This is a genomic window from Heminiphilus faecis (assembly GCF_008728965.1).
GTDB lineage: Bacteria > Bacteroidota > Bacteroidia > Bacteroidales > Muribaculaceae > Muribaculum > Muribaculum faecis.
In genome coordinates this window covers 57,672-115,342 of sequence record NZ_VSMC01000002.1, presented here as the reverse complement: position 1 = coordinate 115,342, position 57,671 = coordinate 57,672, and the positions used below count along the sequence as shown (strand labels likewise).

36 protein-coding genes (1 of these 36 only partly in view) are annotated in these 57,671 nt (G+C 47.2%); 19 read left to right on the top strand and 17 right to left on the bottom strand.

Annotated elements, in window-relative coordinates; translation table 11 throughout:
* Window positions 1-28: 28 nt before the first annotated feature.
* On the bottom strand, window positions 29-4,051 hold the full coding sequence (locus tag FW767_RS01765; RefSeq protein ID WP_150980274.1) for a hybrid sensor histidine kinase/response regulator transcription factor: 4,023 nt from the start codon (window positions 4,049-4,051) through the stop codon (window positions 29-31).
* 505 nt (window positions 4,052-4,556) lie between these two features.
* Between FW767_RS01765 and FW767_RS01760 the strand changes: the two genes are divergently transcribed.
* From FW767_RS01760 to FW767_RS01745, 4 genes are read left to right on the top strand one after another with little or no spacing between them, the layout of a single operon-like run.
* Window positions 4,557-6,530, top strand: a complete 1,974-nt coding sequence (locus tag FW767_RS01760) for a calcineurin-like phosphoesterase C-terminal domain-containing protein (protein ID WP_121697932.1) — start codon at window positions 4,557-4,559, stop codon at window positions 6,528-6,530.
* Window positions 6,531-6,567: 37 nt separating this feature from the next.
* Window positions 6,568-9,846, top strand: coding sequence for a SusC/RagA family TonB-linked outer membrane protein (locus tag FW767_RS01755; RefSeq protein ID WP_121697872.1), 3,279 nt, complete (start codon window positions 6,568-6,570; stop codon window positions 9,844-9,846).
* 40 nt (window positions 9,847-9,886) lie between these two features.
* The gene (locus FW767_RS01750) at window positions 9,887-11,689 is read left to right on the top strand and encodes a RagB/SusD family nutrient uptake outer membrane protein (protein WP_121697871.1); all 1,803 of its coding nucleotides are present in this window, start codon (window positions 9,887-9,889) and stop codon (window positions 11,687-11,689) included.
* Between the two features lie 40 nt (window positions 11,690-11,729).
* Window positions 11,730-13,733: a BACON domain-containing protein gene (locus tag FW767_RS01745; protein WP_121697870.1), complete on the top strand. Its 2,004-nt coding sequence runs from the start codon at window positions 11,730-11,732 to the stop codon at window positions 13,731-13,733.
* A gap of 929 nt (window positions 13,734-14,662) precedes the next feature.
* Here the strand turns inward: FW767_RS01745 and FW767_RS01740 are convergent.
* The 9 genes from FW767_RS01740 to FW767_RS01700 all read right to left on the bottom strand — a co-directional run bounded on the left by FW767_RS01740 (window position 14,663) and on the right by FW767_RS01700 (window position 27,704).
* On the bottom strand, window positions 14,663-15,205 hold the full coding sequence (locus FW767_RS01740) for a transposase (protein WP_121697868.1): 543 nt from the start codon (window positions 15,203-15,205) through the stop codon (window positions 14,663-14,665).
* A 417-nt stretch (window positions 15,206-15,622) separates the two neighbouring features.
* Complete coding sequence (locus tag FW767_RS01735) at window positions 15,623-16,954, bottom strand: NADP-specific glutamate dehydrogenase (RefSeq protein WP_121697867.1); 1,332 nt, start codon at window positions 16,952-16,954, stop codon at window positions 15,623-15,625.
* A gap of 110 nt (window positions 16,955-17,064) precedes the next feature.
* A complete protein-coding gene (locus tag FW767_RS01730) occupies window positions 17,065-20,028 on the bottom strand; it encodes a glycoside hydrolase family 3 N-terminal domain-containing protein (RefSeq protein ID WP_148464276.1) in 2,964 nt (987 codons plus the stop codon).
* A 54-nt stretch (window positions 20,029-20,082) separates the two neighbouring features.
* Window positions 20,083-21,537: a bifunctional metallophosphatase/5'-nucleotidase gene (locus FW767_RS01725; RefSeq protein ID WP_205523773.1), complete on the bottom strand. Its 1,455-nt coding sequence runs from the start codon at window positions 21,535-21,537 to the stop codon at window positions 20,083-20,085.
* A 141-nt stretch (window positions 21,538-21,678) separates the two neighbouring features.
* Window positions 21,679-22,521, bottom strand: coding sequence for a GLPGLI family protein (locus FW767_RS01720; RefSeq protein WP_121697864.1), 843 nt, complete (start codon window positions 22,519-22,521; stop codon window positions 21,679-21,681).
* A 23-nt stretch (window positions 22,522-22,544) separates the two neighbouring features.
* Window positions 22,545-23,387 carry a GLPGLI family protein gene (locus FW767_RS01715; protein ID WP_121697863.1) on the bottom strand — a complete coding sequence of 281 codons (843 nt, stop codon included), beginning with the start codon at window positions 23,385-23,387 and terminating at the stop codon, window positions 22,545-22,547.
* A 5-nt stretch (window positions 23,388-23,392) separates the two neighbouring features.
* The gene (locus FW767_RS01710; RefSeq protein ID WP_205523772.1) at window positions 23,393-25,921 is read right to left on the bottom strand and encodes a carboxypeptidase-like regulatory domain-containing protein; all 2,529 of its coding nucleotides are present in this window, start codon (window positions 25,919-25,921) and stop codon (window positions 23,393-23,395) included.
* Between the two features lie 47 nt (window positions 25,922-25,968).
* On the bottom strand, window positions 25,969-26,820 hold the full coding sequence (locus FW767_RS01705) for a GLPGLI family protein (protein WP_121697861.1): 852 nt from the start codon (window positions 26,818-26,820) through the stop codon (window positions 25,969-25,971).
* Window positions 26,817-27,704: a GLPGLI family protein gene (locus FW767_RS01700; protein ID WP_121697860.1), complete on the bottom strand. Its 888-nt coding sequence runs from the start codon at window positions 27,702-27,704 to the stop codon at window positions 26,817-26,819. The genes FW767_RS01705 and FW767_RS01700 overlap by 4 nt, the downstream gene beginning before the upstream one ends.
* A 193-nt stretch (window positions 27,705-27,897) precedes the next feature.
* Here FW767_RS01700 and FW767_RS01695 point away from each other — a divergent pair, with 193 nt between their 5' ends.
* Genes FW767_RS01695 through FW767_RS01675 form a run of 5 tightly spaced genes read left to right on the top strand, consistent with a single transcriptional unit; the run spans window position 27,898 to window position 33,418 of the window.
* The gene (locus tag FW767_RS01695; protein WP_121697859.1) at window positions 27,898-28,746 is read left to right on the top strand and encodes an ATPase; all 849 of its coding nucleotides are present in this window, start codon (window positions 27,898-27,900) and stop codon (window positions 28,744-28,746) included.
* A 19-nt stretch (window positions 28,747-28,765) separates the two neighbouring features.
* Window positions 28,766-30,013, top strand: coding sequence for a phosphoserine phosphatase SerB (gene serB / locus FW767_RS01690; protein WP_121697858.1), 1,248 nt, complete (start codon window positions 28,766-28,768; stop codon window positions 30,011-30,013).
* A complete protein-coding gene (locus FW767_RS01685) occupies window positions 29,997-32,324 on the top strand; it encodes a patatin-like phospholipase family protein (RefSeq protein WP_205523771.1) in 2,328 nt (775 codons plus the stop codon). The genes serB and FW767_RS01685 overlap by 17 nt, the downstream gene beginning before the upstream one ends.
* Before the next feature lie 49 nt (window positions 32,325-32,373).
* The gene (locus tag FW767_RS01680; protein WP_121697856.1) at window positions 32,374-32,739 is read left to right on the top strand and encodes a CidA/LrgA family protein; all 366 of its coding nucleotides are present in this window, start codon (window positions 32,374-32,376) and stop codon (window positions 32,737-32,739) included.
* Window positions 32,720-33,418, top strand: coding sequence for an LrgB family protein (locus tag FW767_RS01675; protein WP_121697855.1), 699 nt, complete (start codon window positions 32,720-32,722; stop codon window positions 33,416-33,418). Before FW767_RS01680 ends, FW767_RS01675 begins: the two co-directional genes overlap by 20 nt.
* 185 nt (window positions 33,419-33,603) lie before the next feature.
* Here FW767_RS01675 and FW767_RS01670 read toward each other — a convergent pair whose 3' ends face one another.
* From FW767_RS01670 to FW767_RS01655, 4 genes are all read right to left on the bottom strand, one after another.
* The gene (locus FW767_RS01670; protein WP_235897960.1) at window positions 33,604-33,984 is read right to left on the bottom strand and encodes a DUF4252 domain-containing protein; all 381 of its coding nucleotides are present in this window, start codon (window positions 33,982-33,984) and stop codon (window positions 33,604-33,606) included.
* A gap of 73 nt (window positions 33,985-34,057) precedes the next feature.
* Complete coding sequence (locus FW767_RS01665) at window positions 34,058-34,588, bottom strand: hypothetical protein (protein ID WP_121697853.1); 531 nt, start codon at window positions 34,586-34,588, stop codon at window positions 34,058-34,060.
* Window positions 34,585-35,082, bottom strand: a complete 498-nt coding sequence (locus FW767_RS01660; RefSeq protein ID WP_121697852.1) for an RNA polymerase sigma factor — start codon at window positions 35,080-35,082, stop codon at window positions 34,585-34,587. Before FW767_RS01660 ends, FW767_RS01665 begins: the two co-directional genes overlap by 4 nt.
* Window positions 35,083-35,140: 58 nt before the next feature.
* The gene (locus tag FW767_RS01655; RefSeq protein WP_121697851.1) at window positions 35,141-36,418 is read right to left on the bottom strand and encodes a replication-associated recombination protein A; all 1,278 of its coding nucleotides are present in this window, start codon (window positions 36,416-36,418) and stop codon (window positions 35,141-35,143) included.
* 270 nt (window positions 36,419-36,688) lie between these two features.
* On the opposite strand from FW767_RS01655, the gene FW767_RS01650 reads away from it, so the two are divergent.
* From FW767_RS01650 to sov, 5 genes are all read left to right on the top strand, one after another.
* Window positions 36,689-36,922: a hypothetical protein gene (locus FW767_RS01650; protein ID WP_147438673.1), complete on the top strand. Its 234-nt coding sequence runs from the start codon at window positions 36,689-36,691 to the stop codon at window positions 36,920-36,922.
* A gap of 45 nt (window positions 36,923-36,967) precedes the next feature.
* Window positions 36,968-37,945 (top strand): PstS family phosphate ABC transporter substrate-binding protein, encoded by a 978-nt coding sequence (locus FW767_RS01645; protein WP_121697849.1) that lies wholly within the window; start codon window positions 36,968-36,970, stop codon window positions 37,943-37,945.
* 57 nt (window positions 37,946-38,002) lie between these two features.
* On the top strand, window positions 38,003-39,622 hold the full coding sequence (locus FW767_RS01640) for a tetratricopeptide repeat protein (protein WP_121697848.1): 1,620 nt from the start codon (window positions 38,003-38,005) through the stop codon (window positions 39,620-39,622).
* Window positions 39,623-39,738: 116 nt separating this feature from the next.
* A complete protein-coding gene (gene ruvA / locus FW767_RS01635) occupies window positions 39,739-40,320 on the top strand; it encodes a Holliday junction branch migration protein RuvA (protein ID WP_121697847.1) in 582 nt (193 codons plus the stop codon).
* A 50-nt stretch (window positions 40,321-40,370) separates the two neighbouring features.
* Window positions 40,371-47,816, top strand: coding sequence for a T9SS outer membrane translocon Sov/SprA (gene sov, locus FW767_RS01630; RefSeq protein ID WP_235897958.1), 7,446 nt, complete (start codon window positions 40,371-40,373; stop codon window positions 47,814-47,816).
* Between the two features lie 13 nt (window positions 47,817-47,829).
* Here the strand turns inward: sov and fmt are convergent, their stop codons facing one another.
* Window positions 47,830-48,786 carry a methionyl-tRNA formyltransferase gene (fmt, locus tag FW767_RS01625; protein WP_121697845.1) on the bottom strand — a complete coding sequence of 319 codons (957 nt, stop codon included), beginning with the start codon at window positions 48,784-48,786 and terminating at the stop codon, window positions 47,830-47,832.
* A 663-nt stretch (window positions 48,787-49,449) separates the two neighbouring features.
* Between fmt and FW767_RS01620 the strand changes: the two genes are divergently transcribed.
* From FW767_RS01620 to FW767_RS13280, 5 genes are all read left to right on the top strand, one after another.
* Window positions 49,450-51,363, top strand: a complete 1,914-nt coding sequence (locus FW767_RS01620; protein WP_205523769.1) for a DNA cytosine methyltransferase — start codon at window positions 49,450-49,452, stop codon at window positions 51,361-51,363.
* Complete coding sequence (locus FW767_RS01615) at window positions 51,363-52,652, top strand: hypothetical protein (RefSeq protein ID WP_121697843.1); 1,290 nt, start codon at window positions 51,363-51,365, stop codon at window positions 52,650-52,652. Before FW767_RS01620 ends, FW767_RS01615 begins: the two co-directional genes overlap by 1 nt.
* 41 nt (window positions 52,653-52,693) lie before the next feature.
* Window positions 52,694-53,806, top strand: coding sequence for a HipA domain-containing protein (locus tag FW767_RS01610; RefSeq protein ID WP_147438672.1), 1,113 nt, complete (start codon window positions 52,694-52,696; stop codon window positions 53,804-53,806).
* Entirely contained in the window at window positions 53,803-54,477 is a 675-nt protein-coding gene (locus tag FW767_RS01605; RefSeq protein ID WP_121697841.1) for an HIRAN domain-containing protein, read from the top strand. Before FW767_RS01610 ends, FW767_RS01605 begins: the two co-directional genes overlap by 4 nt.
* 151 nt (window positions 54,478-54,628) lie before the next feature.
* Entirely contained in the window at window positions 54,629-54,973 is a 345-nt protein-coding gene (locus FW767_RS13280) for a hypothetical protein (RefSeq protein ID WP_235897954.1), read from the top strand.
* An 839-nt stretch (window positions 54,974-55,812) separates the two neighbouring features.
* Here the strand turns inward: FW767_RS13280 and FW767_RS01595 are convergent.
* Complete coding sequence (locus FW767_RS01595) at window positions 55,813-57,060, bottom strand: site-specific integrase (protein WP_121697835.1); 1,248 nt, start codon at window positions 57,058-57,060, stop codon at window positions 55,813-55,815.
* A gap of 304 nt (window positions 57,061-57,364) precedes the next feature.
* A protein-coding gene (locus FW767_RS01590) for a hypothetical protein (protein ID WP_147438670.1) crosses the window boundary here: on the bottom strand, window positions 57,365-57,671 show its 3' portion. 272 nt of this gene lie beyond the right edge of the window; the window shows 307 of its 579 coding nt (coding positions 273-579); the start codon falls outside the window, past its right edge; it ends in the stop codon at window positions 57,365-57,367.

Here is a 57,671-nt window from a genome sequence, read left to right as displayed (position 1 = left end):
GCGTGCCGCTGTGGCGCGTCCCCTTTCTTCATTCTTTAGGTTTTACGGAATTGGCTGCGTATTCGGTAGGTGACACACCATACAGTTCCTTGAAGGCGGTTGAGAAGTTGTTGGGGTTCTTAAATCCTGTAGTGTACGAAATTTCCGATATGCAAAGACGTTTTTCTGCCAAAAGTCTGGCCGCCATCTGAAGACGTGTGTTGCGTATGAAGTCGCGGGGCGACTGGTTGGTGAGCTCTTTCAGTTTACGGTGCAGATGGACTCGGCTCAGACCCACATTGGATGCCAGCATCTCTACCGTCAGATTGGGGTCGCCGATGTTGGCGTTCATCACCTTCATCACGCGTTCCATCAGTCGTTCGTCGTCAGAGCTGATTTCTATGCCGTCGAGTTTGTCCTCATGTGATTGCTTGCCGCTGAATACATTGCGAAGACGGCTGTGACTGCGCAACAGATTTTCAACCGTAGTCTGCAATATCCTTATGTTGAACGGCTTCGTTATATAAGCGTCGGCGCCGTTTTCAAGACCCTCTATGTTGTCCTGCTCGGTCGTCTTGGCAGTCAGCAATATTACGGGTATGTCATTAAGGTTTATGTTTTGTTTTATCTTGCGCGTCAATGTGAGGCCATCGGTTTCGGGCATCATGACGTCTGACACGACAAGGTCGGGCTTGTTCTTGAATATCGTTTCAAGTGCCTCACGTCCGTTGTTGCACCCTGTGACGCTGTAGTATTTTGACAATTCGGCTATGATGTATTCTCTGATCTCCTCATCGTCCTCCACTACAAGCACTTTCTGCCCTTTCTGCCGTTTGCGTTCTTCCGGAGTATAGCTGTCGGAGAGATCGGCTACAGTCTTGTGATCTGCCGGCTTTTCTGTTTCGGCCGGCACTTCGTTATGGTCGGTTACGAGGTCTTCTTCTTTCAGATGTCTGTTGCCGAGCGGAACGGTGACCGTAAATATACTGCCCCTTCCGGCTGCGGTGTTGTCGTCAACGGTGATAGTGCCGTGATGTAGCTTGACAAGTGAGTTGGTAAGATGGAGTCCTACGCCCGTGCCGCCCGTATTTGTGCCTCCCGCTTGATAGAAACGTTCAAATATCTGGCGGCGTTCCTGCTCTGAAATGCCGATACCGGTATCGGCTACGGTTATAATTAGATTTCCGGGCATGTCGCTGTCGGTGTCGCCTGACGTGTCGACCGAAATGTCGATGCTGCCGCCGTCAGGTGTGTATTTGACCGCGTTTGACAGCAGGTTCATTATGATTTTGTCAAAGTTGGCTTTATCTACCCATACTTTTAGTCCTTCATGCCGGTTGGTATGGAAGTTCAGCGTTATATTTTTAGATCGCGTGGCCGGATAGAATGTCTCGCAAAGGTCGTTGATAAACGGCACTATCTCGATTTCGGTAAACCGGAGCTTCATCTGGTTTTTGTCAATCTTTCTTATGTCCATCAACTCATTTATCAGGCGCAGTATGCGGTTGGCATTGCGTTGTATGAGTCTGTACTCTTTCTGACGGGTCATGTCGTCATCGGTTTCCATCAGTTTTTTCAACGGACTTATTACGAGCGACATCGGTGTTCTGATTTCATGCGATATGTTGGTGAAGAAGCGCAGTTTCGCCTCATATATCTCTTCGGCGTGTTTCTGCTCCATCTTTTCGTGCTTCTCCTTTATGCGTCTGCGTGCCATACGCCAAGCGACCAATGCTATGCCTGCCAATACTATTATGTATATGAGCTTCATCCACCATGCCGTCCACCACGGGTGTGCCACATCTATTATTATTGTGGTTTCATCTGACTCTATGCCGTTGTCGGTGGCTTTTACCCTTAGCAGGTGCTCGCCCGGATTAAGTTCGCTGAAGTTGATTATATTGGTGTTGTGGGGCAGTAGCTCCCATTTTGAGTCGTCGAGCGAATATACAAACTGCATAGACCCGGTGCGGTTGAGCTCATGGGTCGACAGTTCGATCGAGAACGAATTGTCGTAGTGCGACAGATTTATACGCTTCGAGTTGTATGCCGGTCCGTCAATGACTTTTCGTCGCCCCGACATTGTTTCGGATGTCACCGGCCGGCCGTGCAGATATATGTCTATCATCCTTACATTCCACTTTCGCCCCGGCACGGTTATTTCCTCGGGATTGAAGTATGTTATGCCGTTTATTCCGCCGAAGTAGAGATTGCCGTTATTGTCTTTTAACGACGAACCTTTGTAGAACTCGTTGCCTTGCAGACCGTCATCCACGTAATAGTTGCAGAACGAGTCTTCGTTCATGTCGTATCGGCTTAATCCCATGTTTGTGCTTATCCACAGATAATGGCCGTGTTTTTCGATTGCATATACGGTGCCGTTTGGCAGTCCGTCCTGAATGGAGTAGTTTCTGCGGCTGCCGTCAGCGGGGTTGTAGCGTATAAGCCCGTTTGACGTACCTATCCATAATATGCTTTCTTTTGTTCCGGTTATGCAGTTTATGATTTCGTTTTGAAAGGGGATTTCTATCTTGTTGCCTCTGCCGGGAGAGTGTATTGCGTTAAGGCCGTCGTATGTGCCCATATACAGTACGTCGGTTGCGGGCGAATAGTAGAGTGAAGTTATCCATTGACACAGGGTGTCGGACCACTCCGAGCAGTGTACAGCTTTTCTTTCGTCCTGATCGTAGCGGAACAGACCGGAGCCCATGGTGCCTATCCATATGTTGTGGCGCATATCTTCTACAAACGAGTATATATGCTTGGCCTCGAAGCGAGATTCATTTTTTTCGGTAAGAGTGACTTTACGGAAAGTGCCTGTCTTACGGTCAAATATTCCGGTTCCGTGGCCGTATGATCCGATCCACATATTGCCGGCGGAGTCCTCGAAAAGCGTCATTGCCACAGGCGGAACCTGCGATCCGTAGTGCCTGATGAGATTGTTGTCTTTGTCAAGATTGTATATGCCGTCGCCGTCTGTGCCTATCCAGAAACTGCCGTTACTGTCCATGAGCATGGAGAGCACGCACTTGCTTCCGATATTGTTGTATAGCAATGAGCGGTTGCCTATGTAGTGGAAGTTGTTGGTGACCGGAGGTATAAGCATGACGCCTTTTTGGAAAAGGGCCAGCCACATATTGCCTGTGGAGTCATATAGCACACAGTGCACTTTCTGGGTGCGATAATCAAATTTGTCGCTGCCAAACGGTATGTCGGTCAGTCTATATGTGTGTGGGTCAAGGCGCTTCAGACCGGCGCCGTCGGTGGCGAGGAGTATGTCGCCGTTGTCGTCGCGGGTCATCCCCACCACTGTTAAGTGGTTGAGGGGGGGGGTAGTTACAATGCTTCGTATACGGTCGCTTGCGCGATCGTATGTATACAGGCCGGCATTTTGACCAGCGAAAAATATGTGACCGTCATTGTCAATCATTGCATTGGTTATGTGCGGACGGTCATTGTCGATATAGTCTATGGCATTATAATCACGGTCTATGCGGGTCACTCCGTATTTGCCTCGGGTTATCCACATGTTGCCTTCGAAGTCTTCGATACCGTCGCTGATAAGCCGCAGCGGAGCACTGCCGGTGACGGTTACCGGCTCGAGTGTCAGTGTGTTGTTATTATTACGCAGCAGCATTATGTCGTTGCCAAGACACCATATGTCACCATTGCGCCGCTGCACAAAGCCTGATACGGCGCCATTGTACGGTGATCCGTCGGCTGACTGCAGCAGAGGTCCAAACGAGTTTGATGCCGGATAATAGAGCTGAACGCCGCTGTTTGTGCCGACAAAACGCCGCCCATACGAGTCCTCGAAGACCGTATTGACAAAGTTGCTTGCTATCGAAGTGCTGTCGCCCGGTATATTTTTGTAAATGGTGAATTTTACCCCGTCATAGCGGTTGAGGCCGTCCTCGGTGCTTATCCACAGCATGCCGTCGCTGTCCTGAAACATATGCTTTATAAGGCTGCTTGACAGATAATGGTCCGATGAAAAGAGCTTATAGCTCTGTGCTTTTCCGCATAGCACACCTGTTATTATTGCAAGTATAAGGTATAATGATCTGTGCATCGTATCAATATTAAGGTATCATCTTAAAATCTACGTAAAGGTAGTAATATTTTTTCAATTAGCGGTTATCGCGTTGTAAATTTCGTTTTGCGCAGTCAATTATGCCATATTGCTCGTGATGGTAAGCCGCTGTTGTCTATTTATTGATTGTATTTGTGCGGTTTAACGTTTTGTCGCTTCTGTTAACTTTATTTTTTAACGAAATTTATTTTGTTTTTAATTTATAAATATATACTTTTGTTGCGTCATGAAACCTAACGAGTTTCGTTTTGATAAATGTGATACTTAAAACAATTAGTAATCCGTTAAAGAAGACTTTATGCAATGACCTGATATAGACCATGATAATACGTGCAACATTGTGCTTTGGCAACCTTAAACCATTAGTGAGGCTCGAGATTTTCTCCGGTCTTATGTGCGTTTTTAAAGCATACAGCTACGCATGATCGATATTAGCGTCCTGTTAAGCTATATAAACTTAAATAATGAATCAATTATATCATATATGAGAAACTTAGCGAAGTATTTTTTTAGGATGGCTTTTGTCGCCATGCTGTCAGTCGTTACGTACAGCTGTAGCGATGATGACAATAATGCTGTTGCCGACGACTTCAAAGTCCAGTTTACGGTTCCGCAGTCTGCCGATCTGTTCCGTGGGGGCGACCTGTACTTCTCGGTTGTTGACGGAGAGGCTCCGCTTGTCTCCGACGTCATTATGCTGGAGTCTTCGGGCGGCGTGTTTTACAACTGTACCATTTCCGGTGTGAGCGAGTCAAGTTTTGCCGTGAGTGTTCCCGCCGACATTGAGTCGGGTACATATCGGGCATATCTCAAGCGCGGCGACCGACGCAAGCTTTACGGCACTGTAGCTATCAAGGTTATTGAAGGCGCCGTCATCACTCCCGATGAAGGCACCACGGTATACGGTCAGGTCATCTGCGCCGGCGCCGGAGTCAAGGACGTTGTCGTTTCCGACGGTGTCGAGGTCACGGTGACCGATGCCGACGGTATTTATCAGCTTGAATCGGCCAAGCGTACCGGTTATGTATTCATATCCGTGCCCGGAGGCTATGAAGTGCCGTCCGATGGTGTACTTCCGCGTTTTGCCATGCACCTGCGTGCCGCCGCTGATACTCCGGAACGTGTCGACTTTACACTCAACGAGGCATTCGGTCAGGATACATATAAAGTATTCTTCCTTGGCGACATGCACCTTGCCAACCGCACCAAAGACCTTGAGCAGTTTAAGGATTTTACCGATGACCTCAATAAGTACATGGCCGCTCACTCGGGCGAGAAGATGTATGCCGTAACTCTCGGTGACATGACTTGGGATCTTTACTGGTATAGCAACAAATATGAGCTTGCCGACTATCTGAAGACTGTAAACGAGGCATTCAAGGACCTGCAGATATTTCATACTATGGGCAATCATGACAACGACATGAACGCCACTTCCGACTTCGATGCCGAGATACGTTACCGTACAGTCATCGCTCCTACTTACTATTCGTTCAATATCGGTAAGGTGCACTATGTGGTGCTTGATGATATTGACTGCAGCAGCTATGACGGTACCGACAGCCGCAACTATTCCAAGAAAATCTCCGACGAGCAGTTTGCTTGGCTTGAAAAGGACCTCTCTCATGTGGCCAAGACAACTCCGCTTGTGGTGACCATGCACGCTCAGGTATTCAAGCCCGGCGGTGCCACGTCATATGTCATAGATCATGACGTTACCAACACCAACCGTCTGTTTGACATTCTCGCCGGCTATAAAGTGCATTTTGTCACCGGACATACTCATCAGATATATAATGTGACTCCCGAAAATTCCAATTCAGGCACGAGTCTCGACTTCTTCGAACATAATGCCGGCGCCATATGTGCCTCATGGTGGTGGTCGGGCAACCTTACACCCGGCATGCATATAGCTACCGACGGTGCTCCGGGCGGATACGCTGTATGGGATGTCAACGGTACGGATATGAAGTATATATATAAAGGTACCGGATACGGCGAGAACGTGCAGTTCCGCTCGTTTGACCTGAATAAGGTGTATTTTAATGACGAGAGTGTCAAAGGCATATCGACCGACAGCAAGGTTCAGGCCGCGTGGAAAAAGTATGCCGACGCTTATCCTGCCAGCAGTAAAAACGAGGTGCTTGTCAACGTATGGAACTGGAATCCCTCGTGGACCATTACCGTTACCACAGAGAATGGCAAGGCGCTTGACGCCGTTCCCGTTCAGGCCTACGATCCTCTCCACATAGCTGCTTATACGGCTCCGCGGTTTGCCAAGGGCAGCAACAGTGTGCCGGGATTCATTACCGAGATGCATCCTCACTTCTTCAAGATTGCGGCTCCTGACGCCGATACCGATTTGAAGATTACCGTAAAGGATGAGTTCGGCAATACATGGACCGAAAACATGGCCCGTCCAAAGGACTTCTCAATCGAAGCCTATATGCCCAAGTGATTATTAACAGAAACCATAAATACACATGCATAATTTTATGAAAGTAATCAGATCCTTAATTCTATTGCTGTTGCTCGTGGCGCAAGGCACTTTGTCTCTTGCGGCGCAGAACAGGGAGGTTACGGGCACGGTACTCGATACCATGGACGAGCCTCTGGCCGGTGTTACCGTCATGGAAGCCGGTACGACCAACGGTTGCATGACCGACCTCGACGGTAAGTTCTCCATAAAGGTGGCCGCTGACGCTACGGTCACTCTCAACTTCTCATACGTGGGCTTCACACCGCAGTCGGTCAAGGTGGCTCCCGGCGACAACGCCCTCCACATAGTCATGAAAGAAGACGCTGTGATGCTTGAGGAGACTGTCGTGATCGGCTACGGTACACAGAAGAAGGTCAACCTCACCGGTGCTGTGGCATCGGTAAGCAGCAAAGACCTTGAAAACCGTGTGGCCCACTCGGTCACCGACATGCTTCAGGGTTCGGTGGCAGGTCTTAACATAACCACCTCGTCGGGTGTTCCCGGACAGGAAGCCGCTATCAACGTGCGTGGTACCACTTCTATCAATCAGACCAATCCGCTCGTGCTTATCGACGGTGTCGAGGGTAGCCTTGACCGTGTCAATCCAAGTGACGTAGAGTCGATATCGGTAATCAAGGATGCTTCAGCCGCCGCTGTTTATGGTGCGCGTGCCGCATTCGGTGTGATTCTGGTCACTACCAAGGCCGGAAGCGAGAAGGATGGAAAAGCCACTGTGCGCTACAGCGGACGTTACGGCTGGGAAGAGCCCACCACTTCCACCGACTACGAGACCCGCGGCTACTGGTCGATTTATACTGTCAATCTGTTTCAGCGCACTACCAGCGGCAGTAACCTCGTGAATTATACCGACTACGACATGCAGCAGCTCCTTGCGCGTGTCAACGACAAGACCGAGCATCCCGACCGTCCGTGGGTTGTCGAGGATACCCGTGGCGGACGCCGTCAGTGGGTTTACTATGGCAACTATGACTGGTGGCACACTCTATATAAGGACAAGCACCCGACCACGCAGCACAATGTGTCGTTCTCGGGCGGTACGAAGGATATCAAGTACTACCTTTCGGGTGGTATCGACTACCGCAAGGGCATATTACGCGCCAATCCTGACGTGTTCCGCCGCTATAACCTCCGTTCCAAGATCGACTTCCGCATAAGCAAGCATGCCACGATGTCCAACAATACTTCGTTTTTCTCCTCGCAGTATGACTTCCAAGGCGACGGCTCCATAGAGAATACGCTCCAATATTCGGCCCGTCACGCTTATCCTATATTCCCGACAAAGAACCCTGACGGTTCATGGCTGTATTCGACCCCGTACATGTCTTATAAAGTAGGCAACGGACGTCACATATTTACAGAAGCCGGTACTCACCGTAACAAAAACCGCCGTACCGAGTTTGTCAACACCACCCGTTTGGTCATCACTCCTATCAAGCAGTTGAGCATAACCGGCGACTTTACCTACCGCTTCTATCAGTCGCGCAATACGAGCCGTTCGCAGCCTTTCCAGTACCGCGAATATCCCGACGGTCCGATAGGTGAATACAACACAGGTGCAGGCGAGAACCGTCTCGACGAGACTGCCAATACCCGCAACTACTTCTCTTACAATGTCTATGCCACTTATACCGACTCTTTCAACGAGTCGCACAACGTCACCGCTACAGTCGGTTACAACTACGAGACTCTGAAAATAAAGAACCTCGGTGTGGCTGCAGGCAATCTGTCATCAAGTAGCCTCGATGACCTCGACCTTGCCACAGGACCCGCCAGCAGCGGCAACTACAAAGGCGGTCAGAACGAGTATTCGCTTTCAGGTATATTCGGACGTGTCAACTATGACTATCAGGGGCGTTACCTCGCCGAGATAAGCGGCCGCTATGACGGCACATCGCGCTTCGCCAGCGGTAACCGCTGGGGCTTCTTCCCCTCGGGTTCTGTAGGATGGCGCATCTCGGAGGAGCAGTTCTTCTCGCCTTTGCGCAACGTGGTCGATAATCTGAAACTCCGTCTGTCTTACGGTAGCCTCGGTAACCAGAATGTGGATTCTTATTATACATTCCTCCGCCTTGTGTCTATCAAAGACTTCGCCGGCTTCTCGTTTGGCGGCGACCTTCCGTCCAAGTACTCTTCGCTCGGAGCCCCCATCGCGTCTGACCTTACTTGGGAGAAGGCCAACCAGTGGAACCTCGGTATTGACTACTCGATGTTTAACAACCGCTTCACTCTTACCGCCGATGTATATGTACGTGACACCAAGGACATGTTGACCGCCGGTATCGCTCTTCCGTCAGTTTACGGCGCCGACGTGCCGAAGATGAATACCGCCGACCTCCGCACCAAGGGGTATGAACTCGCAGTGCAGTGGCGCGATAACTTCCAGCTTTTCGGCAAACGCTTGGACTATAATGTAGGTTTCAACATCAGCGACTACCGTGCCGAAATCACCCGTTACGACAATCCCGAAAAATCGTTTGCCAAGGATTACTACAAGGGCATGCGCCTCGGTGAGATATGGGGATATGTGACCGACGGTCTTTATGCTACCGACGAGGAGGCCGCCGAGTACACCAAGAATCTTACTTTCGACAGCAACTTTACAGGCAATCTGCCTACCGGATGGAAAGCCGGCGACGTGAAGTTTGTGGACCTCGACGGTGACGGACACATAGGTAAGGGTGGCGACACCGCCAACGATCCCGGCGACCGCAAGGTTCTCGGCAATTCGCTCCCGAGTCTGTCATACGGTATCACTGCCGGCATACGCTACTGCGGTTTTGATGTATCGGCATTCTTCCAAGGCACAGGCAATCACTACTGGTATCCCGGCGGTTGGGTGATGTCGTTCTGGGGCTCTTACGGCCAGCCTTATTCTTCGTTCCTGCCCAAGGACTTCCTTCAGAACTGCTGGAGCGAGGATAACCCCGACGCATACTTCCCCCGTCCGCGTTCCAACATATCCACCGGCGGTTATCTGCGTCAGGCATGTGCCAACGACCGTTATCTGCAGAATATACGCTATCTCCGTTTCAAGAACCTGACAGTAGGCTATACTCTTCCCGAAAACTGGACCAAGAAGATATGTCTTGACAATGTACGTGTATACTTCTCGGGTGAAAACCTCTGCTACTGGTCGCCTCTCAAGAAGAACACCAAGTATCTTGATCCGGAACGTGCGTTTACCCGTGCCGAGAATACTGATGACTCCGCGCTTGACAACTGCTACTATCCTTGGCAGAAGACATTCATGTTTGGTCTCGATATTACTTTCTGATGCCCGATTATAAACTTGAATTACGAAAACGAATATAGTTATGAAAAAATATATACTGCCGGTCGCGCTCTGCATGCTTTTGGGCTTCTCGTCGTGCGATGACTCGCTTGACCTCAATCCCAAAGACAAAGTGTCGGAGGCCGACTACTTCAAGACAGCTGAGGATCTGGAGCTGTTTTCCAATCCGTATTACAACAATATGCTTGACAAATCGCCCTATGACGAGGATAATGACTACTATGTGCAGAAGTCGCTCAGCGCCGAGCAGCGCGGCGGCAACTACCGCACTATACCCAACAGCGGAAGCGGCTGGTCGTGGGGTGACCTTCGACGCATCAACTCGCTTCTCGCACGTGTTGACCGTTGTCCCGACGAGGCTGCCGTTATAAAGTATACGGCTTTGAGCCGCATGTTCCGCGCTTTCTTCTATTTCGAGAAAGTAAAGCGTTTCGGCAATGTGCCTTGGTATGACAAGGAACTCGGTTCGTCAGACCCCGATCTGTACAAGACTCAGGACTCTCGCGAACTGGTGATGTCAAACATGATTGACGACATCGACTATGCCATCGAGTTTCTTCCTGACAGGAAGGATGAGCCCGACGCTCCATACCGTGCTACAAAATGGGCCGCTCTCGCGCTGAAAGCGCAGTTCTGTCTCTTCGAGGGTACCTATCGCAAGTATCATGGCATCAGTCTTGAAGGCCGTAGCGCCGATGAATATCTGCAGCTTGCCGCCGATGCAGCCAAGGAGTTGATTGAAGAAGGCCCCTACAAGCTATACAGTACCAATAAGCCTGATGAGGATTATCTGAACGTGTTTGCCGCTGAGGATGCCAACAAGGACGAGTATATTCTGGCCATACGCTTCAGTTTTGCTACCAAACTTTACCACAATGCTACAGCCGCTTCGCTTGTAGCTTCGCAGGGACGTCCCGGTTTCACGCGTAAGGCTGTCAACATGTATCTTATGAAGGACGGTACCCGATTCACCGACAAGGCCGGATGGCAGGAGATGCAGTTCGGCGAGGAAATGGCTGGTCGCGACCCGCGTTTGGCGCAGACCGTGCGTTGCCCCGGTTATCACCGCATAGGCGAGACCAAAGTGCTTTCTCCCGACTTCGGCGTATGTACTACCGGCTATTCGCCGGTGAAGTTTGTCCAGAATCCGAAGGATGCCAACGGAGGTGTGGACCGCGTCGAGACTTCTACCGCCGACCTGCCCGTATACCGTCTTGCCGAGGTTATGCTCAACTATGCCGAAGCAAAGGCCGAACTCGGTACACTTACACAGGATGACCTTGACATGTCGGTCAACCTTATACGCAAGCGCGCCGGCATGCCTGACCTCAATATGGCGGCAGCCAACGCCAACCCCGACTGGTATCTGTCGTCGCCGGAGTACGGCTATACCAATGTCACCGGAGCCAACAAGGGTGTTATCCTTGAGATACGCCGCGAACGCTCTGTCGAGCTGATGGAAGAAGGCTTCCGCTGGTCCGACGTGCGCCGCTGGAAAGCCGGTTACTGCTACAATCAGTCTATTCAGGGCATGTATTTCCCCGGCCCCGGCGAGTATGACCTGTCAGGAAACGGAAAGACTGACCTTATCCTCTATGCATCAGGTTCTGCAAAGCCTGCCGGCGGCGATGGCGTTCAGGTGTACGAGATAGGCAAGGGCGACGGTAAAATGCCGTTGTCTGACGGCAATCGCGGATATGTGGACTTCCATTATGATCAGGTTCGCCCCGGTTTTAACGAGCAACGCGATTATCTTTATCCAGTGCCCAGCAACGAGATAGCCCTTAATCCTAACCTCATACAGAATCCCGGATGGGGAAAATAATTGCTGTTTATTACAATTGAAAAACTTTAAAGTATAGATTATGAAACTGATAAACTATATATTGGCATCGATGCTGTTGCTTACAGCCGGATTATTTTCCGGTTGTAGCGATGACGATGATTCAAGAGCCGGTGCGGTACTGTCGAGTGCTACCTCGCTTAATTTCAGTTCTACCGATGCCGGTACCAAGACAATCATGATATATGCCGACGGCGACTGGACCGTCGAGGCGCCCGAGTGGGTTGTCGTGACTCCCGACCACGGATCGATGACTATGGAGGTCACTGTGTCGGCCGCCGACAATATGCGCGACGGCGCAGTAGACAATCCGAGAAAGGAGAATGTTATTTTTAAAGGCCGTGATCTTAGAAGTATTGCCGAACTGTTGGTAGTACAGGCCGGCGACAAGTTCCGCGATTGTCCTACGGTTGAGATTGCCGATGTCGACGGTCTTGATAATGAAGCTGTGTTTGAGATCAAGAATGCTCAGGTTGCGGCTCTTACCGCTTCGGGCTTCATGATTTCCGACGGATCGGTCAATGTATTTGTCAAGTCGGCCGATGCCGTTGAAGTAGGCGACATGGTTGACGTGCGTGGCGAAAAAGCTGCCGACAACCAGAAGCTCGCTTACGTCGTAAGCAACAAAGTCACTGTCGTTTCTTCAGGCAGCGAGGTATCTTACCCCAATCCCGAGGACATTACCGACAAACTCGCCACTTATACAGCCACCACCCGTAAGTTTATAAAAGTCGAGGGCGTGATGTATGAAGGCGTAGTGCGTATTGAAGGTGTGGAAATGGGTGTGCAGCTCGTTGATGCTCCCGCATCGTTTGACTTGGCTGAACTCCACGGCCATGCGGTAGTCGTTACCGGCTACTTCGGCGGTGTAGCCACTCCGGTTATCCGCCTGACGCCTGTGAATATCGTCGACAATGGCGAGGCCAACATACCTGAGGCAACAATCGAAGAGATTGCTTCGCTCGTTGACGCATCGGTTATCCGCATCAAGGAAGCTACAGTGGCCCTCATAACTCCCAACGGCTTCATCGTTTCCGACGGAAGTGTTGGTGCCCTTGTTGTAACTAAAAACGCTGATGTTCAGGTGGGCGATAAGGTTACCGTTAAAGCCAAGAAGGTGACCGACGGCTATGGTATGCCTAAACTCGAACCTGAGAAGATATCGGTAGTGTCGTCAGGCAATGAGGTGACTTGGACTCCCGACGATATAACCTCTTCACTTGCCACTTACACAACCAATGCCCGTCAGTGTGTGAAAGTTTCGGGTACGATGAACGGAAACATCATACGTCTTGCCGGATCTTCGGCTTCAGTGATAATGCGTAACATACCTGCCGGTGTCGATGTATCGACTTACGGTCATGCCGTTACTGTGACAGGTTTTGTAAGCAGTGTTGATGCGCCTGTGGTGTCTATGACCCCGGCTTCAATAATTGACAATGGCGCTTCGTCTGTAGTCTATTTCGCCGAGGACTTTGAATGGCTTGACCCGTGGGCGGCTATAGTTCCTGCCGGAAAGACCGTTGAAGAAGACAACCTCGATGCTACCGCTCCGCAGATTTCCGATAAGAAAAAAGCAGGATTAAAAGGCGAAACCGTCGAAGATATGATGAAAGAGCGTGGCTATGACTTCTTGCGCGTTACTACTAAGACAGCCGGTGAGTGTATATACTTGCAGCGCAACTACCTCAAGTTCGGTAAGACAAGCTATCAGGCCGGTATCGTACTTCCGAAGCTGACATCTATTTCCGGTTCGGCCAATGTCAAACTGAAATTTGAATGGTGTCCTATGCGTCAGGGTTCTGGAAAGATTGACCCGGTCAATCTGATTGTACTCGTCGATGACAAGGAATATGAAGTGCCGACTCACGGCTGGAATAATGGACATACTCTTGAGTGGATACCCGCCGAGGTGGCACTGACCGGTGTGACCAAAGACTCCAAGATTGTCATCCGTCAGACCCAGTGGCCCGCATCAACCGCTAACCGCTGGTTCCTTGACAACATCAGCATCACAGCTCAATAAACAAGAGTGTAATCTAATGCCTCTATAGCCGACGAGGGCCTGCCGCAACCGCGACAGGCCCTTGCCACATCTACACCCCGCCGTCAACCACGCCCCTACCAATCCCACTTGTATTTTAACGGTTTAGCAATAACACGGCATAACACAACGCAACAAAAGCGTTGATGCAATAAGAGCCTGCAAAGGCTCATGCCAATTGTTAGCCGGGGACAAGGCATCCGAAGGATGACGCAGTCTCCGGTATGTAGTGTTACCCCATCATTGATGAGTCTGCAAAGACTCATGCCTGCATCATGCAGCCTATAGCAATAAGCACGAGTCTTGTCAGACTCGACATGGGTTGATGTAATTTCCCGACCGGGCACTTCGTACCCGGCTTACGTTTGGCGAGAGCCTTAACAGGCTCCCAAATCGTCATATCGCTATGGCAGGTCGGTAGGGGCGCCGGTACCACGGCGTCCGGTCGCATCCCCGCAGGCCACCGGCCCCGCACCCGCACGTCCATTAACCTTCGGTATTCGCAATCCGCATCCCGTATGGCCATCCGGTTCTGCGGGCGCCGTACTACCGGCGCCCCTACATCCCCTGTTGCTTAGCCGTTTACGATTGCACATTATAAATTGATGCAAATGATGGATAGTATAACCGAGAACGGTGTCCGGTGATTGGTAGGGACGCCAGTACCACGGCGTCCGGTCGCTCCCGGCATGCCGCTAACCCCGCACCCGAGTGTCCATCCGGTTTTGCGGGCGCCGTGGTACTGGCGCCCCTACAAGCCTTGTCGCTGACCCATGTGCGGCGAATTGCCACAGCTCGCGATACCCGAGTGTCCATCCGGTTTTGCGGGCGCCGTGGTACTGGCGCCCCTACAAGCCTTGTCGCTGACCCATGTGCGGCGAATTGCCACAGCCGCGGTACCCCGCATGGCTTTATTTACATTGGATGTAATAACAATCTTTATTCCAATTCATGGGATTGGTTATTACATAATTGGCAATATTTTCGTATTCTTCAATATTTCTGATGATATGGTCGTGATATCGTGTCTGCCAATTAAATTGCGGATTAACTTTGTGTGCGTTACGTGTTACATAAATTTTGTATGCGGTTATCGCCCGTGATAGGGCGGTTGTATGTCGCTGTTTTGTCATCGCTTTCGCGGCATTATATGTATTTCGGGGGAAATTTTGTGGCAATAATATTGGATTGCCTATCTTTATAATAATATGAATATGATTGGGCATTACCATATATTGTTGTATGGTCACATCGCGATAATGCGTCGGCATCATTTTTATTCCGTAATCGGCAATTTCCCCGATTGTTGATAAATGCATTATCCCATTATATATTTTCCCGAAATGATGTGATTTATCTTTGGTGCAGATTGTAATGAAATAAAAACCTTCGTCATATTCATGCCATAACACCCGAATATGCTTGCGTGTTGGATTAGATTCTGTCGTTCCCATAATCAAATATAATCAAATATTTGATTCATATCAAAATAATAACATATTTTTTGCACAATACAATAAATTTCGCTACCTGCTCACCGACATATCTCCCAATCGTGAACTTTAGATAGTGGATGTTGGTTGGTAGGGACGCCAGTACCACGGCGTCCGGCTTAGCCCCGTATGGTCATCCACAACCGCCTTGCCCGAGTGTCCATCCGGTTCTGCGGGCGCCGTGGTACTGGCGCCCCTACAGGCCTTGTCGCTGACCCATGCGCGGTGAATTGCCACAGCCGCGGTACCCGAGTGACCATCCGGTTCTGCGGGCGCTGTGGTACTGGCGCCCCTACAACATTTGTCGCTGAACCGTAAAAAAGCGGAGCAGGGCATCACTGCCTTACTCCGCTACATATTGATTGGGAAATTTGGATTTTACAGAATACCTTGGGCCATCATAGCACGGGCTACTTTCATGAAGCCGGCTACGTTAGCGCCCTTCACGTAGTTGATGTAGTCGCCGTCTTTGCCGTATTTTACGCACTGGCTGTGGATATTGGCCATGATGCCTTTAAGTTTGTTGTCGACCTCTTCGGCGCTCCAAGAGAGCTTCTGTGAATTCTGTGCCATTTCAAGACCGGATACCGATACACCGCCTGCGTTGGCAGCCTTTCCGGGTGCATAAAGTATCTTGGCGTTAAGGAATTCCTTGATAGCCTCGGGAGTTGATGGCATGTTGGCTCCTTCGCTGACTGCTATACAGCCGTTGGCAAGCAGTGTGCGGGCATCGTCGCCGTCAAGCTCGTTCTGGGTGGCCGAGGGCATGGCTATGTCGCACTTGTATACCCACGGACGTCCGCCTTCGACATATTCGCAGCCATACTCTTCGGCAAATTCGCGGATGCGGCCGCGATATTCGTTCTTTAGCTTGAATATGTAGTCGAGCTGCTCTTTGGTAAGCCCTTCGGGCACGTAGATGCAACCGTCGGAGTCACTCATGGTTATGACTTTGGCGCCGAGTTCAAGGAGCTTTTTGGCGGTGTAGGTGGCCACATTGCCCGAGCCGGATATAGCCACTACCTTGTCTTTTATGTCGATGCCGCGGGTGGCGAGCATGTTGAGCAGGAAGTATACGTTGCCATAGCCGGTAGCTTCAGGACGTATGAGCGAGCCGCCGAACTCAAGTCCCTTGCCGGTGAAGGTACCGGTAAATTCGCGGGCCATTTTTTTGTACATACCGTACATGTATCCGACTTCGCGTCCGCCCACACCTATGTCGCCGGCGGGTACGTCTGTGTCGGGGCCTATGTGACGCCAGAGTTCTGCTATGAATGCCTGACAGAAGCGCATGACTTCCATGTCGCTCTTACCGCGGGGAGAGAAGTCGGAGCCTCCTTTGCCGCCGCCCATGGGAAGTGTGGTAAGCGAGTTTTTGAAAGTCTGCTCGAAGGCGAGAAATTTAAGAATCGACTGGTTTACCGACGAGTGGAAACGGATGCCACCCTTGTACGGGCCTATGGCGTTGTTGTGCTGGATACGGTAGCCCATGTTGTTCTGTACTTTGCCTTTGTCGTCAACCCATGATACACGGAAAGAGAAGATGCGGTCAGGCAGACACAGACGCTCGATAAGGTTGTATCGTTCAAATTCGGGATGCTTGTTGTACTCGTCCTCGATTGTTGTTATAACTTCTTCTACTGCCTGAAGATATTCCGGTTCATTGGGGAAACGGCGACGCAGGTCGTCCAAAACTTCGGTTGCTTTCATTGTAACTTTCTTAAAATTGATAATATTCTGTTGTTTTGCGGCAAAGTTACAATAAAAAGTTTAAATTCCTAACATTTTTCAATAAAAATGTGTGTTTTGCTCTCATTTAGTCATTTCATGGCTTCGTAAAGCACCGACATTATGGCCGGTCTTATATTAAGGGTGGTAAAAGCGCGGTTGTCGCGCGACGGGTTGACACGGTTGCTGAGAAATATGTATATCAGTCCGTTGGCAGGGTCGACCCAGAAACCCGTACCGGTAAAGCCGATGTGTCCGAATGTAGAGGCGTCGGCCTGTGGTGCAGTAGGCGACTTATCCGGGTCGGCCATGTCGGGCTTGTCAAAGCCGAGTCCGCGGCGCGACCGAGGGCTCTTGGCGGTGGTAAACAACTTGACGGTCTTTGCCGACAATATTTTTTTGCCGCCGTAGTTGCCTCCGTTTAGCCACATCTGACATAATTTGGCAAGGTCTCCGGCAGTAGAAAAGAGTCCTGCATTGCCTTGTACTCCGCCGGAGAAAGCGGCGAGTTCGTCGTGTACGTAACCGTGTATAAGCTGTCGGCGCATGAATCGGTCGCTTTCTGTGGGCGCTATCTCCTTGGCTGAATGGCGCGACAAAGGCAGGTAGCCTGTGCGACAGGCCCCGAGCGGTGCGTAAATGCCCTTGTGCACATACTCGTCATGGCTTATGCCCGTAAGATTTTGTTCCATTTCCATCAGCAGTGCGAAGTTCAGGTCGGAGTAACGGTACGATTTTGAGGCGCGCAGGTCCATAGCATGTATACGCGCCATGATGGTGTCGTAGGCCGCTTTGCCCACATACAGCCCTTTTGCGGCAGGACGGTCGCAGTTCTCGCCGGGAGTATGAGAGGTCAGATCGGTACGTAGACGGGCTTGATTATTGCCGTATAATCCGCGGGCTATTTTTATAGTATTGGCCCCTCTCATGCGGTTGGAAGTCAGCCGTCCCGTATAGGTGGCGGTGTCCATAAAGAGTTTCATGACGTTCATTGCTGCCGGATAGCCGCTCTCATGATATAAAAGCTCCTTTACCGTAATGTCGTTTTTGCCACACTCTTTAAGCCCGGGTATGTAGCGGCTTGCAGGAGAGTCGAGTTCGAATAACGAACGGTCGTAAGCGAGCATGAGCCCGGGCAGAGTGCCGGCCACTTTGCTTACGGAGGCAAGATCATAAATGGTTGAGTCGTTTACGCGGTGTGTCTTGGTGTTGTCGGTGTAGCCGTAGCTTTTGTCGATGACTACGTTGCCGTTTCGGGCTACCAGTACCTGACATCCGGGAAAGGCTCCCGTGCGCAGACCCACGCTTACAAGCGAGTCTATTCTCTTTTCTACCGAGGGATTGAAGCCGGCTTCAGCAGGCGATTCGTAGCCTAAACGTGTCTTGAGAAGCCCGACGCAGGCTCCGGCAGGAGCTACTCCTTTGATGTCTACCGGCAGGGTGCCGTTGACTCTTATGCCGCCGAATATGGCTTGTGCGCCGTATTCCTGTGTCAGTTTGTTATTCTCATATGCTATGATGATAGACTTGGCCCCGACCGGTGCGAAACGGGCCACTTTATAGGGGTTGATGAAGAAGACCGTGATGAGATTTTTGCAGTCTTCGAGCTTTTTCAGTTCGGCTATGGTGGAGGCTTTGTCATTGTATACGGCCGCCACGACTGTATTATGCCGTTTTATGGCTTCGACCGTTGAGGGCGATAGGGCGGGTGAAGCGCTGTAAGTGTCGACTTGCGCGTACTTTCCACAGAAGCGTGTGAATGTATTCTGACGTCCTTCTCCGAGATTTACTACAGCTATGCTGTTTGTGTCGAGATTGTGCAGCGGAAGCAGGTCGGACGAGTTTTGGACACAGGTCATCATTGCAGCTGTGAGACGTCGGTTTACCGCCTCGGCTTCGGGCGATACGAGGTCTTTCTTCAGAGACGGGCTGACAGCCTTTGGCTGTTTTTCTGACAGACCGAACATATATTTATATGCAAGCACCTTCTTGCAGCGGTTTTCTATTATACTGTCGGGTATATCTCCCGATTTTACTGCATTGTATACGGCATCGATGTCGGTTGCGAGTGCCGTTGGCTCGAGAAGTATGTCGACGCCGGCTTTCAGTGCGGCCACACAGTTGTTTACTCCCGGTATGTTGGCTCCTTTCATGGCAAGTCCGTCGGTCCATACGAGTCCTTCGAAACCCAATCGGTCTTTCAGCACTCCGGTTATTATTTTTTGTGACAATGATGACGGTATGCCCGAAGGGTCGAGAGCCGGTACATTTAGATGGCCTACCATTATGCCCGACAATCCGGCATTTATGAACTCCTTGAACGGATACAGATCCACACTGTCGAGTTTGGCGGCATCGTGGTTGATGGCCGGAAGTGTCTTGTGGGAGTCGTTGTCGGTATCGCCGTGTCCGGGAAAGTGCTTGCCGACAGCCATGACTCCGCCGCTTTCAATGCCGCGCGAGTAGGCGAGACCGAGTTCCGCAACACGCTTGGGATTCTCGCCGAACGAGCGGAAGCCTATGACCGGATTCTGCGGATTGGAGTTGACGTCGAGAACCGGTGCGAAGTTGACCTGAATGCCGAGTAACCGGCACTGGCGTGCTGTCTCGCGTCCGTAGTCGTAAAGCAGTTGCGGGTCTTCGATGGCTCCGAGGCTCATGTTGTAAGGATAGCGCACGGTGCCGGTGACGCGCATCGACGGGCCCCATTCGCCATCAAGGGTCATGAGCAGCGGTACGTCGGCTATGGAGCGCGCGTAGTCCGTGAGTGCGGCATGTTGTTCTATCGTGCCTTTGCTGAATAGCAGTCCGCCTACACCTCGAGTCTTGACATAAGAGGCTATGGTGGAGCGGGCGGCTGTCATGTTGGCCGGACTTACTTTGGGTACGAATAGCTGTCCTATGCGTTGACGGAGTGTCAGTGACCGGTATACCGAGTCGACCCATCGGTCACAAGACTTTCTGTCTATTCCCGACATCATGTCGGGGACAGATGCGTAAAGTGTCATGGCACTTGCGGTAAATGCCAGAACCATAAGTGTGTATATGCGTCGCAATTGAAAAGATGTTTTATTGTGTTAGAAAAATCGTGTTGTTTTATGATGCCGGACTTACATGCGTGGACGGTCGTCGCGATATGTAATTTTACGGTTGTGTTGTCCCTCGATATAATCTATCATGGTCTCGTCAAGGCGTTTTTCGCTTCGTGTCATGATTTTACCCCGGGTCAGAGGCTTCATGTAATCGCCTCCTTGAGCGAGATAGTCGATAGTCACCACCGTATACGTTTTGTCCGGGTCTATGGATGATATGTCAACGCCGCCGCTTATGCCGTCGCCTCCGCGTCCTTTCATGACATCGATCGACGCCATAAGGTCGCGCCCTGTCAGTTGCATCACCACAAGTTTGTTGTCAAATGGCAGCATGGTCATTATCATTTCTTTGGTTATGTGTCCTGCGGGAAGTCCCCGGCGTATGCCGCCTTTGTTGACTATGGCGACGTCCACTGTGCGGTCGGTAAGCCGGCTGCCCATATCGCGCATGGCGTCGGCCACCCAGTTGAGCAGAAGCTGGCTGCCTACGGTAAATTCCTGAGCGAGTCGGCCTATTTTCATCGTCTTGAGCGAGTCCACACCTTGTCGGTAGGGATATAGTATGGCGGCGGTTTCGGAGTCTATGCGGTTGTCGAGTCTTTTGTCAACACTTATGAGCCTATAACCGGCGCGAGGTGAGTCCTTGTCGACAGTTATCTCTCCGAGATAGTGTCCGCGGCTGCCGGCCTGTGCCACAAGTACAGTATCGCCTGCGGCGTTTGGTACTTTCCATGCCGGTCTTGACTTTGACGGGTTCACTGCAGTATGGGAGTGTCCTCCTATTATTATGTCGATGCCTTCAGTGGATGATGCCAGTTCAATATCGCTCGGTGTGGGCGGATTTTGTGTGTCGTAGCCCACATGGGTAAGTGCTATGACCTTATCCGTGTGCTCAACATTGCGCAGGTACCAAGCCATGGCGTTGGCCGCTTTTATACCATCGGTATATTTTACTTTTCCCGCATTGCTGTCGGCTATCATGCCTTTCGGATCAAGGTTTATTGCCAAAAAGCCTATTTTGCAGTCTCCGATTGTTTTTATCGTATATGGCGTGAACAGGCTGTCGAGCGGAGTTTCACTCAGGTCGTAGTTTGTTGTGATAAGATCTGCGTCCAACTGCGATAGCTCGTTGGCAAGAACTTCGAGTCCGTTGTCAAACTCGTGGTTGCCGAGTATGGCTATGTCATAGCCAAGGGCATTCATCATCTTGCGCTCCACCTCACCCTTATAAAGTGTGTAATATAGGGTGCCTTGTACGGCATCTCCGCAGTCGACGAGCAGCACGCGTCCGGGCTTTTCTTGGCGTATGCTGTCAATAAGTACTTTGCGCCTCAGGACTCCTCCGAGGTTTTTGTCATCAGGGTCGAGGGCGCTGTGGGTGTCGTTGGTGTGAAGTATGATAATCTCTTCTGCCGGTGCTGCCATCGCAATAATGGCTAACGCGCACCCTGTAAGTATATTTCGCAGGTTCATTGTGCAGGTGTTTAAGTAATCGATAATTTGATACAGGAGATTAAATACAAATTTAATGATATTACCTAACATACACAAATGTCAAATGGGGACACCGATGGCGGTGCCACCGGTGTCCGTCAGCATATACGCGAGTTTTTATTAGTTTTTATAATCGGGCTCCAATGCGTATCTGAGTGCGTCGTATTTGGGACGGTCTGCATGATTGTTTTCAAACTGCACGTTGCCGCCGAATTTGGCATTTATTATAGCTTCTTTGTTATTATTGTAATACTCGGCTTCGGCAAGAGCTTTTTTTCTGTCGACTTTCTGGTATTCGTCGTGTGAATACATTGGAGTCATCGTCTTGTCGGTCTTTTCTATGCCTGTCGCTGTAAACTCGAAGCCTGATTCTGCTTCAGCTTTCAGTATAAGACCGGGCAGACCGTGGAACTTCCATGGTCCGTAGGGCAACGGTAGTTCCGGAGCAAACCATGCAGTCCATGCCCGGCCGTGGTAATCGGTCCGGGCGGCTACACATTCATAGCCTATTATGTTGGCGGTGGAGTCGCATATCTCCCATTGCATGTCATCCATAGGCTCGTCATAGTAGCACAACTCGCCGGCAAATTTGTCATAGAGCCTTAGGCTGTTGTCGTTTTTATTGCAGAACACATATGTATAGACATTCTTTACCGGCCCTTTGCGCAAGTCTATGGATATACTTCCTTCGGGACTCTGCGTCATACAGGCAGCCATGATTATCTGCTGTAGTTCTTTCTTGCCTTCTGGAGTAGACGACATCGAGTCAGACCATAAACTTAGGTCGTTGAAATATTTTGACTCCTCTGGTCCGGCAAGGAGTGTCATGCGGCATCCGGTCACAGTGTCGGTTTCCCAGTTTAGGGCCTTGACATCATAACTGACCATAATATGGGCCTTTTGTTGTGCGCCGGCAGTCATTGCTATGACACACATAAGGATAGCGGTTATTGTCTGGTTCATAAATTGATAGATGGATTATGTTTTTATCTGTAATCTGTTTCAATCAAGTCGACGATGGAAGATGGCGCGAATATGGAGCCGCCATGAACGTGATTGCCGTTCTCGTCTTTTATGGTGACACCCTCATTGCCTAATTTAGCATTGATTTGACCAAGAGGATTGTCGAGGAAGTTACGTTTTGCTTTGAGATATGATATGCGGTCGGTTTTCTCGTATTCGTCTGCAAGATAGACCGGAAGTATAGGCTTGTCGGTCTGTTGTAATCCGGTGGTTTCAAAGCGGTATTGGCCACCTTCGGCAGTTGCTTCCATAATAAGGCCGGGCAGTCCTTCCAGTTTCCATGGTCCGGCGTCAAGTGGAATTTCGGGAGTGAACCATGCGGTCCATTTGCGACCGTTGAACATAGTCGTTGCCTCGATGCACTCGTACCCGAGGATTGTTTTGGTCGAGTCGCTTATCTCCCAGTCCCATTCATGTAGAGGCTCTTCATAAAAGTATTTTTCAAGTCCGGCGTTGTCGTAATACAGACTTTTGTTTGCGGGGCGTGATTTTACAACATAATATGATCCGTCGGGCCGTGGTATATCATCCATTTTTCCTCCGAGGTAAGCGTTGCGGGTTATTTCCTGATATTTTGCTTTTCCGTCGGTAGTCGAGTTTAACGAGTCGATGTATTCTGTCATCGGCGAGAAGAATTTTGACTCATTGGCATTGGCAATCAATATGTACTGGTTTGTCAGGTCGTCTTTGCCGTTGCGCATATTTGGATGGTGAGCTGTATAGCTGACTTCTATGTCGGCTTTCTGTTGTGCTATCGCGGCAATCGACACAATACACATAAATAAAGATGTAATTGTCTGTTTCATATAAGCTATTTTCTTAGTGTTATCGAGAATAGGAGCTGACGGCCACGGAGCTGCCGCTGGCTCTCGAATGATGAGAGTTGCGAGTAAGTGGTGTAGTTGTAGCTTCGCTTGTTAAGTATATTGGTAAGCGACGTGGCAAACTCTATCCTCTTGTTGAGCTGAAAGGTCAGTTTGGTGTCAAGCATCACTATGTTTTTATAATTATGTTCGGTCAGTTCGTTGCGGTAATGCTCTCCGCTGAGAGTCCATTGCCATTTACGGTGAGGAATGAATGTGAGGCTCAGCTCGTTTTCCATCGTCGAGAGCCATGACTGGCTCTGTCTGTTTATTGTCAGACGGCTGTCAGACCAGTCTATACGATAGTCGAAGCTGAACCACCGGCATGGATTGCCGTTGATTTTGCCTCCGATGCTCCAGCCGGTGCTGACCGAGTTGACCGATTGCTCCTGCGAGAGCAACTGCGACTCGTTGCGGCTGAACGAACCGTTTACATTGCAGCTCCCGCGCATGAAGTCGAGGGTTTTGCCGAGACTTCCCATAGCCATGAACATTCTGCTGTCGTTTTTAGCATCGGCATAGCTGTAGATCACATAGTCGCCGTAAAGCTGCTGTGCCATGGTATAAGGGAGGCGGGTCCATGTCTGCATCGCCATGCCGTTGGCAAACAGACCATAGCGGGTGTGCTTGTAGTTGACGCTTGCCGACACATTCTGCGATGATGAGTTATAAAAATTATCCACACCCGACTTCAGTGTGCGATAGTTTGTCATTATCAGGCCGGGATGTATAAGATTGAGATCCATGGGTGACCGGCCAAGTCCGCCGCGAAGAGTGCCGGAAAAGCGGTTGTTAGGTTTCCAGTTGAAACTGAGTGACGGAGAGAAATATACCTCGTCGCGGTTTGCGATGGTCTTGTCAAAATTATAATGGGCATAACTTACGGGCAGGTTGAGCGACAGGTTTACCCGGCGCACCCAGTATTCAAACTTAGGAATAGCATAAACAGTGAGATAGTTTGTGTTGACTATGTTTTCAGTCAGCCCGGGAAGTTCCTCCGGCAATTCGGGCAAACGCGAGTCCATAGAGCGGAGATAACCTTTTATACCACCCTCAAGGCTTAGTGTCACACCTTTTATTATGAAAGCGTATGCCGCGCTTTCTTGAGTATAGAAAGCATGGTCGGAGATGTGTTGTCTGAAAGTATCTCCGCCGGTGTTTAAACTCAGCGTCTGTGGCAACGACTCCCATTCGTTTACGCTTTGGAAGGTAATAAGATGCTGTCCGTTGAAACGCTTAATCATCTTGAACTTGTTGGTGACATAATAATCAGGCAGTCTTGCTGATTGTGTGTTAGGTATAGAGCCTGTCGTTGTGAGGTCCATATCATCCCAGTCGATATTGGTCCGGAGGGTATTGTTGATGAACGCCGTCTTTTGGTTCAGCTCGTATATGAACTTGCCGCTGAGTGAGTGGCTATGTTCCGTGCCGTTGCGGTTTTCGGTGATTATGCGGTTTCCTTCATCAAGAAAGTACGTCGTGATGTTTGACGCATCGGCCATCACGCGGTTGAAAGAATAGTCGATATTGGCCTTGAACTCACCTCTGCCGAATTTCCACAGGCTGTTAGTCGACACAATAAATGAGCGGTTAAACAGTGTACGCTTGTCGCTGAGTGAAGGCACTCCGGGCATGGCTACGCCTATATAGCGGCTCAGTCCTGTCTGGCGCCGGCCGGCGAAGAAGTCAGTGCCCGATGACGATAGGTTCTCTCCGGTATTGTTGGTGCGCAAGGTGGTTATGTTCTGAAACGAAGGCATTACGGCCATAGCGAACAGCTCACCGTCCCATATCGCACCTTCGGGCTGCCACGACCAGCCTCCTCCGGCGTCGCCGTGAAAAGTCCATGTGGCCTTCGCCTTGTTTTTCAATTTGAGGTTTATAGCTGCTTTGTCGGAGAAGGATATGCCCGACAGCACCTGCATGGGCTGATGGTTCTCCATTACCTCCACGGCTCCCACATCGTCGTGGCTTATGCCGTTGGTGGCTATGCCGTATTTCCCGCCGAGCAGGTCGGAGCCTTCGATATAGAACTTGTTTATATCCTCGCCCTGATACTGTATTTTGCCGTTGTTTGCCACATCTATTCCCGGCATACGCTTCAGCACGTCGCCTATCGAGCGGTCCTGCTGCTGGGCGAAACCACCGACATTATAGGTTATTGTATCGCCCTGCTCGCGTATGCGGTCTGCTTTTACAGCCACTTCTTTGAGCTGTATGCTTCCCGGCTCCATATAGACTGTCAGCGGGAGGCCAATACTGTCAAGAGCAACTGACTGCTTGGCGAAACTCATCATCGATACCTCTAACCGGCAACCGGTTACCGATGGCATAGTGATAGCGAAGTCTCCATCAGATTTTGACGAGGTGAATTTCTTTATCTTGCCGTCAGCTCCCTTGACGATGACCGATGCTCCGACAAGAGGCTCATTGTTCTCCTTGTCGAGGATCCTGCCGGTCACATTGACTTGCGCCATTGTATTAATAATGACGTATAAACATGTCAGATATGCAATGAGTCGTTTCATAAATCGTGTGGATAGTTAGTCTCTTCCAAGTCATATTTGGGAGCCGAATCTTTCTTTTCAGGCATTTTCCCATTTCCGTACAGAGCATTCATTTTGGCAGCGAAGTTCGAGTTCTTGTACTTCCACCAGTCATTGAAATACTTATCCCGAAGCTGTTTCGTTACGCCTCGTTTGTCATCATAAGCCATGTACCCGACATCCGGAATACCGTTTTGTCGCAGTCCGGTTGCCGTAAAGCTGTACTCATGACGAGTATCGTATGCTTCAAGGATAAGCCCCGGCAATCCGCAGAGTTTCCACGGACCATCCTGAACGGGTATTTCAGGAGCGAACCATGCCGTCCATCTTCGGCCACGATAAGATGCAATCGCTTTAAAACACTCATATCCAAGTATAATTTTCACAGAGTCGGACACTTCCCATTGCGGCTTCTTCCACTCTTCTTCATAAACGCGTCGCTCTCCATCAAAATAATTTTTTTCCGTCAGACAACCATTCGGATAATTTTTGTAAATGTAGCTCCAATAATACCCCTCCGGAAGATTCTGAGTTCCGTTTTTCCTATTCTCTTCCATTGTGGCTATATACACTTTGAATTCGAGACTCGGATTTACAGCTGCAAGAGAATCTTTCCATAATCTGTTCACTCCGCAGAACAGCGACTTAGTAGCTCCGACGCGTAGCATAACCGGATCTTTAAAGAAGTGTTTGTCACGTTGCGTGGTGTCTGTAATTTGAATACGAGTATAATGCACTTCAAGAATTGACGGTTCGGCATCCTTTACATAGTCATCGGCATTTGCCGCGACTGCCATGAGCATAAAAAGATATGTAAAAAAACTTCTCATAATCTATAGTCTGTTTCAAGAAAATCGTATTCAGTTTGCACAGGGGCATCGGGACCGAGGTCAAGCATACCGCCGGTTGAGGCTTTTGCTATCGAATTGCTGTTGTCCCTGTAGTTTCTTAAGCTTTTCAGCATATCGAGCCGGTTGATACTTTCGTATCTGTCCTTGTCATATATGGGATACATAATCTGATTGGATTTTACCATGCCATCCGCTATAAAACTATGATGACCTTTCTCCTCCACGGCTTCGAGAATAAGCCCGGGCAGTCCGCATAGTTTCCACGGTCCGTCCTGTAGCGGAATTTCAGGAGCGAACCATGCAGTCCATTTCCGTCCGTGATAATGGGCCGTCGCCATGACGCATTCATATCCGAGTATTGTCTTTGTCGAGTCGCCTATATCCCATCTAAGTTCTGAAAACGGCTCGGCATATACGCCCATTTCCGTAATACCGGCTTTGTCATAGACAGTTGTCTGCTCCAGAGTATAATCCTTAAAAATGTACATGAAAGTCTTATAGACGATTGAGTTCATCGCACTTTCGTCCTTCGATTCGATGTATTTTCTCACGGCGATATCCATCATCTGCTTTGCTTTGGCACGTCCCGAAGGAGTTGACTTGAGAGAGTCTTTGTATTCTGTGCCTTGACAATAGAACTTTGACTGTTTTGAGTTGACAAGCAATAACATCGGAATATCTCGTTCGGTATATTGTGTATTACCTCGCAAAAACTTTTCGTGATATCTGTAGCTTACCTTGATTTCGGCACGCGTATACTCAGGTTGCTTTTCTGCATAAATACCGGCAGGCATGCCGACAGACATAAATATAATTATTATGCTCTTTAGTCGGGCGAGGCATTTTATTGTGATTCCGTGCATGTGATAAAATTAGGATTAAAACTAAAATTATAGTTTGTGACTGCAAAATTAGTTGAATTTTTGGTTTTACCTAAAAAATATCAGGAAAAGTAAAGTGCAAGGTATAATTTTTTGCGTTTTTGTGGTTAGTTGACATAATGCTTCATTGTTTGAAGTTTAATTTGTAATTTTGCGCCTAATAAATTGGTATGAAATGAAACTTATTGCCGACAGTGGAAGCACCAAAGTAGAATGGTGTCTTCTTGATCATGATAAACCGGTGAGACAGATATTTACTTCAGGATTTAACGCCTTGATGCTCACTGAAGAGGAGATAGCACAATATCTTGACGATGAACTTATGTCTCAGTTGGGCGAACAAGCCCGGTCAGTAACCGAAGTGCATTTTTACGGTGCCGGATGTATAGACGAAGAAGTATGCCGCAATGTGCGGCGAGCTATTCGCCAGAATATCGACGTGCCGACAATAGAGGCTCATAGCGACCTGCTTGGTGCGGCCCGTGCTTTGTTTGGAGAGCGTGAGGGTATAGCCTGCATACTCGGTACCGGGTCAAATTCATGCTATTACAACGGCCGTGAGATAAAGGATCATGTAAGCCCTCTCGGCTATATACTCGGCGACGAAGGCAGCGGAGCGGTACTCGGCCGCCATCTTATAGGCGATGTCCTTAAACATCAGTTGCCCAGAGAGCTATGTGACCGTTTTCTTGATGAATACAATCTTACGTCCAATGCTATAATACGCCGGGTGTATAAGGAGCCGTCTCCCAATCGTTTTCTTGCGTCAGTAACACCGTTTTTGCTGAAAAATATCGAAGAACCGGCTATACACCGTCTGGTGCTCAATGAGTTTAAATCCTTTTTTGTACGCAATGTGGCCCAATATGATCGTTATAGGGTATTGCCGGTAAGTTTTGTCGGCTCCATAGCCTATCTGTACCGGTCTGTGCTTGACGAAGCCGCCGCTGCGCTCGATGCCACGGTCGATACCGTGATAAAGACTCCCATGGAAGGTTTGGTAAAATACCATGCCAATTTATAGTATTACGGATTCGTAAGACATGAATACATCCGCTACCGAACTCATACTTGTCAATATATCGGGTTATGACCGTCCCGGTGTGACATCGGCGCTTACCGAGATACTTGCCCAATATGACGCCTCTATTCTTGATATAGGTCAGGCCGACATCCATCATACACTATCGCTCGGTATACTGTTCAAGACCGACGGCTCGTTATCGGGCAATATAATGAAAGACCTACTCTTTAAAGCGTCGGAACTTAATGTACACATTCGTTTCACTCCTGTATCGGTAAAAGAATATGAGGAGTGGGTGGGACTGCAAGGCAAGAACCGCTGGATCGTGACTCTTCTCGGACGCCGGCTGACGGCTCGTCAGATAGCTGCTGTGACCAAGATTATCGCCGGGCAGAATCTTAATATTGATAGTATACAGCGCCTTACCGGACGAGTGCCCCTTGAGGAGAGCGAGGAAGCGCGAGCCAAGGCTTGTGTGGAATTTTCAGTTCGCGGAAATCCGCGTGACGCTGCTGATATGCAGCTGCAGTTCATGCACTTGTCGGCTACGGAAAATTTTGACATATCGCTTCAGCAAGACACGATGTACCGTCGTTGTCGCCGTCTCGTGTGCTTTGACATGGACTCGACGCTTATCGAGACCGAGGTCATCGACGAACTTGCCGAGCGTGCCGGCGTGGGCGAACAGGTGAAAGCTATAACAGAGCGTGCCATGAGAGGCGAGATCGATTTTGACGAGAGTTTCATGGAGCGAGTGGCTTTGCTTAAAGGGCTTGATGAAAGTGTCATGCGTGAAATTGCTGAAAACTTGCCTGTTACCGAAGGGGTGGGGCGTATGATGGAGGTGCTCAAGCGGGCAGGTTTTAAAACGGCGATCCTTTCCGGCGGGTTCACGTATTTCGGCAACTATCTTAAGCAGAAATTCGGTATAGACTATGTGTATGCCAACGAACTCGAGATTATCGACGGAAAACTTACCGGACGATATGTAGGAGAGATTGTCAACGGACGACGCAAGGCCGAGTTGCTTAGGCTGCTGGCACAGGTGGAGCATATAGACATAGCACAGACTATAGCTGTGGGTGACGGCGCAAATGACTTGCCTATGCTGGCCACAGCCGGACTTGGAATTGCATTTCATGCCAAACCCAAAGTTAAAGCAACCGCAGGACAAAGTATATCAACAATCGGGCTTGATGGAGTGTTGTACTTTATAGGATTTAAAGACTCATTCATTTCAGATGGCTCGAATGTACCCAACTATTGAGGAGATTGTGAAAAAGGCTGCGATATATATTGCAATCGTGGCTATGTCAATGACTTTCTGCGCGAGTGCGCAGCAGTCGGTTGGACTGGTATTGAGTGGTGGCGGTGCCAAAGGCATCGCTCACATAGGTGTCATTCAGGCTCTTGAGGACAATGACATACCTATCGATTATATCGCCGGCACTTCGATGGGAGCAATTGTGGGCGGGTTATATGCTGCCGGATATACACCGGCGGAAATGATGGACCTGATCGAGTCAAAAGGCTTTTCTTATTGGTCGACAGGGGTTATAGATCCTTCATGGGAGTATTACTATGCTAAGGATGACCCGACACCAAAGCTGGCATCGATAAATCTTAATCTGCGCGACTCGACAGCCAACAATAACATACTTCCTACAAGCCTTATAAATCCGCTTCCGATGAATTATGCGTTCATGGAGCTGTTTGCAAAGTATACCGCACAGTGCAACGGCGACTTCGACCGGCTGTTTGTGCCGTTTCGCTGTGTCACTTCCGATGTATACAGTAAGCATAAGATAGTATGCCGTTCTGGTTCGTTGGGCAATGCCGTCAGGGCCTCAATGTCATTTCCTATTGTGTTTGAGCCTATCGAAATGGATGGGGTTCTTGTCTATGACGGAGGTATATACGATAACTTTCCGGTAGATGTCATGCGCGAGGATTTCGCTCCCGATATAATGATAGGAGTCGATGTGAGTTCTCCCGATAAAAAGCCCAATCCTAACAATCTGATGCAGCAGGTTGAGGATATGATTATCCAGAAAAACGATTATTCGCTTCCTGATGATGAGGGCATAAAACTGCATGTGCCTGTACAGAATTTCGGCCTGCTCGATTTTCCGGCATGCCGGCAGATCTACAAGATAGGTTACGACTGTGCCATGGCTATGATGGACTCGATAAAGGGGCGCGTCAACGTGCGCATTCCGGGTGAAGCGCGTAGTCTGCGCCGAGCGGTTTTTAAGTCGCAGACTCCTTATGTGGAATTTGACTCCGTTAAAGTCAGCGGGGGCAGCCCTCACCAGAATGCATACATAAAGTATCTTTTTACAAAGGGCAGTGACGAGTCATTCGGCCTTGCACAGGCGCGTGATGCATATTATCGCGCGATAACGCCGGGCAAGCTCCGCAATCTGGTGCCTAATGCTTTGTGGAATCCTTCTACCGGACGCTTTACGCTCGATCTTAAAGCCGATGTGAAAAATAATTTTGCCATAGGTCTTGGCGGTTATATCAGTTCATCGACCAACTCGATGTTGTTTATGTCGACCGGTTATAATACATTGAGCTTCAATTCGCTTAATACATCTCTTAATGTATGGATAGGGCAGAGCTATATGGCTGCGAAAGTCGGGGCCAAGATAAATATGCGCAGCACCATACCGTCGTATATGATGATATATGGAGTAATATCGCGTCAAAAGATGTATGACTCCGACCGTATATTTTATAATGACGGCACTACATTGGTGACCGACATGCAGCTGTTCGGGCGTATGAGCTATGGTATGGCTATGGGGCGCAACGGCAAACTGGCGTTTGAACTCGGGTACGGACGTCTTACCAATCGTTTTTTTGACGGAATGGTTATCGGCAAGGACTCGCGTGACCGTCTGGTGCGTGACCTTGCGCAAGTACGTCTGCATTACGAAAACAATACGCTTAACGATGTGCTTTATCCTACGCAGGGCCATATGATTAAGGCTACTGCCATAGGCGTGTACGGCGACCGTAGTTTTTACCCTCATAACAATGACGAGATCAAGACGCGAACTTCCGGGGTAAAGTGGATGCAGCTTAGTGCTGAACTCGAAAAGTACTGGTCTGTAAATCGAAACTTCGGTATCGGTATTGAGAGTAATGCGGTAATAAGTACCCAGAAACCGCTTGACAGCTATGCCGCCACGATGGTGACACTGCCGTCTTTTCACCCTACGGCGTCGACATACAATTCGTTTAATTCCGCCCTAAGAGCTTCCAAATTTGTGACTTTAGGCATCCAGCCGATATGGAAAGTGTCAAATATGCTTCAGATACGCGGTGAGTTCCACTGTTTCATGCCGTGGCGTAAGCTGGAGGCGGAGAAGGATGAAAACACCGGTATATATATGTCGCATTACGGGCACCGGCTTTCCAATCCTGAGTTTTTCGGCGAGATGTCGGCTGTCTATGCTTTGCCTTTTGCCCATTTTACTGCTTATGCCAATTATTGTACATCGCCTGATGCGCGATGGAATTTCGGTATATCGTTCGGGCTGTTTTTCCTCGCTCCGCAGTTTATGAAATAAGAAATTAACCGATTACATAAAACTTAAAGGAAAAGATTGTTTTAGAATTATGATTTTGCAATGTGCAGTGTTGTTTGCCTTTCTTGCGATAGGTGAACTTATTGTATGGCTTACCGGCATACCGGTGCCTTCAAGTATAATAGGCATGCTTGCGTTGACAGCCGCTTTGAAATTACGGATTGTCAGGCTCATGTGGGTTGACAAAGTGTCGGATTTTCTTGTTAAGAATCTGGGCTTTTTCTTTGTTCCCGCGGGTGTGGGACTAATGAATTGCCTCGGACTTATAAAGGCCGAATGGATACCTGTCGTTCTTGCCTCGACTATAAGTACATTTGTCATAATAGCTGTGACCGGCTGGGTGCATCAGTCGGTACGTCGCATATTATCTTCACATCATGATTTATCTCGAAAATAAATTCTTTCTCATAGGGTTTACATTTATTGTATATGTGGCCTCACAACTGCTTCAGCGACGTACTGGTGTGTCATATCTCAATCCCATACTTGTATCTATAGCGGTTCTTGTAGGTTTTATGCTTTGTTGTGGCATTGAGTATGAAACCTATGCCGAAGGAGGTGATTATATTGACTTCTGGCTCAAACCGGCTGTCGTGGCCCTCGGGGTGCCTCTGTACAGACAGCTCGAAGCCATTAAAAAGCAGCTTTTGCCGATAATGCTTGCCGAGCTTGCGGGTTGTATTGCCGGTATTGTTTCGGTAGTCTTGTTGGCTGAACTGTTCGGCGCATCGCGTGAGGTAGTCTTGTCATTAGCCTCAAAGTCCGTGACCACACCTATCGCTATTGAGGTGACGCAGGCTATAGGAGGCATTCCCGCTCTTACAGCCGCCGTGGTTGTATGTACAGGTATATTTGGCGGTATGACAGGCTTCAAGCTTATGAAGTATTCGAGAGTGAAGAGCCCTATAGCGCAGGGCCTTTCGATAGGTACCGCAGCTCATGCCGTGGGCACGTCGGCAGCTATGGACGTTGGTTATCGTTATGGTGCCTTTTCGTCATTGGGCCTTACCATAAACGGCCTTTTTACAGCGCTGCTTACTCCATTTATTCTATCTCTGCTCGGTTATACGGTATAAACCACCGGTCTACTGGAGGAAGATTGCGGCCTACGGAAGCAGTGTAGTCATTTCAACCGGGTTTTGCCGCTGACCACTATGAATTTAAGTCTGTTATTAAGCGAAAGGGTGAACCGTCGCGGCTCACCCTTCTCTGTTTTTGAAGTTATTGAATTGTATGTGATGATTAATTTTAGGAAATGCGTTTATTTAGGAATATCGGCGTCATGTATCGCTTTAAGTGTTTCGGCGTCAATGTCGCCCGTTATGTAGATTACTTGCATGGCATCATTTTTTGTGGTGACAAGCAGTAACATACGTTTTATGCGCCCGTGTTGTTTTTCGCCGTGCAGATCCACCGATACGTGCATCTCCTTGGCTTTGGTCATCAGCGGTAGTTCGTTTATTAGCGGATCTAACAGCTCCAGTACCCTTTCGGACTGTGAGTTGTCGTCGCAGTTGATGATTTCCACCGAACTGATGGTATTGTCATCGCTCATATCGAGGCCCGGTACTCCGCCGGCAGGCAGTGTAGCTCCGTCAATATACATATATTGTACTCCGGGCAAGTCAGAAACGCGTTTCATGTATTTGTTCTGGGCAGTCACGCATGTTGCCGTGAATGCACAGATTGCGATTAGGCACAGCGTGCGTGCCGATTTAGATAGTTTCATCATCTTCCGTGTGTATTGTATTGTTGGAGATTGAATCATAAGGTACGAAAAGCGACAGAGCGCGTCCGGCTTCTATTATAGAGCCGTCGGCATTGTCGAGAGCTTCCGATACCAGAAGCAGCGCTTTATGGGCTTCTGTTTCTGCAAGCTGTGGGTCGGTTATCTCGTACGGATCAGTCGATGAGCTTCTTGCTATAAACACTATGACCGATACGATAATGGCTATGCTGGCTGCCACAGATGTGGCGGCTACCCAGCGGTGTCCGCGACGGCTTATGCGTTCCTGCCGGTCAAGCCGTTCGGCAAGAGCCGAGAGTTCATCGGCCATACCGTCGGGTATTCTGACTTCTCCGAGACGTGCCAATGACAGCACTACGTCGCGGTCGTCCTGAAGCTCGCATGGTATGTCGGTCTCTGTCGTAAAGAACTCAACCAGCCGGCGTTCGTCATCGGTAGATGCCAGACCTCCGTAATAGAGGTTGAGCAATTGTTTTACGGTATGTATCTGCAATGTCATTTCTTCCGATTATATAGTTCTTTTAATTTCTGTCGGGCCCGTGATAGTACTTTGCGGGCATTGTCGCAGGAAAGGCCTGTAATTTCAGCAATTTCTTGAACGGAGCACCCTCCCCACGAACGCAGACGCAACACTTCGCGTTGCTGCTCCGGCAAGGCATCCATCAGTTCGTTGACACGCGCAAGAGTGTCACGTGACTCTATGGCTTGTGCAGTGTCTGTACCGTCTTCAAGATGCTCCAATGAGGTCGGCATCTCTTCCATGGTCCGCTGCCGTTGACGCAACATGTCTATGCAACGACGTTTGACCGCAGTGATGCAGAATGCCTCATGGTCAGATATGTCCGTCAACTCGTGTCGCTTTTCCCACAGACGGGTGACGGCGTCCTGCACCGCATCCTGCGAGTCATCGCTATCACGGAGTATCGCATATGCCACCCGATACATGGACCGGTAGTGGGCAAGTACAAGTCGTTTGAAACTGCTTAAATCCATGGCCCTACACTATGCAGACGGTGCAGAAGAAAAAATGTGACAGCAAAAACTGAAAAAATCAATATTTTTTATCCCAACGTGCTTCCTGAATGCTTTTGAGCTTGTCCTCCGACTGATTGGAGCATGGATGCCAGAATGTGGCCGTGGATGCTTCATCGGGCAAAAATTGCTGTTTTACGAAATTACCCGGGTAGTTGTGCGCGTACATGTAGTTCTTGCCATAATCGAGTTCTTTCATGAGTTTTGTGGGAGCATTGCGCAGATGTAGCGGTACCGGCAGATTGCCGGTGCTTTCCACATATTGCAGAGCCGAGTCAATGGACATGTAGGCAGAATTGCTTTTGGGCGATGTAGCGAGGTATATCGTGCACTCTGCGAGAGGGATACGCCCTTCCGGCCATCCTATCTTGTGTATGGTGTCAAAGGTGGCGTTGGCGAGAAGCAGTGCGTTTGGATTTGCGAGACCGATGTCTTCCGAAGCAAGTATTACAAGACGTCGTGCAATGAATTCGGGGTCTTCACCGCCGGCTATCATACGTGCCAGCCAATATATGGCTGCGTCTGGATCGCTACCCCTCACGCTTTTTATGAATGCCGATATTATATCGTAGTGCATCTCGCCGTCTTTATCGTAGGCCATCGGATTTTTCTGTAGCCGGTCTGTTACGAGCCGGTCATTGATCACGATTGTGTCGCCTGTCGGAGACGATTGTTCAAGGAGGTCGAGGATGTTGAGAAGTTTGCGGGCGTCGCCTCCGGCAAAACGAAACAGAGCCTTGGTGCTTTCAACCTCCACTGTGCGGGTGGAAAGTACCGGGTCGACCGTTAGTGCCCTTTCAAGCAGTTGATTAAGTTCAGGCTCTTCAAGCGGTCGAAGCACATAGACCTGCGTTCTCGACAGCAGAGGTCTTATGACTTCAAACGATGGATTCTCCGTGGTAGCGCCTATAAGGGTGACCAGCCCGCTTTCAACGGCGCCGAGCAGACTGTCCTGCTGCGACTTGTTAAAACGGTGTATTTCGTCAATAAACAGTATGGGACGTCCTTTTGAAAACATACTTCTTGCATCGGTTTTGCACCGGTCAAGAACTTCGCGGACCTCTTTTACACCGGAGTGCACTGCGCTGAGAGTGTAGAAAGGAGCTTCAGTTGTCTTTGCTATTATTTTTGCGAGTGTGGTTTTGCCTACCCCGGGAGGCCCCCAGAGTATAAATGATGCTACATGACCCGACTCGATCATGCCGCGAAGTACCGAGCCTTTTCCCACAAGGTGAGTCTGGCCTATGTATTCGTCTATATTTTGTGGTCTTAACCTTTCAGCGAGTGGTGCCTGCATGTTGTGTATTGCGTTTATTTGATACAAAATTAGCAATAATGATGCCAAAGAATGATTATTAGCTGTTAATTGTCATTAATATGAATGAAGTTGTTTTATCAAATTGAGAAATTTTATATAACTTTACCATGTTAATTGACCGTGTACCCTATAGTTGGGTTTTCGGTATGTATTTTACGAACTATTAACGGAGCGATGTGTTAATTTTATAAGATTGTATCCCTCCTTTGTCAGGGATGTATTATGTCATTAACACTAAAAATAAATATTATGAGCAACGAAGGTAATGAAAACAAGGGCGCACGTACTGCACGCACCATCTTTGGTATCTTTATGATTATCATTTATGTCGGCATGGGTGTACTGTTACTTATCAACTTTTTCAAGTGGGAGAGCGGACCTTGGGAATGGTTGCGTTGGGCCGGCGGCATTCTGTTCATCGTTTATGGTTTTTGGCGTGCCTACAGGCAGTTTAAAGGTATTGACCGTAATATAGGCGACTAGATATGGTTGCGTTGCGAGTTATCGATAATATTGTAGAATAAAAATATGAAAAAGTCTCTTTTTACGATAGCCTTGGTTTCGGCTGTGGTGGCTGTTTCAAGTGTTACCGGATGCCGGAAGGCTCCGACAAATACCAGTTCGTCGGGTCTCGCCACGATTGTGTGCGACGAGAGCTTTGAAAACATAATGGATCAGGAGATCGATGTGTTTGAATACAACACCAAAGGCAAGGCCAATATCATACCTTACTACGTGTCAGAGAAGGCCTGCGTCGATTCGTTGCTTGACCTCAAGACCAAAACCATTGTCATAACGAGAGAGCTTACCGAGAAAGAGACCGAATATTTGAAAGGGCTTAAAAAAAATGTACGTTCTATACCTATTGCCGTAGACGCGATAGCTCTTATCGTTAATCCCGCCAATCCTATAGGGCAGCTTTCTATGAGCGAGATAGCGGACATACTTACCGGCCGCACTACTAAATGGAATGAACTTGAACCAAGCCCGCTCGGGGATATACAGGTAGTATTTGACAACGAAGGGTCGAGCACGGTCCAGTATATGCGTGATTCGCTTATGAAAGGCGATAAATTTGCTGAAAACGTATTTGCGCAGAACTCCAACAGAGAGGTGTTTAATCAGGTGAAGGCACGTAAAAATGCATTGGGCATTATTGGCGTAAGCTGGATAAGCGCCGATATGCGTACCCGTGACCTTCCACGTGAAGAGCGTATCAAATCGCTTTCTCAGCAGGATACTACAGTGGCTGATTTTGATGTGGACATCAAGGTGTTGCGTGTGCGCCGCGATGACAGTTTGCGGGCTTACCAGCCATATCAGGGCTATATATATGACGGCAGCTACCCGTTGTATCGTACGGTTTATATGATAAGTACCGGTGTCAATGGCAGTCTGTCGCACGGCTTCTACTCTTTTGTTACCGGCACAATAGGTCAGAAGATCATACAGCGCACAGGTATATTGCCGGCCCGCGTACAGCCCCGTATGGTGAACATGTATTGACAAGTCGTTGAAACAAAATAAATTAATAAATATAGTAAAACAAAACAGATTTAAAACATGAAATTTAAATTTTTGTTGTCTCTCTGCCTCGCAGGAGCTCTGAGCGTTTCGGCGCAAGGCTACAAAGACGGAGTGGAATACTTCAAGGCCGATCAGTTTGAAAATGCCAAAACACTCCTTGAACGTAACCTTAACGATCCTTCGACCGATAAGGCTGTCGCTTATTATTATCTCGGTGCTATCGCCGTTCATCAGAAAGACTTTGCCACGGCAAAGGCTGATTTTGAGAAGGGTCTTGCCGCAGATGCCGCCAATCCTTATAACAAGATCGGTCTCGGCGAGCTGGCTCTTATGAATGGTGACGAAAAAGCTGCACAGAAATATTTTGATGAAGTAAGAAAATCAAACAAGAAGAACGCTGCCGTGCTTACCGCTATCGGTCGTGCTTACTTCAACTCCGATCCCGTTAAATACGCTAAAGAGATTGAGAAGTTTGACGAGCAGGCATTCAAGGCTAACTCAAAGGAACCGTCAATCTTTGTGCTCCGCGGCGACCGTAAGGCTGCTGAAAAAGAGTGGGGTGACGCTGCCGGCAACTACGAGAACGCCATCCTTTATTCTAAAGGTCTTCCCGAGGCTTATGTGAAGTATGCCAACGCTTATTTCAATGTGAACCCCGAATATGCTATCGCAAAGCTTCAGGAGCTTCTTCAGGAAAGCCCCAATTCCGCTCTCGGACAGCGCGAACTCGCTGAAAAGTATTATCAGAACGATCAGTGGGCCAAGGCTGCAGCCGCATATGGCGATTATATCAATAATCCCAACCACTTCGTTGAGGATGAAGTGCGTTATTGCGTGCTTCTGTACTATGGTCAGCACTATGACGAAAGTCTTGCCATAGCCAATAAGCTTCTTGCCGGTGACCCCAATAACTTCCAGCTTCAGCGCATAGCCTTCCTTGACAAGGCTGCGATGAAGGACTATTCCGAAGCCGAGGCTCTGGCACAGCGTTTCTTCGCTTTGAAAGATGCTAAGAATAAATACACTTCCAATGACTACTCTACCTATGCCGAAGTTCTTCAGGAACTCGGCAAGGACTCACTTGCCATATTTGAGTATGAGAAGGCTATCGAGGCCAATCCTGAAAAGGGCGACCTCTACAAGGCGTTGAGTTCTGCCTACAGCGGTGCGAAGAATTACAAAAAAGCCCTCGAGGTATTCAAGAACTTCATTGACAAGGGCGATTATGTGACCAACGACCTTGTTACTCTTGCCAACCGCTATCAGAATGTAGCCGCTACTTCCGAGCCCGGTTCTCCGGAGAAACTTGATGCTATCTCTAACGCTATAGCCACTATAGACAAGGTTATCGAGAAGGTTCCCGGTAATCCTATTCCTGTGCGAAACAAAGCCCGTATGATGCTTGTAAAGAATGATAACCAGCCTTCGGCAGAGATGGCCAAGACTTATCAGGAAGTGGTGGCCCTTCTTGATGCCGATCCTGAAAACAAGACCAAGCGTTCTGACATGTACAATGAGGCTTACAGCCAGATTGCATCATTCTACATCTCGGAGAAGGATATACCTATGGCTAAAGAATATTATGAAAAGGTATATGAACTTGATCCGTCCAATCAGGCTCTCCGCGATTATATCGACAAGATGAAAGTGGACTAATCGATTTAAACATATATAATGTGCATGAGGGCCGACGGTAAATGCCGTCGGCTCTTGTTTTTTATATTGCCTAAGATTAAGAAATAAGCTATATTTGTAAAAAATAAATCTTGACTATGATTGATTACGTAAAGGGCTTGCTTGCTGAACTGACCCCGACTTATGCGGTGGTCGAAGCCGCCGGTGTTGGATATGAACTTAATATATCGCTTCCTACATACTCATCACTTGAAGGCAAAGAAAATGTGAAACTTCTCGTGCATGAGGTTATACGTGAGGATGCCCACGTATTGTTTGGTTTTTTGGAAGAGCGTGAGCGTGCCATGTTCAGGCTGCTCATCGGCGTATCAGGTGTAGGAGCCAATACGGCGCGTGTCATATTGTCCTCGATTCCGGTTGCGGAACTTGAACTTGTTATAATGAGCGGTGATCACTCCCGACTGAAAAATGTAAAAGGAATCGGCATAAAAACAGCTCAGCGCGTCATTGTAGACCTTAAAGATAAAATAAAACCCGGCGGAGACACGTTAATGATTCAGCCGTCGGTCAATTCCGAAGCCTACGAAGAGGCTCTTGCCGCCCTGCTTATGCTTGGTTTTGCAAAGCCGCAGTCGCAGAAAGTATTGAAAAAACTTTTTGACTCAGAGCCGTCGTTACGAGTGGAAGCCGCTATAAAAGGGGCTCTTGCCATGCTATAGGCATCGATATTGACTTCCCGGCTGTTGGGTGGAAAAAATTCTCCACTGCGATGGAACGAGGAAGAAATCAGTCATTAAGGATATTGCTATGCGCTTTATTGGTGGGGCTATTGTCAGGAGCCGCCAACAGTTTCCTCGCGCGCGCGCAATATAATAATGAATCCACTCCTGCATCAGTATCTTCGTCGGTTATAGCCGATACATCGTCGATAGTTCTTCCGTTTTCCGTCAACCCGTTGTATCCGATAGACTATGAGCAGCTTGTCGAGGCGGAAATGGCCTCCGATCTTGATACCCCGTCCAATATAAAGACTGAAGCCGAATATGATTTTGAGTCAGGATGTTACGTCATACGTACCAAAGTCGGCGATTATGAGATTGCAACCCCTTTTGTATTGACTCCCGGACAATATGCCGACTTGACAATGCGACGTTCGATGCAACGTTATTTCAATCGGCGCAATTCAGAGCTTGCGGTAGGTAAAAAGGAGAAGGAGCCGTTTGATATTCTGGATCTTAATTTTGCTCTTGGCCCGCTGGAAAAAATATTCGGCCCCGGAGGAGTGCAACTGCGCACTCAGGGTTCGGTCCAGATTTCAGCGGGAATAAAAAGCAATAAGTCCGATAATCCGGCGTTGTCGCTTGCGGCACGTCGCAAGACATACTTTGACTTCAGTCAGAAGATACAAGCGTCGGTCAACGCTTCGGTAGGAGATCGTATGAAGTTCAACATGAATTACAATACCGATGCTACATTTGATTTTGATTCGAAAAATATAAAACTGCAGTACGAAGGTCAGGAGGACGACATTATAAAAAGTATAGAAGCCGGTAATGTGAGCATGACTACCGGCTCGTCGCTTATCAGAGGCAGTACTGCGCTTTTCGGTATAAAGACCCAGATGCAGTTTGGTAGGCTTACGGCAACTGCGTTGGTATCGCAGCAGAACAGCGAGTCGCGGTCGGTTAATACTAAAGGAGGTGTCCAGACAACTGAATTCAGTGTCGGAGCCGATGATTATGATCGCAACAGACACTATTTTCTCGCTCATTTCTTTCGCGACAATTATGACCGCTTCACGTCTAAGTTACCTTACATAGCTTCAGGCATAGAGATTACACGTATAGAAGTATGGGTCACTAATAAAAGTGGCAATTACAGTCAGTCGCGCAACATTGTTAGCTTCATGGACCTTGGCGAAAACAGTGCGCTTGCCTGTGATTACTGGCGGCCCGATGCATCTGACGCCAATCCGTCCAATTCGTCCAATAATCTGCTTGCCACGATAAAAACCGATTATCCGGGTGCAAGAAACATAAATACCGTGACGCAGGCTTTGGCGCCATTGGCTTCTTATGGCATCGAAGGTGGCCGTGATTATGAAAAGGTGGAAAGTGCCCGGCTTCTGCAACCGTCGGAGTATACGCTCAATTCCACGCTTGGATACATATCTTTAAAAACCGCTTTGATTGATGACGAGGTTCTTGGTGTGGCTTATGAGTATACATACCGGGGACAGGTATATCAGGTAGGGGAGTTTTCGGCCGATATAACCGTGTCAGATCAGTCGCTTTATGTCAAGATGCTTAAAAATGCCGCCGTGTCTACAAGTTTACCTGCATGGGACCTTATGATGAAAAACGTGTATTCGCTCGGTGCATACGGCATACAGAAAGCCGGTTTCAGGCTGAATGTAAAATATCTTAGTGACACTACTGGTACAGAAATCGTTTATCTGCCGGTACCGGGCCTTACTGACAAACCGTTGTTGCAGATTATGAATCTTGACCGTCTTGACTCAAACGAGGCTTCGGTTCCAGATGGATTTTTTGACTACATCGAGGGATATACCATACTTTCCGAAACAGGACGAATTATATTTCCGGTAGTAGAGCCGTTTGGCTCTCATCTTGCCTCGGCTATAAACAATCCTGCAGTTGCGGAGAAGTATGTCTATCAGGAACTGTATGACTCAACCCTTGTGGTGGCTCGACAGTTTGCCGATAAAAATAAGTTTGTCATTACAGGCGAATATATGGCGGCGAGCGGCTCTCAGATAAAGCTTAATGCCATGAATGTGCCTCGTGGTTCGGTGGTAGTTATGGCCGGCGGAGTGCGGCTTGTGGAGAACAGCGACTATACAGTCGATTATGCTATGGGTGTCGTCACTATAGCCAATCAGTCGATAATAGACTCAGGACAAAGCATAAGTGTCACTCTTGAAAATCAGTCTTTATTCAGTACTCAGCGAAAGACTCTTCTCGGGCTCGACTTGAATTATCGGTTCAGCGATAATTTCAATCTTGGCGCTACAATAATGCATTTTTCCGAAAAAGCGCTTACCGAGAAAGTAAATATCGGCAGCGAGTCGGTCAATAACACTATGTGGGGGGTGAATCTTTCTTATAAGACCAAGTTCATGTGGCTTACCGATCTTGTAAACATGATACCTACGGTCAATGCCGTACAACCTTCGACGCTGAATGTACAGGCCGAGTTTGCTCAACTGGTTCCTCACCGGCAGAAGTCCGGCTCTACTCGCGGCAGCTCTTATATCGATGACTTCGAGTCGACTCAGACCGGTATCGATTTGCGTTCGCCTTATGCTTGGACACTCGCATCTACACCCTACGAACAGGGGCCTGACGCTCTGTTTCCTGAGGCCGGATTGTCAGGCAATGTCAGTTATGGCAAGAACCGTGCGCTACTGTCTTGGTACTATATCGACCGTATGTTTACACAACGACATTCGTCATTGGTGCCGGGGTATATTTCCGCAGACCTTAAGCAACTTTCCAATCCTTATGTGCGTGAAGTGACATCTACCGAGATATTTCCCGACCGGGAGCTTGGCTATGGAGAGTCAAACATAATACAGACGCTTAACTTGTCGTTTTATCCGTCAGAGCGCGGACCTTACAATCTTGATGCCGAAAATATCGACGACAACGGCTCTCTTCTTAATCCGGAGAAAAGATGGGGCGGCATAATGCGGAAAATGGATAATACGAATTTCGAGCAGGCTAATATCGAGTATGTGCAGTTTTGGCTGATGAGTCCGTTTCTTGATCCTGATAATACTAATGTCGACGGTGGTGATCTGTATCTTAATTTCGGCGATATAAGTGAGGATATTCTTAAGGACGGACTTAAGTCGTATGAAAACGGCATTCCGCTTGACGGTGATGACAAGTTCCTTGCCGAGACCGTATGGGGACGCGTATCGAAACAAAATTCACTCACTTATGCATTTGACAACAATGCTGGTGCGCGTCTTGTACAGGATGTGGGGCTTGACGGGCTCAAAAATGACGAAGAGTTTTATTTTTCGTCTTATTCGGAGTATCTTGATAAATTGCGGACCCGATTGCCCTCCTCTACAATAGAGCGCATGAAGCGTGACCAATTCTCTCCGTTTAATGACCCGGCAGGCGATAATTATCACTTCTATCGCGGATATGATTATGATGAGGAACGGTTGTCTATACTTGAGCGCTATAAGCATTATAACGGAGTCGAAGGCAACTCTCTGTCACCTGCCGACGCCACGGAGCCGCTTTATCAGTCGGCTCGTACTTCGCCTGACGTGGAGGATATAAATCAGGACAATACGCTGAACGAGTATGAGCGATATTTCCAATATAAAATCTCGCTCCGGCCCGGTGATCTTGAGGTAGGACGTAACTATGTGACCGACAAGCAGGTGTCGCTTGTCCGCACGCGTGATGGTGAGAACCGGCGTGTTGAGTGGTACCAGTTCAAGATACCGTTGAGCGACTATGAGCGCAAAGTAGGGGCCATAGCCGACTTTTCGTCAATACGTTTTGCACGCATATTTCTAACAGGGTTCAAGCAGGTGACTCATTTGCGTTTTGCCACATTGGAGCTGGTGCGCGGCGAGTGGCGTCCATATGATTTCAACCTGAATAACCGGGGTGATGCTCCTGCTGACGGGCATCTTGATGTGTCGGTTGTAAATATAGAAGAAAATTCGGCCCGAGAACCTGTGAATTATGTCCTGCCGCCCGGTGTGTCACGTATTACCGACCCGGGACAGTCACAGATAACACAACTCAACGAGCAGTCCATGTCGCTTACGGTCACAGGTCTTCATGCCGGTGACGCACGTGCCGTATACCGTAATACGTCTCATGACCTGCGCAATTACCGGCGGCTTCAGATGTGGGTTCATGCCGAGAGTCTTATTGATAATCCTACAGCTTTGAAGTCAGGGGAGTTGTCGCTGTTCATACGCATAGGCACGGATATCAAGAACAATTATTATGAGTATGAAGTGCCGTTGTCGCTTACTCCTCATCTGTCAGGCGGCAACAAGTATCTTGACACTCCCGCCGACCGCGAGAAAGTATGGCCTCTCGACAACAGACTTGACTTTGCACTCCAGAGTCTTGTCAATCTAAAAAAAGAACGTAATCTTGCAAAGGCACAGGAGGATGGTACGGTGAGTTTTACAACTTTGTTTACAGGACGTGATCCTGAAAATGAACGCAATCGCATAGCCGTGCTCGGCAATCCGTCGTTAAGCGATGTAAGGGTATTGCTGATAGGTGTGCGCAATAACTCCAATGCGGTTAAGGACGGCACTATATGGGTAAATGAACTGAAAGTGACCGATTTCGACGAGAGCGGAGGTTGGGCAGCCAAAGCCAATGTGAATCTGGGGGTGTCTGATATAGCCACGTTCAATATTGGCGCTCACATGGAGACTGCCGGTTTTGGTGGTGTCGACCAGCCGCTCAATGCGCGTCGTCTTGATGACTACAGGCAGTACAATTTTGCATTTCAGGCCGATTTGGGACGTTTTTTGCCGGAAAAGACGAAACTTAAAGCACCGATCTACTACTCTGTCGCTAAAGAGCTCTCTTCGCCCAAGTATAATCCTCTTGATCAGGATGTATTGCTTAAAGATGCTCTCGATGCCGCTGCTACCAAAGAGGAGCGCGACTCTATAAAGAATTATGCTTTGGAACGTTCTACAGTAGAGAGCTTCAGCATATCCGGATTGCGATTCGACATACAGAGCGCTGACCCCAAGCCGTGGGATCCGGCCAATTTTGTATTTAATTTTTCGTTCAACAAACGACGCGACCGTAATCCTGTCACCGAGTATGAGAATACCGATGACTACCGGGGTTCACTGCAATATTCATGGACACCATATGTGAAGGGCTTCCGCCCTTTCGGGTGGATAAAGTCAAAGTCACCGCATCTTAAGTTTCTCAGAGAGTGGCAACTTAATTATATGCCCGTGAATTTGTCGTTTCTGACCACAATGTCACGTTACTATTATGAGCAGCAAGTAAGAAGCGAGGTCGATCAGGCAGTTAAACTTCCTGTATCGGTAGCAAAGAATTTTCTTTGGGACCGGCAGTTGAATCTGTCATGGAATCTTACTAAGTCGATAAACTTGTCGTTTATATCCAATACTTCGGCCCGTATAGAAGAACCGGTAGGCGCGGTCAACCGGCGTCTTTTTCCTGACCGGTATAAGGAGTGGCGCGATACAGTCATACGCAGTATCCTGCATATGGGTACTCCATGGGCCTACAATCAGAATTTTGTAGCATCATACCGTGCTCCGTTCAATCTTATACCAGTATTGGACTTTCTTAACGGTACAATAAGCTATAACGCCACTTACCGTTGGGACCGCGGAGCGGAGGTCGAGGGACTGAACACCGGTAATTCGATAGGCAATATGGCATCTTTCAATATTGACGGACGCATAAATTTGGAGGGTTTGTACAACAAGTCTGATTATTTGAAAAAGGTAAACAGACGGTTTTCATCAGGAACACGTTCCGTCGGTCATCCCAAAGCCAAGCGTTTTGAACGTACTTACACGCTGCGCGGCGACACATCATTGGTTATTCGTCATAACTTGCGCAACCGCGATGTGCGTGTTACGGCTTCGACTCTTGACGGCAAGCGTTATCCCGTTAAAGTGACAGTACGTGACGCAAATACAGTAGAAGTGCATGACCGAGGAGAAGCAGCTCTTAAATTTACGGTTATTGAGCGTCTTAAACGCACTTCATCAGCATGGGATGAGATAGGAGAGCATGCCGCCCGTTTTGCAATGATGGTAAGAGGTCTCAGTCTGCGTATGCGTTCGTCCAAGTCACTTTCGATACCGCTCTTCAGCCCTGAGATCGGAAATGTGTTCGGTCAGACACGCAGTTACGGACCTATGGCTCCGGGACTTGATTTTGCATTTGGATTCGTTGATGAGAATTATGTCACGCAAGCCAAGGAGCGTGGGTGGCTTATATGTGACGAAGACCGTATATCGCCTGCTATGTGGTCGCGTACAAGTGAATTTAATCTTGAGATAGACCTTGAGCCAATCAGGGGGTTGAAAATAAGACTGACCAATAACCGTACCGACAGCCATACCGACCGCATACAGTTTATGTATGATGACATGCCGGTTGCCCGTGGCGGCAGCTATACAAAGACCCACTGCGCCATCGCTACTTCGTTGCGTACCTCAAAGGCCGTTGACGGATATCGCAGTGATGCTTTTCAACGGTTTTTATCCAATATACCTATTGTGGCCGACCGTATAGAGAGGCGTTATGACGGATTGCGCTATCCTATGGGAGGTTTCATGAAAGACAATCCTAATGCCGGAAGGCTTTTTGATCCTAAGGTAGGTGGTGTCAATCGCGCCGGTAGCGACGTGCTGATACCTGCATTTCTCGCCGCTTACACAGGTGTTGATGCATCCGATATATACTTGACTCCGTTTCCTTCGCTTGCCCATATATTGCCTAACTGGCGTGTAACCTACGACGGTCTTATACGTATTGGGCGTATGTCCGATATCTTCAAGTCATTTACTCTTACTCATGCTTATCAGTGCACCTATACGGTGGGGGCGTTCTCCTCTTTCCTGAACTGGATATCGGTTGACGGTGACATGGGTTTTGCCATGGATGAGCTTACAGGACAACCTGTACCTTCATCACCTTACAACATTTCGTCAGTATCGATAACAGAGCGCTTCGCTCCGTTGCTCGGAGTACAGGTGACATTGAAAAATGACCTGAGACTTAGTGCCGAATATCGTGACGGACGTGCTCTGACCCTTAATTCCGACGCCGGACAGCTTGTCGAGGCGCAGAGCAAGAATGTCACAATGGGGGTGGGCTACAAGATCGTCGGTTTTAATACGGTATTGAAGCTGCGGGGCTCGGGTCGCGGTATAAGCAACGATCTTACGGTAAACGCAGAGTTTTCAATGCAGCAGAGCCATGCCTTGATACGGCGTATCGAGACTGACTACACGCAGGCTACATCAGGTACTCGGTCAGTAAGTTTTAATCTTGCCGCGAATTATGTTTTGAACCGGCGTATCACGGTAGGGGCTTTTATCGACCATCGTATCAACACTCCTATTGTGTCGTCGAGCGCTTTCCCGACTACTGACAGCAATTACGGGCTTACCTTGAATCTTAACCTTGCCCGATGATGTGTCTGCAATATTATAATTTGAAGTTGTCGGGATTGAAACCGCGCAGAAAGTCTGCTGTGTCAAGGCGTTTTTTCCCTTGAAGTTGCAGCGAGAGTATCTCAAGAAGCCGGTCGTTGCATGCTATATACATGCGGTCTTTGTCAATGACTATCGAGCCCGGCGCAAGCGTGGTCTGTCCTGAAACGGATGTCTTGAATATCTTCAGTTGCAGTTCATCGCCTGATGCAGTAGTAAGTGTGGTCCATGCTGCCGGATAAGGTGATAGTCCGCGCACAAGGTTGTGTACTTTTTCGGCATTATTATTCCAGTCGATGAGACATGTCTCTTTAAATATCTTTGGAGCGGGAGTGGGGTCGACGCCTCCTGTGAGTTTGTCTTGTTCTATAGTCTTTAGATTGCCGTCGATGATATGCCTGACTGTCTCCAGCGTCAGATCTGCGCCGAGCATCATAAGCCGGTCGTGGATATCGCCTACGTTATCGTCCGGATTTATAGCCACACGTTTCTGATCTATTATATCGCCTGTGTCTATCTCATGTTTAAGGAAAAAGGTTGTCACTCCGGTTTCCTTGTCACCGTTTATTACAGCCCAGTTGAGCGGCGCGGCTCCTCGGTATTTGGGCAGTAGCGACGCGTGCAGGTTGAATGTGCCGAGTCGTGGCATTGTCCATACCGCCTCCGGGAGCATACGGAATGCAATGACTATGAACAGGTCTGCATCCAGCGACCGCAGTTCTTCGATAAATTCAGGCGCTTTTAGATTCGTAGGTTGCATTAGTTTCAGACCATGTTCTACCGCAAACTGTTTTACGGGCGACTGGAGCATTTTGTGCCCGCGTCCTGCCGGTTTGTCAGGCATGGTTATCACCCCTGCTATATTGTAGCCTTCGTTATAAAGTCGCGACAGGCTTTCTACGGCAAATTCCGGTGTGCCGAGAAATACTATTTTAAGATCTTCCTTCTTCATTGATGTGCAATTATATGCAAATTTACTCATTTTTCCATTTACTGACATTTTTATTGCATCTTATAACAGCTTTTTTGAAAAAACTTATTCTTGCTTGGCAATGGAGACTGCTTATCTTTGATTAAAAGAAAAGACCTTTTCGCTTATTATAGAAATCTGGTAAATTTCTATATACGCCCATAACAATCCTGATTATCAGCAATATCTACAGATTACAGCGTACTAATAGTGTACTTTTTGGGAAGATGGCGACAAGCCGAAGCAAATGAATTTGAAATATTTGTCATCCGTTCAAGATTTTTAACTCTGTTGATTTGCGCCTCTTCACTGGGTATATATTCCATCGACATCATTTGAAGTCCTCTCAAATAAATATCATTGAAGTACCCAACAAGCCATTTGATGTGTGCTATTTAGGAGGCATACTAAAATTTGTATCAACAGAGAGACTCAAAGTTTTTATGACAGGGCAACCGCATCGGATGCCGGAAATCTCGAAAAAAATTGTTAACTTTGCAATCTAATCTGCGCTTGCGCTGACGAAGACCATCCATGTAAGAAACATTTCTTATGCCACATATTACGGAACTTCTTTGTAGCCGCATAAAGGTCTGGTCGCCTGTCAGCCTACTTGGAAGTCCCGATTGTATTGATATACGACGAATGAAAAGCCTATTTGATGATGAAGAACCTCAAGGGATGGACATAATCCAGATATGTCAATCCTTAGGATGCGAGTGCAATACTCCGGGGTGGCCTGACTCATTTGGTAAGGCTTTATCAACTTATCTAACGACAAACAATATCAAACCAATTCGAACTCTTAGCCTGTTCTCCGGAGCGGGGGGCTTAGATATCGGATTCCATGATCTTGGATTTGATATAATTGAATCTGTTGAAATTGAATCAAAATTTGCAGAAACCTTAAGAATCAATTCCGGAGAAGGACAAAAATTCGAGAACAGCAAAGTGAACTGTATTGACATTAGGGAATACACTGCTGATGATATCGGTAAAATTGATTTTATTATTGGCGGTCCTCCATGTCAAACTTTCAGTGCTGCAGGACGTCGAGCCTCTGGTGTATTGGGTACCTCTGATGCTCGTGGTGTCCTATTCCGTGAGTACGTTCGACTTCTTGTTAAGCTACAGCCAAGAGGCTTCCTGTTTGAAAATGTTTATGGTATCGTAGGAGCTCAAAATGGAATGGCATGGGAAGAAATTAAGCAAAGTTTTCGAGAAGTAGGATATACGTTGCATTATATGATTTTAGATGCTGCGGACTACGGCGTTCCACAACATAGAGAAAGATTAATTATAGTGGGTCTTAAAGAAGGTTCTTTTAGATTTCCTCGCCCCACACATGGACCTGACTCTCGTAATATTCCATTTTATAGTGCTGGTTGTGCAGTTACAAATGTTGTTTTATCTGACGAAGAAAAGAAAACCGGAATAAATGGTCGTTTCGGCCATCTAATTAATGATATTCCACCGGGACTAAATTATAGTTTCTATACTTCTGAAATGGGGCACCCGAATCCGATTTTCGCATGGAGATCTAAGTTTTCTGATTTTATGTATAAGGCGGATCCCGAAGAACCCGTGCGCACCATTAAAGCACAGGGGGGTCAGTATACAGGTCCCCTACATTGGGATAGCAGATATTTCTCTTGTGCTGAATATAAGCGTTTACAGACGTTCCCGGATGACTATGTTATTAATGGCTCGAGATTAGTTACTATTCACCAAATCGGTAATTCCGTTCCACCACAACTTGCTCGTATGCTTGCATTAGCGATTCGCATACAAGTTTTTGACACTCATTTTCCATTTGAACTTGAGTTGCTTCAATCAGGTGCGACACTATCTTTCAGAAAAAGAAAAAGAGATTTAACTGCCGCATACCGTATGAAAGCGGCCAAAGCAATTAAACAGCTATCCATTTCATCAGTTCGCAAATGCGCTGATCGGTCTTTCAGGGCTTCCCTGTCAAATCGGTTTAAGTACATAGAAAATGATGAAAACGGAAAATTCGACATTAATGTAACATGGTCTGGTATTCTTGTAATTAGTGTTGAGGAAGTTTCCGATTCCTCTCTTTTCGACACTACTATTAAGATTACGCCCAAAACCACCTGGGATGTTCCTGCTTCTCAGATTATGCTGATTATATCTTCTTCTGACTGGAAGGGTGTTACGATGGCATGGAAAGTTTTAGACCGAGAACTCATAACTAATGCGATAAAAGCCGACCTTGTACAATTGAATGGATACTATCAGTATCCATCTAACATAATTTGCGAGATTTTAGATACGACACTTCCCAATCGTAATATTTTTGAACCTATAATTTCAGGAATGTGCGTTGGGAGAAACTTGTCTACACAAACGCTCGCTTCTATTTGGAGAATTAGCGAAAACAGCGTTCTTAATACGGCTCAACTTCTTCGTTCTCTTGCTTTTGAGATTCGCAATAATGTCACCAATCCTCAAATGAAAGAAGATGAATGGTTATTACCGTATAAATTTCCTACACTTTTACCTGAAAGTGTCCAACTCAACAAGACTTTGGTTTAATGAAAAAGAAACACGAAATACATTTAGATGTTTATAAAAATCGCAGTGAGCTTCACTACGATAATAATGCCGTTGTTTTCTATGAAGGTCAAACAAACGAGGATGCCAATAATAGATACTCATTCATAAGACAGCAGTTGGATAATGGATTTCTTGAAAAATTGTATAGTAACATCACTACTTATGATTTTTCAAAGGTCTCTCCAGAAACCAAAATATTGCTCGATAAACTTGTCAATGGAATAACGAGCGAAACAGGTCGCGCATTAGTAGGATTAGCTTTTCTGCAAATCACTATAAAAAGTTTGACTCCTTCGCAATCAATTCGTCTACATAAAGGTTCAAATCGTCGTAACGGATTTTCATGGGTCGATGGTATTCCAATGCGAGTTTTAGACAATACCTATAATACTCCTTTTTTGCGAGAGAAAGGACTGCTTAATATTAACAAGGATGGTGTGATGATGACTCGTTCATTAGCTGAAAATTATCCCTACTCGCAACTCTATAAAGCAGATATGAGGGGCCCTTTTGCTGAATGGATTTCAGTAGTGGATGCACTTGAAGATGGTAGTATTGAGCCATTGCCGGCTTTACATTACTTCTTATCCTTACTTATAAATCGTTCTAACAAATTTGAAGCTTTAGCGGATGAGACCTGTGCAATTTTACCAAAATTGCCTGCTCTTTCCATAGACGAAACAACTTCAATTTTATCTAATTTTTTCAATCAGACTCAGTATTCCGCACGTGCTTTTGAAGTTGTCATACATAGTTTGATGCAGGCTCTTTGTTCTGAACATATTGTTGAATTAGATTTGGTACCGCTTTCTCAAATGCGATCTGCTAACAAGAAGCATGGCAATGTTGGTGACATAGAACTTCGCGATGGTAAAATCATAGTTGAGTCGTGGGACGCAAAATATGGGAAACCATATCTCTATGAAGAATTATCAGAACTCAAGGATAAATTAGAATTTAATCCCGGAGTTCAAACTGCAGGCTTTATTGTAGACTCAAACTTAATGCTCAAAAAAGAAGTTGTCGAGCGTCAAAAGGAATATTCAATTTTAACTGGTGTTTCCATTCAATTAATGGAATTCATTGACTGGGTTAAATTTGAAACGGAAGATTTATCTAAAAAACAACAATCAAAAGTTGCCTCCGAGTGGCTTAAAGCTGTTGTTGAAACATTTTCTCGAAAGAGAATTGACATTGCACCATTAGATGAACCTTGCGAAGAATGGCTAAACGACCTTAAGAAAATACTATTATCATTGGCAAAATAAGTTTTCGTTCCTTTACTAACCCCTGATTTTAACAATATTAGATGGCTGATTCATATCCTCGATTATTTGTAATAGATGATTGGGAAAGACTATATGAAATGAACACTTCGGGTACACGAAGTAAATTTGTTGTGTTAAGTCCTAATAATGAATCTTACTATTTCAAAACATCATTAAAAAAAATCGTTGATGGCAAAGTCGTCAAAGAGTTTCCATCAGAGTTTTGGTCGGAAATTGTAGCCTATCAATTAGGTGCGATGCTTAAATTGCCTGTTCTTCGTTATGACATCGCTGCTTACAAAAATGTTTTAGGGTGCATATCAAAAAACATGGCGAAAGATGATGAAGAAATAACTGAAGGTGTTCGCATCATCGCCAATGTAATGCCTTCTTTCCCCGTGGATCCAGATTACAAGCAAAAGCATTTTTTAGATTTAGTCCAAAAAAGTTTAGCCCGAATAGGAATCAGCAAATTTAAGAGAATTGCTATCGAGATGCTCTTATTTGATTGTATCATTGGTAATACGGATAGACATTCTGAGAATTGGGCTTTAATAAAAAAGAACAAGACATTATTAAAACTTGATGATGCAATAACAAGAAAACTTTCATTCATAGAGTTTTTAGAACTACTAATCAATAAAGAATTACGTAATGAATGGCTTGAGTTTAGAAGAAATAGAAGACTATTCTTTGCATATTTTAACCGGGAATTTAATCTCACTCGGGAGGAAACAATTAGATTAATTCATGATAATACATATGAATTTGCACCATTTTTTGACAATGGCAGTAGTTTAGGACGAGAAATATCAGAAGACCGTTTACAAGTTATGCTTCAAGATAATTCAAGAAGTTTTGAAAAATATTTTTCTAATGGCTGCCCAGATATTCGGGTATCTGAACGAAAAACGACTTTCAATGATACTATTGTATATTTATTAGAGAATTATCCAGAAGAATGCGCTCACTTTTTATCTAATCATTTGAATAGATATAATAAGGAGAAATTTACCAGAATAGTCAATAACATTGATTGTTCTTTGCCACCAACAGGTTTTGAGAGCTATAGGCTCTCTGAACTTCGCAAACGACTAATTGTTAAAATTATAGATTCACGAATTACTCACATATACAACAATATACCAATATGAAATATCCTTTTAGGAAAATATCGGTTATGTGGCGTTCTTCAAGAGGAGAAAGTCGAGTTTCCATTGGGCATATTACTGTGTCGGGTAATGGTAACATTTCATTCTTATATGATAAAGAAGGCTTACAAGAAGCAAAACGAAAATCTCCTGAATTTTCAGGTTACCCGGGTATACCATTTTCTGAATCTCCTATAGAAGATTCGGATTATCTCAAAAGTTTATTTGCTTTACGTCTTATAAATTTAGAGCGTGAAGACCGCAAAGAACTCTTAGACTTTTGGCTTTTAGATGACAACTTGGCTTCGGACCCTATTATGCTGTTGGCCATGACTCAGGGAATGTCAATGTCTGATATGTTTGAATTTGTACCCTCGTTTCAACGAGAAAGTAAAAATAAACAAGCCTTTATTACAGATATTGCCGGTCTTACAATTACCAAATATGATATTTCCGCACTTAAGTCTGGTGATAGACTTCAATTTGAGAAACAACCTGATAATATTAAAGATCCCTTTGCCATTATAGTATTATATGATGGTAATCCTATTGGTTGGATTAAAAGAGGACATAACTATCTATTCAAAGGACGAAAAAATGGCATTAAATTAACAGTTCACAAAGTTGTAAATAATGCGGTATACCCCAAATTATATGTAAAGGTAGTATACTGATATAAAGAGTGAAGACCCTTTAGACACCACAGAAATGTCTTGTTTTACATTGACTTGTCGCTTTGGCGTTGCACCATTCGAACATTTAAGAGTTATCTCGCTTGACGCTATCCAAAGGGGATATCGTATAGACGAAACAGTCGCGCAGGACATGATTCAGCGTGGTCTGATTGAGGGAGAAGCCCCGAACTACACCATATCCCTTGGTGTAGCCAAAGCCTCCAGACAGCTCCCGCAATATACGAAAGCAAAAGGTTTAGATAAAGCCAGATTAAAACAGATGGTTCTGCCATTATTGCAGAATGCAGGAAAAGATGGCGCTCGCCGAGAGATCATATATGATTACCTTAAGGACTTGTTGCCTTCCAATAAGTCACAGGAGCAACAGCTCCGATATTTGGGGAAGCTTCTTGTTGAAATGAATGAAGAAGGGACGATTGAACGTATCGGACTTAGATGGTTGCTTTCAAGCCCATCCGACCGAAAACAGCCATGATCCGACCGTTTTTTATCGCATCCGACTGAAAAAACGGTCGGATGTGTGTTGATTAGCTGTAATCCGACTGGTTTTGATTGTAAGGTATGTATATCAATAGGTCAGATGGTAAGTCAGACGGGCAATAATCTGAATGAATGGCAAATCAGTAAGACATTCAAACGGCAATCCTTCCTGTCATTCATCCATAAGGCTTGACATCCATCTGCTCATAAGTTCATACAAGCATCTGTATATACGTTCATACGCTCAGAGGTTCATACATCAATATGTCAGTACATTCATATGTCAATACGTTCATACGTCAATACGTCAGTACGTTCATACGTCAATACGTACTAACAGCATCTTTGCAATCAAGACTTCAATAAATAACTACTTGTAACAATGCGCTTTAACCGAATCAAAATCTCAAAAGCATTATATAGCGCGTATTGACATATCAACTGCCTTTCGCCAAATCTTATTCTCATCTTTATATGAAGGTGAATTTTACCAATATTGATGTTCCAAGTAATTGAAACAGTCGGCTATTTCGATAACAGTAGCCTTTTCTGTATGTAGTCTATTGTAATTTGGTGCTATCAAGCCTTCTGATTTTGTCAGTCGCAATGGAATCCGTCGGGATTCTGCAAGGTATGTTTTGAGCTGCACGAAACTGATTTTGCAGCTCAAAACCCTTGCAGAATATTAGTTGGTCTTACTCCAAAGTCGTAATCCCCATTGCCGATTTTCATGCTCCATTTTTTCTTTTTTGTTTTCATTGTGATTGGCGGCGAAAAGGAAAAAAGCCGACAAATCACATCGGACTTATCGGCTTAGGTATGACTGGTGCCACCTTATATCGGTGTATAGTTGATTTCACCGAGGGAGTTGATTGCATCCTGTTTCAGGCTATCAACGACATGGAGGTATCGCTCTGTCATCTTTATGGAAGTGTGTCCGAGGAGGCTCGATACTGTTTTGATGTTGGCTCCTTTGGTAAGGACGTTCACCGCGAAGCTGTGGCGTGCGCAATGCCATGTGATTTTCTTTTTGATGCCTGCCGCCTTTACCCATTTACGCAGATACAGGTTGCAGATGTTGTAATGCGGGAGTTTGAATATCCGTTCATCAAAGTTGTCGTTATCCGGCTCACCGATCAGACGGATAAGGGTGTCGTTCAACGGAACGATTACCCAGCTTCGGCTACTGTGGTCTTTTGTCTTTTGCTGTTGAAAACGCAATGTCTGGGTTGAGTAATCCACATTGCGGTAGGTGAGCTGACTGGTATCGCACCAACGCACCCCGGTGTAAAGCCCGAAGATGAATGCACGGTGAATCTCCGGTTTCTCGCCTTCAAAATGTGTCGCAACAAGCTGCTGTATTTCCTCTGGCAGAAGAATCTCCTTTTGAAGCGTCATGTTATCGTTCTTCAACACGAAACCACGGCACGGATTTTTCTTGATGAGGTCTTTGTCAACGGCAGCAGTAACCATCCGTTTGAACATCCGGAAATAGATTTTCGGACCGTCGCCTGTTCCGTTCTCTTTCAGATACTCCACATAAGCTGCCACCATGCCAACCGTCAGCTGCGTCATCTTGAGATTATTCTTGTAGAGAGAATATCTCGGCGTGTCGGCAAGAAAGGCCATGAATTTTTGCAGACCCTGCCTTAGCGTTATGCGGGTATATTTCGTGAGTGACGGAGATTTGATGAACTCTTTGCAGAACTCAAGAAAGTCCTCGTCCATATCCTTGCGGAGTCGATACCCCTCCCTGTCCTCCAGGAAAGATTGCTCACGTTCAAAACGTATCTTTTCAGCAAGGGAGAGAGTATTCTTGTTCTGCATCCGCTCCTGCTGGTTGCGGGGATGAAGCCAGATATACAGATTTAGGTTCTCTTTCTTGCGGGAATGTTTGATTTGATATTTCGGTTTACCCGCCATCGCTCCCTCGGTGTAAAACACCTGATTGCCGTCCTTGTCAAGTACAGACGTTTCACTTCTGCCAAGATAATATTCAAGGTAGAGGCTGGCACGTCCGTCGCTCAGTTCCGACTGTCGGAGTTTGGGATTCTGCTTCTTGTGATTTTCTAATTTTGCCATGCAATTATAATTTTGCGCAAAGATAATCCGAGGTATAATAATCTGAAAATCGCCGTTTACAGACCTTAACATTTACCCTCTCCCTACAGTCCATAATCAAGGGTACAAAAGGTGTACTTTTTGAGAAAATAGGGTCAAAAGCAGGAAAATCACCGCAACATGGATAATTGCTATAGCATTGATAACAAGCATAATTAGCTCATTTGCCTTATCTCGACTTTTCCATCAAAGAAATCTGGTAAATTTTCATGTCGGGATGCGAGAAAAACAAAGAGGCTTGCACGCGTATATAGCGTTGAGTACCCTATTGGATAAGACCTATAGACTCGCTTGCTTGTAGTATTTTGGCTACAAGTGGGGTGCGGTCTGGCATGTCAGGTGATATCTCGACAAGGTTCATGATGACGCGCAGAGCAGAATAGGCGTCGGCGAGAGCTGCATCTTCAGGATTCATATGTCCTGTAGCGTAGTAATAATGGTATAGCATAGTGCCGAGCGATGATGTTATTTCTCCTACACGCTCTTTTGCCGCAGTGTTTTCTGTCGGTTGCGATGTCTGAAGCGCTTTTTCAAATATTTGCCATGTCACAAGACACAATGCGAGCATTCCC

Excerpts from the sequence above, each read along its gene's own strand:
- FW767_RS01765 (WP_150980274.1), bottom strand. The coding sequence starts at position 4,051 with ATGCACAGATCATTATACCTTATACTTGCAATAATAACAGGTGTGCTA.
- FW767_RS01760 (WP_121697932.1), top strand. The coding sequence starts at position 4,557 with ATGAGAAACTTAGCGAAGTATTTTTTTAGGATGGCTTTTGTCGCCATG.
- FW767_RS01755 (WP_121697872.1), top strand. The coding sequence starts at position 6,568 with ATGAAAGTAATCAGATCCTTAATTCTATTGCTGTTGCTCGTGGCGCAA.
- FW767_RS01750 (WP_121697871.1), top strand. The coding sequence starts at position 9,887 with ATGAAAAAATATATACTGCCGGTCGCGCTCTGCATGCTTTTGGGCTTC.
- FW767_RS01745 (WP_121697870.1), top strand. The coding sequence starts at position 11,730 with ATGAAACTGATAAACTATATATTGGCATCGATGCTGTTGCTTACAGCC.
- FW767_RS01740 (WP_121697868.1), bottom strand. The coding sequence starts at position 15,205 with ATGGGAACGACAGAATCTAATCCAACACGCAAGCATATTCGGGTGTTA.
- FW767_RS01735 (WP_121697867.1), bottom strand. The coding sequence starts at position 16,954 with ATGAAAGCAACCGAAGTTTTGGACGACCTGCGTCGCCGTTTCCCCAAT.
- FW767_RS01725 (WP_205523773.1), bottom strand. The coding sequence starts at position 21,537 with ATGAACCTGCGAAATATACTTACAGGGTGCGCGTTAGCCATTATTGCG.
- FW767_RS01720 (WP_121697864.1), bottom strand. The coding sequence starts at position 22,521 with ATGAACCAGACAATAACCGCTATCCTTATGTGTGTCATAGCAATGACT.
- FW767_RS01715 (WP_121697863.1), bottom strand. The coding sequence starts at position 23,387 with ATGAAACAGACAATTACATCTTTATTTATGTGTATTGTGTCGATTGCC.
- FW767_RS01710 (WP_205523772.1), bottom strand. The coding sequence starts at position 25,921 with ATGGCGCAAGTCAATGTGACCGGCAGGATCCTCGACAAGGAGAACAAT.
- FW767_RS01705 (WP_121697861.1), bottom strand. The coding sequence starts at position 26,820 with ATGAGAAGTTTTTTTACATATCTTTTTATGCTCATGGCAGTCGCGGCA.
- FW767_RS01700 (WP_121697860.1), bottom strand. The coding sequence starts at position 27,704 with ATGCACGGAATCACAATAAAATGCCTCGCCCGACTAAAGAGCATAATA.
- FW767_RS01695 (WP_121697859.1), top strand. The coding sequence starts at position 27,898 with ATGAAACTTATTGCCGACAGTGGAAGCACCAAAGTAGAATGGTGTCTT.
- serB (WP_121697858.1), top strand. The coding sequence starts at position 28,766 with ATGAATACATCCGCTACCGAACTCATACTTGTCAATATATCGGGTTAT.
- FW767_RS01685 (WP_205523771.1), top strand. The coding sequence starts at position 29,997 with ATGTACCCAACTATTGAGGAGATTGTGAAAAAGGCTGCGATATATATT.
- FW767_RS01680 (WP_121697856.1), top strand. The coding sequence starts at position 32,374 with ATGATTTTGCAATGTGCAGTGTTGTTTGCCTTTCTTGCGATAGGTGAA.
- FW767_RS01675 (WP_121697855.1), top strand. The coding sequence starts at position 32,720 with ATGATTTATCTCGAAAATAAATTCTTTCTCATAGGGTTTACATTTATT.
- FW767_RS01670 (WP_235897960.1), bottom strand. The coding sequence starts at position 33,984 with ATGAAACGCGTTTCTGACTTGCCCGGAGTACAATATATGTATATTGAC.
- FW767_RS01665 (WP_121697853.1), bottom strand. The coding sequence starts at position 34,588 with ATGACATTGCAGATACATACCGTAAAACAATTGCTCAACCTCTATTAC.
- FW767_RS01660 (WP_121697852.1), bottom strand. The coding sequence starts at position 35,082 with ATGGATTTAAGCAGTTTCAAACGACTTGTACTTGCCCACTACCGGTCC.
- FW767_RS01655 (WP_121697851.1), bottom strand. The coding sequence starts at position 36,418 with ATGCAGGCACCACTCGCTGAAAGGTTAAGACCACAAAATATAGACGAA.
- FW767_RS01650 (WP_147438673.1), top strand. The coding sequence starts at position 36,689 with ATGAGCAACGAAGGTAATGAAAACAAGGGCGCACGTACTGCACGCACC.
- FW767_RS01645 (WP_121697849.1), top strand. The coding sequence starts at position 36,968 with ATGAAAAAGTCTCTTTTTACGATAGCCTTGGTTTCGGCTGTGGTGGCT.
- FW767_RS01640 (WP_121697848.1), top strand. The coding sequence starts at position 38,003 with ATGAAATTTAAATTTTTGTTGTCTCTCTGCCTCGCAGGAGCTCTGAGC.
- ruvA (WP_121697847.1), top strand. The coding sequence starts at position 39,739 with ATGATTGATTACGTAAAGGGCTTGCTTGCTGAACTGACCCCGACTTAT.
- sov (WP_235897958.1), top strand. The coding sequence starts at position 40,371 with ATGGAACGAGGAAGAAATCAGTCATTAAGGATATTGCTATGCGCTTTA.
- fmt (WP_121697845.1), bottom strand. The coding sequence starts at position 48,786 with ATGAAGAAGGAAGATCTTAAAATAGTATTTCTCGGCACACCGGAATTT.
- FW767_RS01620 (WP_205523769.1), top strand. The coding sequence starts at position 49,450 with ATGAAAAGCCTATTTGATGATGAAGAACCTCAAGGGATGGACATAATC.
- FW767_RS01615 (WP_121697843.1), top strand. The coding sequence starts at position 51,363 with ATGAAAAAGAAACACGAAATACATTTAGATGTTTATAAAAATCGCAGT.
- FW767_RS01610 (WP_147438672.1), top strand. The coding sequence starts at position 52,694 with ATGGCTGATTCATATCCTCGATTATTTGTAATAGATGATTGGGAAAGA.
- FW767_RS01605 (WP_121697841.1), top strand. The coding sequence starts at position 53,803 with ATGAAATATCCTTTTAGGAAAATATCGGTTATGTGGCGTTCTTCAAGA.
- FW767_RS13280 (WP_235897954.1), top strand. The coding sequence starts at position 54,629 with ATGATTCAGCGTGGTCTGATTGAGGGAGAAGCCCCGAACTACACCATA.
- FW767_RS01595 (WP_121697835.1), bottom strand. The coding sequence starts at position 57,060 with ATGGCAAAATTAGAAAATCACAAGAAGCAGAATCCCAAACTCCGACAG.